The 57,304-nt window shown below is 60.8% G+C and carries 51 protein-coding genes, 1 tRNA gene and 1 pseudogene (2 of these 53 only partly in view); 16 read left to right on the top strand and 37 right to left on the bottom strand.

The window, feature by feature from the left end; all coding sequences use genetic code 11:
• Both J5278_RS22370 and J5278_RS22375 read right to left on the bottom strand, forming a co-directional pair.
• Window positions 1–566 carry the 5' portion of a hypothetical protein gene (locus J5278_RS22370; RefSeq protein WP_142830877.1) on the bottom strand. The gene continues 154 nt to the left of window position 1, outside the view, so the window shows 566 of its 720 coding nt (coding positions 1–566); the start codon lies at window positions 564–566; the stop codon falls past the left edge of the window.
• 163 nt (window positions 567–729) lie between these two features.
• Window positions 730–1,197, bottom strand: a complete 468-nt coding sequence (locus J5278_RS22375) for a MarR family winged helix-turn-helix transcriptional regulator (RefSeq protein ID WP_209186497.1) — start codon at window positions 1,195–1,197, stop codon at window positions 730–732.
• A gap of 280 nt (window positions 1,198–1,477) precedes the next feature.
• Between J5278_RS22375 and J5278_RS22380 the strand changes: the two genes are divergently transcribed.
• Window positions 1,478–2,311, top strand: coding sequence for an alpha/beta fold hydrolase (locus J5278_RS22380; protein ID WP_224128462.1), 834 nt, complete (start codon window positions 1,478–1,480; stop codon window positions 2,309–2,311).
• A 74-nt stretch (window positions 2,312–2,385) separates the two neighbouring features.
• Here the strand turns inward: J5278_RS22380 and J5278_RS22385 are convergent, their stop codons facing one another.
• Complete coding sequence (locus J5278_RS22385) at window positions 2,386–4,068, bottom strand: phosphoethanolamine transferase (RefSeq protein WP_142830873.1); 1,683 nt, start codon at window positions 4,066–4,068, stop codon at window positions 2,386–2,388.
• 317 nt (window positions 4,069–4,385) lie between these two features.
• Here J5278_RS22385 and J5278_RS22390 point away from each other — a divergent pair, with 317 nt between their 5' ends.
• The gene (locus tag J5278_RS22390; RefSeq protein WP_142830871.1) at window positions 4,386–4,694 is read left to right on the top strand and encodes a hypothetical protein; all 309 of its coding nucleotides are present in this window, start codon (window positions 4,386–4,388) and stop codon (window positions 4,692–4,694) included.
• Between the two features lie 103 nt (window positions 4,695–4,797).
• The gene (locus tag J5278_RS22395) at window positions 4,798–4,977 is read left to right on the top strand and encodes a hypothetical protein (RefSeq protein WP_111218572.1); all 180 of its coding nucleotides are present in this window, start codon (window positions 4,798–4,800) and stop codon (window positions 4,975–4,977) included.
• Between the two features lie 10 nt (window positions 4,978–4,987).
• Here J5278_RS22395 and J5278_RS22400 read toward each other — a convergent pair whose 3' ends face one another.
• Window positions 4,988–6,676 (bottom strand): FAD/NAD(P)-binding protein, encoded by a 1,689-nt coding sequence (locus J5278_RS22400; protein WP_209186391.1) that lies wholly within the window; start codon window positions 6,674–6,676, stop codon window positions 4,988–4,990.
• 229 nt (window positions 6,677–6,905) lie between these two features.
• On the opposite strand from J5278_RS22400, the gene J5278_RS22405 reads away from it, so the two are divergent.
• Window positions 6,906–8,450: a DHA2 family efflux MFS transporter permease subunit gene (locus tag J5278_RS22405; RefSeq protein WP_374108313.1), complete on the top strand. Its 1,545-nt coding sequence runs from the start codon at window positions 6,906–6,908 to the stop codon at window positions 8,448–8,450.
• A gap of 40 nt (window positions 8,451–8,490) precedes the next feature.
• On the opposite strand, the gene J5278_RS22410 is transcribed toward J5278_RS22405, so the two are convergent.
• Together J5278_RS22410 and J5278_RS22415 are read right to left on the bottom strand one after the other, a co-directional pair.
• Complete coding sequence (locus J5278_RS22410) at window positions 8,491–10,041, bottom strand: bifunctional diguanylate cyclase/phosphodiesterase (protein WP_209186388.1); 1,551 nt, start codon at window positions 10,039–10,041, stop codon at window positions 8,491–8,493.
• A 543-nt stretch (window positions 10,042–10,584) separates the two neighbouring features.
• Window positions 10,585–11,703, bottom strand: coding sequence for a porin (locus J5278_RS22415; RefSeq protein ID WP_142830867.1), 1,119 nt, complete (start codon window positions 11,701–11,703; stop codon window positions 10,585–10,587).
• 486 nt (window positions 11,704–12,189) lie between these two features.
• Here J5278_RS22415 and J5278_RS22420 point away from each other — a divergent pair, with 486 nt between their 5' ends.
• The 3 genes from J5278_RS22420 to J5278_RS22430 are packed head-to-tail and all read left to right on the top strand — an operon-like array spanning window position 12,190 to window position 16,941.
• Window positions 12,190–13,902, top strand: coding sequence for a RimK family alpha-L-glutamate ligase (locus J5278_RS22420; protein ID WP_219258352.1), 1,713 nt, complete (start codon window positions 12,190–12,192; stop codon window positions 13,900–13,902).
• A gap of 34 nt (window positions 13,903–13,936) precedes the next feature.
• The gene (locus J5278_RS22425) at window positions 13,937–15,481 is read left to right on the top strand and encodes a hypothetical protein (protein WP_209186384.1); all 1,545 of its coding nucleotides are present in this window, start codon (window positions 13,937–13,939) and stop codon (window positions 15,479–15,481) included.
• A complete protein-coding gene (locus tag J5278_RS22430; RefSeq protein ID WP_219258353.1) occupies window positions 15,481–16,941 on the top strand; it encodes an aminotransferase class V-fold PLP-dependent enzyme in 1,461 nt (486 codons plus the stop codon). The genes J5278_RS22425 and J5278_RS22430 overlap by 1 nt, the downstream gene beginning before the upstream one ends.
• A 101-nt stretch (window positions 16,942–17,042) precedes the next feature.
• Here J5278_RS22430 and J5278_RS22435 read toward each other — a convergent pair whose 3' ends face one another.
• From J5278_RS22435 to J5278_RS22460, 6 genes are all read right to left on the bottom strand, one after another.
• Window positions 17,043–17,927 carry an MBL fold metallo-hydrolase gene (locus J5278_RS22435; RefSeq protein WP_143123159.1) on the bottom strand — a complete coding sequence of 295 codons (885 nt, stop codon included), beginning with the start codon at window positions 17,925–17,927 and terminating at the stop codon, window positions 17,043–17,045.
• 104 nt (window positions 17,928–18,031) lie between these two features.
• Complete coding sequence (locus tag J5278_RS22440; protein ID WP_143123160.1) at window positions 18,032–18,250, bottom strand: hypothetical protein; 219 nt, start codon at window positions 18,248–18,250, stop codon at window positions 18,032–18,034.
• Between the two features lie 22 nt (window positions 18,251–18,272).
• Window positions 18,273–20,216: a hypothetical protein gene (locus J5278_RS22445; RefSeq protein ID WP_209186381.1), complete on the bottom strand. Its 1,944-nt coding sequence runs from the start codon at window positions 20,214–20,216 to the stop codon at window positions 18,273–18,275.
• Window positions 20,217–20,385: 169 nt separating this feature from the next.
• A complete protein-coding gene (locus J5278_RS22450; RefSeq protein ID WP_142830855.1) occupies window positions 20,386–21,174 on the bottom strand; it encodes a transporter substrate-binding domain-containing protein in 789 nt (262 codons plus the stop codon).
• A 96-nt stretch (window positions 21,175–21,270) separates the two neighbouring features.
• Window positions 21,271–21,930: an amino acid ABC transporter permease gene (locus tag J5278_RS22455; RefSeq protein ID WP_142830853.1), complete on the bottom strand. Its 660-nt coding sequence runs from the start codon at window positions 21,928–21,930 to the stop codon at window positions 21,271–21,273.
• 2 nt (window positions 21,931–21,932) lie between these two features.
• Window positions 21,933–22,787: an amino acid ABC transporter ATP-binding protein gene (locus tag J5278_RS22460; RefSeq protein WP_219258354.1), complete on the bottom strand. Its 855-nt coding sequence runs from the start codon at window positions 22,785–22,787 to the stop codon at window positions 21,933–21,935.
• Between the two features lie 352 nt (window positions 22,788–23,139).
• Between J5278_RS22460 and J5278_RS22465 the strand changes: the two genes are divergently transcribed.
• A complete protein-coding gene (locus J5278_RS22465) occupies window positions 23,140–24,318 on the top strand; it encodes a M24 family metallopeptidase (protein ID WP_219258355.1) in 1,179 nt (392 codons plus the stop codon).
• A gap of 54 nt (window positions 24,319–24,372) precedes the next feature.
• Here the strand turns inward: J5278_RS22465 and J5278_RS22470 are convergent, their stop codons facing one another.
• The 7 genes from J5278_RS22470 to pxpB all read right to left on the bottom strand — a co-directional run bounded on the left by J5278_RS22470 (window position 24,373) and on the right by pxpB (window position 29,967).
• Entirely contained in the window at window positions 24,373–24,786 is a 414-nt protein-coding gene (locus J5278_RS22470; protein ID WP_142830847.1) for a VOC family protein, read from the bottom strand.
• A gap of 41 nt (window positions 24,787–24,827) precedes the next feature.
• Entirely contained in the window at window positions 24,828–25,994 is a 1,167-nt protein-coding gene (locus J5278_RS22475; RefSeq protein ID WP_142830845.1) for a Xaa-Pro peptidase family protein, read from the bottom strand.
• A gap of 74 nt (window positions 25,995–26,068) precedes the next feature.
• Entirely contained in the window at window positions 26,069–26,704 is a 636-nt protein-coding gene (locus tag J5278_RS22480) for a GntR family transcriptional regulator (RefSeq protein WP_142830843.1), read from the bottom strand.
• Window positions 26,701–27,648 (bottom strand): NAD(P)-dependent oxidoreductase, encoded by a 948-nt coding sequence (locus J5278_RS22485; protein WP_219258356.1) that lies wholly within the window; start codon window positions 27,646–27,648, stop codon window positions 26,701–26,703. Before J5278_RS22485 ends, J5278_RS22480 begins: the two co-directional genes overlap by 4 nt.
• Complete coding sequence (locus tag J5278_RS22490) at window positions 27,645–28,289, bottom strand: GntR family transcriptional regulator (protein WP_209229852.1); 645 nt, start codon at window positions 28,287–28,289, stop codon at window positions 27,645–27,647. The genes J5278_RS22485 and J5278_RS22490 overlap by 4 nt, the downstream gene beginning before the upstream one ends.
• A complete protein-coding gene (locus tag J5278_RS22495) occupies window positions 28,286–29,257 on the bottom strand; it encodes a biotin-dependent carboxyltransferase family protein (protein WP_219258357.1) in 972 nt (323 codons plus the stop codon). Before J5278_RS22495 ends, J5278_RS22490 begins: the two co-directional genes overlap by 4 nt.
• Window positions 29,254–29,967, bottom strand: a complete 714-nt coding sequence (gene pxpB / locus J5278_RS22500) for a 5-oxoprolinase subunit PxpB (protein ID WP_209186364.1) — start codon at window positions 29,965–29,967, stop codon at window positions 29,254–29,256. Before pxpB ends, J5278_RS22495 begins: the two co-directional genes overlap by 4 nt.
• Before the next feature lie 183 nt (window positions 29,968–30,150).
• Here pxpB and J5278_RS22505 point away from each other — a divergent pair, with 183 nt between their 5' ends.
• Together J5278_RS22505 and J5278_RS22510 are read left to right on the top strand one after the other, a co-directional pair.
• On the top strand, window positions 30,151–30,924 hold the full coding sequence (locus J5278_RS22505; protein ID WP_143123170.1) for a LamB/YcsF family protein: 774 nt from the start codon (window positions 30,151–30,153) through the stop codon (window positions 30,922–30,924).
• A 14-nt stretch (window positions 30,925–30,938) separates the two neighbouring features.
• Window positions 30,939–31,793 (top strand): D-amino-acid transaminase, encoded by an 855-nt coding sequence (locus J5278_RS22510; RefSeq protein ID WP_219258358.1) that lies wholly within the window; start codon window positions 30,939–30,941, stop codon window positions 31,791–31,793.
• Between the two features lie 63 nt (window positions 31,794–31,856).
• Here the strand turns inward: J5278_RS22510 and J5278_RS22515 are convergent, their stop codons facing one another.
• Genes J5278_RS22515 through J5278_RS22535 form a run of 5 tightly spaced genes read right to left on the bottom strand, consistent with a single transcriptional unit; the run spans window position 31,857 to window position 37,819 of the window.
• Window positions 31,857–33,371, bottom strand: coding sequence for an ABC transporter substrate-binding protein (locus tag J5278_RS22515; protein WP_219258359.1), 1,515 nt, complete (start codon window positions 33,369–33,371; stop codon window positions 31,857–31,859).
• Between the two features lie 19 nt (window positions 33,372–33,390).
• Complete coding sequence (locus J5278_RS22520) at window positions 33,391–35,094, bottom strand: ABC transporter ATP-binding protein (RefSeq protein WP_219258360.1); 1,704 nt, start codon at window positions 35,092–35,094, stop codon at window positions 33,391–33,393.
• Window positions 35,091–35,930 carry an ABC transporter permease gene (locus J5278_RS22525; RefSeq protein ID WP_374109194.1) on the bottom strand — a complete coding sequence of 280 codons (840 nt, stop codon included), beginning with the start codon at window positions 35,928–35,930 and terminating at the stop codon, window positions 35,091–35,093. Before J5278_RS22525 ends, J5278_RS22520 begins: the two co-directional genes overlap by 4 nt.
• 8 nt (window positions 35,931–35,938) lie before the next feature.
• A complete protein-coding gene (locus J5278_RS22530; RefSeq protein WP_143123175.1) occupies window positions 35,939–36,877 on the bottom strand; it encodes an ABC transporter permease in 939 nt (312 codons plus the stop codon).
• Between the two features lie 51 nt (window positions 36,878–36,928).
• Complete coding sequence (locus tag J5278_RS22535; RefSeq protein WP_219258362.1) at window positions 36,929–37,819, bottom strand: proline iminopeptidase-family hydrolase; 891 nt, start codon at window positions 37,817–37,819, stop codon at window positions 36,929–36,931.
• 125 nt (window positions 37,820–37,944) lie between these two features.
• Here J5278_RS22535 and J5278_RS22540 point away from each other — a divergent pair, with 125 nt between their 5' ends.
• The 4 genes from J5278_RS22540 to J5278_RS22555 all read left to right on the top strand — a co-directional run bounded on the left by J5278_RS22540 (window position 37,945) and on the right by J5278_RS22555 (window position 41,219).
• Window positions 37,945–38,727, top strand: coding sequence for a LuxR family transcriptional regulator (locus J5278_RS22540; RefSeq protein WP_219258363.1), 783 nt, complete (start codon window positions 37,945–37,947; stop codon window positions 38,725–38,727).
• A gap of 53 nt (window positions 38,728–38,780) precedes the next feature.
• Complete coding sequence (locus tag J5278_RS22545) at window positions 38,781–39,695, top strand: proline iminopeptidase-family hydrolase (protein ID WP_247749878.1); 915 nt, start codon at window positions 38,781–38,783, stop codon at window positions 39,693–39,695.
• Window positions 39,696–39,876: 181 nt separating this feature from the next.
• Window positions 39,877–39,953 (top strand) — tRNA-Pro (locus J5278_RS22550).
• Window positions 39,954–40,253: 300 nt separating this feature from the next.
• Window positions 40,254–41,219 carry a dihydrodipicolinate synthase family protein gene (locus J5278_RS22555; RefSeq protein ID WP_209186350.1) on the top strand — a complete coding sequence of 322 codons (966 nt, stop codon included), beginning with the start codon at window positions 40,254–40,256 and terminating at the stop codon, window positions 41,217–41,219.
• Between the two features lie 249 nt (window positions 41,220–41,468).
• Here J5278_RS22555 and repC read toward each other — a convergent pair.
• The 5 genes and pseudogenes from repC to J5278_RS22580 all read right to left on the bottom strand — a co-directional run bounded on the left by repC (window position 41,469) and on the right by J5278_RS22580 (window position 47,832).
• Window positions 41,469–42,475 (bottom strand): annotated as a pseudogene (gene repC, locus J5278_RS22560) (plasmid replication protein RepC).
• A gap of 197 nt (window positions 42,476–42,672) precedes the next feature.
• On the bottom strand, window positions 42,673–43,692 hold the full coding sequence (gene repB, locus J5278_RS22565) for a plasmid partitioning protein RepB (RefSeq protein WP_219258364.1): 1,020 nt from the start codon (window positions 43,690–43,692) through the stop codon (window positions 42,673–42,675).
• Window positions 43,689–44,852, bottom strand: a complete 1,164-nt coding sequence (gene repA, locus J5278_RS22570) for a plasmid partitioning protein RepA (protein WP_219258365.1) — start codon at window positions 44,850–44,852, stop codon at window positions 43,689–43,691. Before repA ends, repB begins: the two co-directional genes overlap by 4 nt.
• A 256-nt stretch (window positions 44,853–45,108) precedes the next feature.
• Window positions 45,109–47,319 carry a bifunctional diguanylate cyclase/phosphodiesterase gene (locus J5278_RS22575; RefSeq protein WP_219258366.1) on the bottom strand — a complete coding sequence of 737 codons (2,211 nt, stop codon included), beginning with the start codon at window positions 47,317–47,319 and terminating at the stop codon, window positions 45,109–45,111.
• Between the two features lie 294 nt (window positions 47,320–47,613).
• Complete coding sequence (locus tag J5278_RS22580) at window positions 47,614–47,832, bottom strand: hypothetical protein (RefSeq protein ID WP_219258367.1); 219 nt, start codon at window positions 47,830–47,832, stop codon at window positions 47,614–47,616.
• Window positions 47,833–48,085: 253 nt separating this feature from the next.
• On the opposite strand from J5278_RS22580, the gene J5278_RS22585 reads away from it, so the two are divergent.
• Both J5278_RS22585 and J5278_RS22590 read left to right on the top strand, forming a co-directional pair.
• Window positions 48,086–48,652 carry a DUF4337 family protein gene (locus J5278_RS22585; RefSeq protein ID WP_219258368.1) on the top strand — a complete coding sequence of 189 codons (567 nt, stop codon included), beginning with the start codon at window positions 48,086–48,088 and terminating at the stop codon, window positions 48,650–48,652.
• Window positions 48,653–48,755: 103 nt separating this feature from the next.
• Window positions 48,756–49,457, top strand: coding sequence for an ROK family protein (locus tag J5278_RS22590; protein WP_219258369.1), 702 nt, complete (start codon window positions 48,756–48,758; stop codon window positions 49,455–49,457).
• A gap of 101 nt (window positions 49,458–49,558) precedes the next feature.
• On the opposite strand, the gene J5278_RS22595 is transcribed toward J5278_RS22590, so the two are convergent.
• The 8 genes from J5278_RS22595 to J5278_RS22630 form a co-directional block, all read right to left on the bottom strand.
• Window positions 49,559–50,305, bottom strand: a complete 747-nt coding sequence (locus tag J5278_RS22595) for an outer membrane protein (RefSeq protein ID WP_143123387.1) — start codon at window positions 50,303–50,305, stop codon at window positions 49,559–49,561.
• A 246-nt stretch (window positions 50,306–50,551) separates the two neighbouring features.
• Window positions 50,552–50,872, bottom strand: a complete 321-nt coding sequence (locus J5278_RS22600) for a hypothetical protein (protein ID WP_209186335.1) — start codon at window positions 50,870–50,872, stop codon at window positions 50,552–50,554.
• A 56-nt stretch (window positions 50,873–50,928) separates the two neighbouring features.
• Entirely contained in the window at window positions 50,929–51,300 is a 372-nt protein-coding gene (locus tag J5278_RS22605; RefSeq protein WP_111218645.1) for a response regulator, read from the bottom strand.
• Between the two features lie 185 nt (window positions 51,301–51,485).
• Window positions 51,486–52,838: an LLM class flavin-dependent oxidoreductase gene (locus tag J5278_RS22610; RefSeq protein WP_142832183.1), complete on the bottom strand. Its 1,353-nt coding sequence runs from the start codon at window positions 52,836–52,838 to the stop codon at window positions 51,486–51,488.
• Window positions 52,839–53,999: 1,161 nt separating this feature from the next.
• A complete protein-coding gene (locus J5278_RS22615; RefSeq protein WP_209186496.1) occupies window positions 54,000–55,019 on the bottom strand; it encodes a LacI family DNA-binding transcriptional regulator in 1,020 nt (339 codons plus the stop codon).
• 114 nt (window positions 55,020–55,133) lie between these two features.
• Window positions 55,134–56,144: a zinc-dependent alcohol dehydrogenase family protein gene (locus J5278_RS22620; RefSeq protein ID WP_219258370.1), complete on the bottom strand. Its 1,011-nt coding sequence runs from the start codon at window positions 56,142–56,144 to the stop codon at window positions 55,134–55,136.
• A 42-nt stretch (window positions 56,145–56,186) separates the two neighbouring features.
• Window positions 56,187–56,957, bottom strand: coding sequence for an L-iditol 2-dehydrogenase (locus J5278_RS22625; protein ID WP_219258372.1), 771 nt, complete (start codon window positions 56,955–56,957; stop codon window positions 56,187–56,189).
• A 116-nt stretch (window positions 56,958–57,073) separates the two neighbouring features.
• Window positions 57,074–57,304, bottom strand: the final stretch of a protein-coding gene (locus tag J5278_RS22630; protein ID WP_219258378.1) for a sugar ABC transporter substrate-binding protein. 1,083 nt of this gene lie beyond the right edge of the window; 231 of the gene's 1,314 nt are visible here — the last part of the coding sequence; the start codon falls outside the window, past its right edge; it ends in the stop codon at window positions 57,074–57,076.

Consider the following 57,304-nt stretch of genomic DNA (forward strand, 5'->3'; position numbering starts at 1 on the left):
TCGAAGGTCGCGCGCGGATCGTAGTAGAGAGGACGCTCAGGCGCTTCGATGCCATATTCGGCACAGAGGGTGTCGATGATATCCATCGCACGCAGGCCCAGCTTCGAAAAATCCGCTTGCCGATGCAGGAAAAAGTCGTCGAATTCGGGCGCGTTGACGTCGAGCGATTCCAGCGCGTCGAGTATGTTGCGCAGGCGGTTCGGCATCCAGAGGACCTCCTCGGCCAGCTCTGGAGAAAGGAGGCTCCAGTCAACATCCTTCGGCAAGATCAGGCGTGGATCCTCCGTGTGCAGGACGAAATCGCCGGCATCGGACGGGTTGAATTCAGGTGCGTCTATTGCTGCACTGTGGCAGCCGCCGACCAGATCGTCCAATGCGAGCACGACCCGCATGGCCAGCATACGTTCCTCCCGCCTGCGGTTGACCCGCTGCGGGCGTCGGATACCCGCCCATAAGAGAGATCTGGAAAGCATGACGCCTGTTGCAATACTACCGGCGCCCAACAGGACACCGAGGATGATGCTGCCCTGCGTAGTCTGAAAGAACTGCCACAAATCAAACCTCATTCATTTCTTCCACCATATTACAACGAAGAACGACCGTTGGGTGACAATTTTTGTTTCAGCGCAGCCGTCAACAGGAAAGATTGAAAATCGTCTTCCGGATGGCTCTGCTATTTATATAGTGCAATGCACCGCTGTCACAATATTCCCACTGAAGTCATCATATTCACTGCGAGCCTGTGCCGAGCTGTTCCTCTGCCTCCAGTGCGGCGCGCAAGGTTCGAACCTGCCGGTTCAGAGCGTGCACCTGCTCAAGCGTCATGCCCGACTTCCGCAGGAGCGTCTCCGCCAGACAGCTGCATCTTTTCAGCAGCGCCTGCCCCGCATGGGTGAACCAGACATGGACCTGACGCTCGTCAACCTTGCTGCGCCGGCGCTCCACAAGGCCTGCCGCCTCGAGGCGCTTGACGGGCGGGGTGATTGTGCTGGAATCCAGCCCCAGCCGCTCGGCGATCGCGCCCACCGTCAGGCCATCCTCCTGGCCGAGCGCGCTCAGCACCAGATATTGCGGGTATGTAATGCCCATGGAATCGAGCATCGGCTTGTAAGTGCGGTTGACAGCAATACTCGCCGCATACAGCGAGAAACACAGCTGGTCATCCAATGGCAGGAGCGCTTGGCTCAAAGTCGTCATCTCCCGTTTATAAGCAAATATCGATATCATTAAAAATAATGTCGCGATATCGATTTTGACTGGACTAGCCAAAATTTTTTATCTACGAGTTCGTTATCGCGATAAATATTTTTGCGATCTCACTTATCAGGAGAGCAGAACGATGGCTTCGAATAATCACACGACACGCCGTGGCGTGATGACCGCCGGGTTGGGCCTTGCCGCTGCAGCAGCGACCATGCCATTGGTTGCAACTGCAGACGCAGCAACACCCAAAGCTTCACAACCGAAGGGAACGACCATGAGCAGCAGCATCTTCACGACCAAGGACGGCACGCAGATCTACTACAAGGACTGGGGCACGGGTCAGCCGATCGTGTTCCACCATGGTTGGCCCCTCAGCGCAGACGACTGGGATGCCCAGATGCTCTACTTCCTCGGCCAGGGCTACCGGGTCGTCGCCCATGATCGCCGCGGCCACGGCCGTTCCAGCCAGACGGATCACGGCAACGAAATGGACACCTACGCTGCCGACGTCGCAGCGCTGGTTGCACATCTCGACCTGAAGAACGCCATTCACATCGGTCACTCCACCGGCGGTGGCGAAGTCGCCCGCTATGTAGCAAAGCATGGCGGAAACGGCAGGGTCGCTAAGGCAGTGCTCGTCGGTGCCGTACCGCCGATCATGCTCAAGACCGAGAACAATCCCGGCGGCCTGCCGATGGAGGTCTTCGACGGCTTCCGCTCGGCACTCGTTGCCAACCGGGCCCAGTTTTACCGGGATGTTCCGACAGGCCCGTTCTACGGCTTCAATCGCGATGGCGCCAAGACCTATCCCGGCGTGATCGACAACTGGTGGCGTCAGGGCATGATGGGCGGGGCAAAGGCCCATTATGATTGCATCAAGGCCTTCTCCGAGACGGACTTCACCGATGACCTGAAGAATATCGACGTTCCCGTCCTCGTCATGCATGGTGACGACGACCAGATCGTGCCGATCGCCGATTCCGCCATGCTGTCGGTCAAGCTCCTGAAGAACGGTACGCTGAAGGTCTACAAGGGCTTTCCGCACGGCATGCTGACGACGCACGCCGACGTTCTCAACCCCGACCTGCTAGCCTTCTTCAAGGCCTGAGCCACCCCCCAAAAGGCCAGAAACGCCCACTGTCCGTGGGCGTTTCTCTCTGTGCTTTGCCTGCCACTGAGCTCTCATCCAGCGCTGGCGAGCGCGCCGGCGGGCCGGCGGCATTGGGAAAAAACATCCATCTTCGCATTGTAGACCTTGGTGGAGACATCCATAAGGCCGAGGATCGAATGGAAGAAATTGTCGTGCGAATACTGCCCGTCGGCGTGCTGCCCGAGGCATTTCATATCGAAGCCGGCAGATTTCGACAGGTCGTCCGATACCCAGGCCAGGAACGGCACGTGCGTCTGCTGCGTCGGCGCGATGAAGTAGGGCGTGCCGTGCAGGTAGATACCATTCTCGCCGAGTGACTCTCCGTGATCGGAGACATAGACGACGGCACCATCCAGCTTGGCAGCGCGCTGCTTAATCTTGTCGATGACGACCGAGACGACGTGGTCCGTATAGAGGATCGTATTGTCGTAGGCGTTGGTGATCTCCTCCGGCGTACAGGCACCGAAATCGTTGGCGCGGCAATCCGGTGTGAAGCGTCGGAACTCCTCGGGATAGCGCTGGAAATAGGCAGGTCCGTGGCTGCCGAGCTGGTGGAGAACCAGCACGCTGTCACCTTTGACGTGATCGAGCCAGGCATCGACCTTGTCCAGAAGGATCGCATCCAGGCATTCGCCATCCTTGCAGAAGCGCGGATCCTTGGAATTCGGCAGGTATTCGTAGGCCACCCTGTCGGTGACGTTGTAGCTGCCGGTGTCGTTGTCCAGCCAGGAGACGTCCACCTTGGCATGACTGAGGACATCCAGAAGATTCTGGGTCTGCAGCCCCTTGCGATGGGTGTAGTCGGCGCGCGGGTAGATCGAGTACATGCAGGGAATTGACGTCGCCGTCGCCGTGCCGCAGCTGGTCGTGTTGGGGAAATAGACGACGTCCTGCTTCTTCATCTCGGGATTGGTATCGCGGTTATATCCACCGAGCGAGAAATCCGAGGCGCGCGCGGTTTCGCCGGCAACGATGATCGTCACCCGAGGCTTGCCGGAGGGATCGATGTTGACCCGGTGGGCGTCCGTCCCCAGGGGCTCGGCGACGACATGCGCATCCTTCTGTGCCGACACGACGTAGCTGACGGCATTATTGATCGGCATGAACGGGTTGAGGGTAGCCAGGATATCGCGGTGGGCGCGCCCGACGCCGGCAAAGACCTTGTAATAGCTGATGCCGGCGCCGGCAAAGATAGCAAGGCAGCCGAGGATGATCGCCGTGTTCTGCGCCAGCTTCGGCAGGATTGTCCGGTGGCGGATACGCACCCAGATTATCAGCAGCGACGGCAGCAAGGCTGTCAGCAGTAGATGAAGGGCAAATCGGAAGGTAATGAGGTGCCCGGCCTCGGCGCCGGTCGAAACGGCCGCGTTGCGGATCATGTCCTTGTCGATGACGACCCCGAACTGGTCGTTGAACCAGGAACAGGCGGACGACACCAGCACGAAGAAGATCAGGATCGGCTTCGTGACATATTTCGCCGAGAACAATGTGACGACGGCCATGAAAAGCGCGGAGATGCCGATGACGAATGCGGTGAAGGCAAGCGCATTTCCGGTCAGGTAGCCATGGGCCTTTTGCCAGAACGTCCAGTTTGTGACGACCAGCAGATAGAGCGTCGTCAGGAAGCAAAGCGTCACGCTTCCCAGCACGGGCCGACCGAAGGGCCGCGCGTTTTCGGTGTTACGATCGTTCAAAGAAGGTCTCCAAAATGGCATGCCCGGGCGTGCGGTACGAGGCCGGCTGCACCCTGGCAATGCAGCAGAAAACAGTGTGCGATTTTCCTGACATCTACCTGAACGAAGGCATTCTTGGGACGAGCGCCAGGGTCCTATATACCTCGGAGCAGACGATGAAAACCGATGGGCACTGGTACGCCTGCCGAACGGTCAAGATGGCCGGAACGCTTGCCCCCGTGTTGCGGATCGCTCCAGGCTTCCTACATAGGGACTACCCTGATCCGGGCCCCTCTGGTGCAAGCTTTTGGCTGCTTGTGCGATGTCGGATCGCACGTCACGGCCAACTGGAAACCAAAATGCTCAGCGCCCTCGTTTTTTATTTCGTGCAGCTCCTTATCCTCGACCCGTTTCAAACCGAGATTACCAGCCGCCTTGCAAAGGCCAACGTGCCTTACGAGGTCGTTGCCAATGTCAGGGCCTGCACGACCAGCGCCGGTCAGGTGATCACCGACCACGCCACCACAAATCCTTTGCCGCTCGTATCCATGGCATTCGACATTTGGGTCCTCGGCACCGCACCCGATCGGATCCTGTCGAACGCAGTGCCAAGCTGCCGCCCGGCAATCGAAACTGCAAAATCCTTCCTGGCGCAGCAGTCGGCATAAGGCCTTCCAGCCTCAAGTCCGGCTTGCGAAACGCCTGCTTCGGCATGCATTGACATACCTCGCGAAAAATGAGAACATAAAGAGAACAAATGGAGACGTGCAGATGGACAGTGCCAACCTCGTCATTCAGAAGACTCTCGAAATCGTCGCAAAATCAAGAGCTGCGCGCGAGCATGCCGAACGACAGCGCAAGGAAACCTACTCCCGCCTGCAATTCGGTCGTTCGCTCGAGCACTATCTTGAAAAGCCGGGACAGCAACTGAAGCTCCGGCTCGACTCCTGAAGCTGGAATGTCAGCCGGCGGCCAGCAGCTCCGGTTTGGCGCTACCCGGCATACTGTCGGCCAGTATGGCAGCGGAGACCACGCCACCGATATCGTTTGCACTGGTAATGCCCTGGACGAAAGGTAACTTGTGCAGCAGGAACGAGATTGCGGCGCAATAGAGCTTGTTCGATACCGGGCTTTCGAATTTCGGCCGGAAAGCGTCATCCAGGTCGATGCCGCCGGTCCGCACCACGGCCTGGTGACCGTCCGGCACGATGATCGATGACGCGGCACTGGTGGCTGCCTTGCGAATGACGCCCTGCTTCAGGAGGGTTGGAAACGGAATGTCCCGTACCGATAGCGGATGCTGCCCCGTCGCGTCGATGAAGGCGCCGAAGGTTAGTGTCTTGCCGTCGTAGGTGACCTCTGCACCGCGCTCGACCCGCTCGTTGTCGATTTCGTAGTCGTCGCCAAGGGCAACGATATCCAGCTTTCCCGCGCGCCGCAGCGCCAATATCCTCTTGATGGATTCATGCGGCACGGTGGCATAGTCATCGATAAAAATGCTTTTGAAGTGCTTGTGAAACCGCTTCAGGTCCTCGCTGTCCAGCTGCGGTACCGCGCGGGCAATCGCCTCGTGCATGCGCAGGATCGCATAGCGCCATGGCACGGTATGGCGCTGCTGCTTATTGCGCGCCGCTTCGGCAAGGTTCAGTGCCGCCCAGGCGAAAGGATCGCGGGATTCGCGCTCTGCGAAATAAGCGGGTCCGATGGTCTCGATCGTCCGCAGCGACAGGCCGATACTCGCCGAATACTCCGGATCGTTGGCGAGCAGTTCGGCCTTGAACAGGTCGAAGATATCGTCGAGCAAGTTGCCACGGCCCGTCGCCAGCAAGGCGTCGATCGCTTCATTCGTGCAGAACTGCAAGGGAAGGTAGGGGATCTCGTGATAGAAGTCGGCTTCCGGCAGAAGCCCCTTGCGGGACATCATGGTGATGCTGAAGCCCTCTGAATCGGAGGCCTGCTGGTATTCGAGCAAACCGCTGGCATCGACATAGAATGCGCCATGCGCCGTCGCCACGGTCACCATTGCGTCGATTGCACTCAGCGATGTCCCGAGGATGCCAACGGCGCAATTGCCGATCGACTTCAGATTGACTGCCGGCCAGGGCGACATGAAATATCCCGGCTTGATCTCGATGTTGTCAGGCCAGTCGTGGCCGGTCGCCATGACGACGTGGTCGAACCCGTAATCGGCCTGCGTCCCATCCGGCCGCTGAGCCACGAGGGCAATGTCGTCAACCTGCAACGCGATGTCGATGACGCGGTGGCGCGGCTTGATGTCGATCCTATGCCCCCGCTCCTTCCCCGCCTGCACGAGCTGCGAGAACTGAGCCTGCAGATACTCACCAAGAACCACGCGCGGATAGAACTCGCGCTCGTCAATTGCGTCTTGCGACACGTGCAGTCTCTCCAACCCAGCGTCGCTCTGACGCCGAAGCCAGGCAACCAGCGTCTCGCAGATCGGCGGCAGCTCGATGCTCGCGATATTCGACAGCATCGCTTGGTCGTTCAATGCCGGATGATAGGGCGTTCCCTTGCCCGGATCCGGCTCGATCTCGAAGATGGTGATGGACAGCGGCTCGGGCGAGCCTACCAGACCCTTCAGCGTATAGATGCCGGTCGGGCCGGAGCCGATAATAGCGATGCGCGTCATGGAAGCTTTCAACGGCGAACGCTGATAAAATGGTTCGCGAACTTGACGATATGGAACGACGACCGCCGTTAGCAAGATTGAAAATCAAATCCGTCCGCCACCGGACGTAGCCGTAAGATAGCCCGGACCCCGTTGACGCGTCAGATCGCCATCGCCGCCCCTCCATTGCCAACGGCCATGATCCGACCATATCAATCATCGCGCACGAACGGCGTGCGGAGGATCGAAAGTGAGCCAATCTCAAGTGACTGCAACCGGCACGGCCACCTGGCTGGGCTTTATCGTCATGTGTGTCGGCATGTTCATGGCGATCCTCGATGTCCAGGTGGTGGCGACATCCCTGCCGACCATCCAGAGCGCACTCGATATTCCTCAGGATCAGATGAGCTGGGTGCAGACCGCCTATCTCATCGCGGAGGTGATTGCGATCCCGCTGACCGGCGTGTTGACGCGTACCCTGACGATGCGCTGGCTGTTCGTGCTTGCCGTCACGGTGTTCACGCTCTCCTCGGCCGGTTGTGCCGCCAGCGACAGCTTTTCGGAGTTGATAGCCTGGCGGGTGCTGCAGGGTTTTTCCGGAGGCACGCTGATTCCGGCTGTTTTTTCTGCCGTCTTCATCCTGTTCCCGGTAGCGCGGCAGGGTATAGCCACCACCATCGCCGGCGTTCTTGCCGTTCTCGCCCCGACGGTCGGCCCGGTCGTCGGCGGCTGGATCACCGAAACATATTCCTGGCACTGGCTGTTTCTGATCAACATCATTCCAGGCATCCTGTCGGCCGGTATCGCCGGCTTCCTGCTGCCGAAGTCGACGATGCGCTTGGGCACGTTGAAAACTCTGGACCTCGTGTCGCTGCTCGCGATGGCCGTGGCACTCGCGGCCCTCGAAATTGCCCTCAAAGAAGCCCCGCAGCGCGGATGGCTGTCCGGCCTCGTGCTGGGCCTGCTGGTGCTCAGCCTCGCCAGCCTTTCGATGTTCGTGCGCCGGACATTGAAAGCCGGGGTGCCCATCGTCGACCTCGGAAACTTCGCCGACCGGTCGTTCCTGGTCGGCTGCATCCTGAGCTTCGTTCTCGGCATCGGACTGTTCGGATCGGTTTATCTGATGCCGGTGTTCCTGGCGTTCGTGCGCGGTCACAATGCGCTCGAAATCGGCACCATCATGCTGGTCACCGGCGTGGCCCAACTGCTGACAGCGCCGATCGCCGTCTTTCTCGAGCAGCGCGTCGGGGCGCGACTTCTCTCCGCAGCAGGGTTCACACTTTTTGCCGTCGGCCTCGGGATGAGCGCGTTCCAGACGCCGGACAGCGATTCCGCCGCGATGTTTTGGCCCCAGGTCATCCGTGGCGTGGCGATCATGTTCTGCCTGCTTCCACCGACGCGCCTTGCCCTCGGCAACCTGCCCGAAAGCCGCGTTCCCGACGCCAGCGGTCTTTTCAATCTGATGCGCAACCTCGGCGGTGCTATCGGCCTCGCCTTGATCGACACGGTGATCTACGGCCGCTCGCCGGGCCACGGTACGGCATTGATGGAAAAGCTTGCCGCCGGAGACGTAGCCACGGCGACCTATGTCGGCATACCGCTCGACATGTTCACCTCCCGCCCGTCAGGACCTATCGACGACGCCACGCGATCCATGCTGCAGCCATTGGTCGAGAAGGCAGCGCTCACCCAGTCCATCAATGAGGCATGGGCAATGGTGGCCATCCTGACCCTCGCCGCCCTGGCCTGCGTCCCATTTGCCATCAGGGTGCGCTCGGAGACAAAACGGAACTAGGAGCATGACCCCGTCATGCCCGTGAGATCGTACTCAGAAGTCAGCGGGAGGACGATGTCTGCGGCCGCTCGTTTGGGAGGATGAGGTTAGGCTGGGCTATCGCCTGCGGCTTGCCTAGCAGGTAGCCTTGGCCGATGTCACAGCCCAGGGCCTGCAGCCGCTGGAGCTGGCTCTCCTCCTCGATGCCTTCCGCCGTGATCTTGACGCCGAGCCCGCTTCCCAGCGAGATGATTGCCCTGACGACCTTGTCCTGCTTGTCGCTGTTTTCGAAGGTCGCGACGAAGCTCCTGTCGATCTTGATCTTGTCGAACTGGAATGCGGACAGTTGGGATAGGCTGGAATAGCCGGTGCCGAAATCATCCAGCGCGATTTTGATGCCGGCCTTGGTGAACTGATCGAGGACATAGCGGGCCGCCTCGGGATCCTGGATGAGCGCGCTTTCCGTCACCTCCAGTTCCAGCCGGTGGACGGGAAGGCCGACCTCTCCTAGAACTTGCATCAGGCGAAGCCCCAGCAGCCTGTCGCTGAGCTGGACGGGAGAGATGTTGAACGACAGCACGGTATCAACTGGCCAGGACAGAGCATCCCGGCAGGCCGTTCGAAAGAGACTGTCGGTCAGTTCGACAATCAGGCCGCTATCCTCGGCGAGCGGAATGAAGTCGCTGGGCGGAATGAATTGACCCGGCGAGACCTCCCATCGCGCAAGCGCCTCGTAACCGACGATCTCCCGGGTCTTGAGATCGACCAGCGGCTGGTAATGCGGACGGATTTTTCCCGCCTTCATGGCGCGCTTCAGGTCGGCTTCCATCTGGACGCGCTTTTCAAGCTCGGTCTGCATGGCGGGTACGAAGGTCCTGACGCCGTTGCGGCCTGTTTTCTTCGCGGCATACATCGCGCAGTCGGATTGCTGGATAGCCTCCGCCAAGGTGGCGCCGTCCTCGGGGATCCGCGCGATGCCGACGCTGGCACCCACGTCGACGTTTGCAGCGTTGATTGATATCGGCTTCGAGATATTGCTGACGATGCGGTTTCCCACCGCGATAAGATCGGGATTTCCCATCCTCTCCGTGATGACAAGGAACTCGTCGCCGCCCAGGCGATAGACGTTGGCATCCGGAAAAATGTAGCGAAGCCGCTCCGCCACGATCTTCAGCACCTGGTCGCCGTAATCGTGGCCGAGAAGGTCGTTGATCTTCTTGAAGCCATCGAGGTCGATGCTGAAGACTGCGTATCCATCCTTGCAGGCAAGGTTTTCTCGTGTCGCCGCATCCGCGCCGAGAAAACGCCTGTTGGGGAGCTCGGTCAGGGGATCGTGGCAGGCAATCCAGTCGACATTTTTCTCGGCGGCATGTCTCCGGCGAATTTCTTCCGCCATGTCCTTTATGCGGACCAGCGAATAGATCAGACCCAGGGCGCCGCCAATATTCAGGGCCGTAAAGACCTCATCGAAATCGTATTTCTCGTTTTCGCGGAAAAATGTATCGAGGGTCTCGTGCCCGTTGTAATGAACGGCCAGCCCGTAGATCACCAGGAATGTCGCAATCCAGAGGATTGCTTCGACCTTGGCGCGATTTCGGCGCAGTGATTGCACAGAGCTACTCCCGGAGACGGAAAATGGCTTCATGCCGATCGTCGGAATACATCTCCCGCCGCTGTTTATGCATTTTGCCGAATATATATTGCAGCGGGGTTAAAGTGTTTCGTCGGAGAAAGATGGTCATTTCCGGCGCAAGCTGATCGCCGATAGCCAACATACCGTTGGAGGCAGCTTTGCAGAAGGCCCGAGGTTCACCCGGATCTAGCGGGGAGAAAGAGGCCTGGCCAGGGAGACCAGGCCTCCGCCATTGGAGGTCAATCCAATTGGTGTGCTACGTTGAGCGGCAGGGAATGTCGCGCGTAGCATCGTTACTGTTAGCCTAGCATAAGTTTTCGGCAACGCATTCCTGCGCTAGCAGCACGACCAGGATCACATCTTCTGCGAGACGTGGCTGCTTGTGCACATTAATAAAACGGCGTGCGTCATGGCGTTCAGCAAAGCCGCCGCGGTGGCACGCCGGTCATGCGTTGTGAACCACAAAAAACATGGCCCGACAAAAGCCGGGCCATGCTCAGACTGCTTTAAAGAAGCTGTCTATTAGAAGCTGCGCTGGAAACGCAGGATACCAGCCCAGGAGTGTTCGTTTGTCGAATCCCAGTTGGTGTATTCGACTTCAGGCTCGACGGTCAGGCCCTTGACTGGCTGGAACTTGACGTTTGCAGCAGCGGCAAAGATCTTCGAGTCTGTGTAGGCGACCTGAACGTTGGCCTTGAGCTTGTCGTTGATGGTTGCAGAACCACCGCCCCAGACTGCCCAGTCACCCCAGCCGCAAAGCTCTTCCTTGTTCGCAGGGCAAGCACCGTCGGTAACATAGCCCGAAGCGTACTTGTTGAGCTTGTCGCCGTCTGTGTTCCAGCCGCCCATCAGGAATGCCGAGAAGGTGCCGAAATCGGCATCGACGCGAGCCTTGATGGCGCCTTCTTTGACGATCGAGTCGTAGCCGCCGACAACCTTGATGCCCCATGCGCCCGACTTGAAGCCGAAGCCCAGAACGCCGTCTGGAACGTACTGGTCGTTCTTGGAGATCTGCCAGCTTTTGCCGTTGCTCTGGGTGAAGCTGGAGTCGTAGTAGGTGTCGCCGCTCGAATTGCTGTCTTCGATCGAAGCGAGAGCCGTGAAGCCATTGCCCGGATCAAACGTGTAGGTCAGCTGGTTGAGTTCGGTGTTCGTCGGTCCAGGGCCGTAGGAAACCACGTCGTCCTGGATGATGTCGCCAGCATAGCCCGGATAGGACGAGAATTGCGAGTCGGCCTTGCCGACGAGGAAGCCGCCGAGGCTGATGTTGGCAAACAGCAGCTTTGTGGAGTTGTCGCCTTCCTGCGAATCCCAACGCATGACCATGTCGGTCTTCAGCGCGCCGTATTCGGTGTCGCTGGCAGTGTCGAGGCTGAGTTCAGCGCGGGTGTGCCAAAGCGTGCCGATCTTGTGATCAGGCTGGTAGGCATCTTTCCACTCGCCTTCAGTACGAACCATGCCACCGATCTTCAGGCAGGTTTCCGTGCCTGGAATGTAGAAGTAACCGGCGCCGTAGGCATCGCAAATGCGAACATATTCGAGCGGTTCCGGCTCAGCTGCAACAATTGCGTCCGCCGCATTGGCAGCCGAGAATGCCGAGAGGGCGGCAGCCGATGCAAGGAGAAGACCCTTAATCATCATCTTTAAAATCCATTTCTTCGGTGCAGGTCGCTTGTATCGAGAGGGTCGATACGGTCTGAAGCCTGCTAGGTGGGAGCCTGTTTTATCCGGAGCTTTCGCCCGTGGACCAAGGCTATGGCGAAAGGGTGTGGCCGCACAACTTCCGTCTCGCCAAACGGGGCCGCTGGAAGAGCCGATTTCCGGCGACGCGGCTGTGAAAACACATTTAGAAAACGGCTAGCACGACTACGTTTTGTAATAGTCACCCGGAAGACGCATTTCGGGCCCTTGAGCCCTCCGACCGGACATGGGGGGAAGGCCGTCCTTGCGAATCGCGAACGAGCAGAGCGCGCGCTTTGAAACGCGGCGATCCGATCGTTCGTCAGCTCAGGCAGCCCGGACAAGGCTCGCGCAAGCGCTGGGAGCGAATATCGTGACAACATGTATCTGAAAGCGGAACCACGCCGGGCAAGGCGGGGCGCGCCGCATAGTGGAAGGCTTGAGAGTTTGATTGGTGCAGCGGCTCAGATCCAGACATTTGCGGACCCCAACCTGATCATCGGCAAGGCGCCGATCGTGCGGGCGATCTATGAGCAGAGAGACATCACGCCCCTCTGGAACCAGCTGCTGAAGCGGGCTTCTGCCGATCTCGGCGACGCTGCCGCCTTCATGGATGCCTCGATCGTCCTGCATACGGTGGGCGAGAAGGAAAAGGCCGTCATCAGCCAGAAGGCTGCCCTCGATATCAGCCGCCAGTACCGGATCCAGAATGGCAAGGGCACAGGCCTGGACATTCTGGTGTTCATGACGGCTGGCGATTTCATGGCAAATACGCCGATCGAGTTTCTGCTCGAGCATTCGGATACCAACCTCCTGCTCTATTACGTCGACGCGGAAACCCGGGATCTCTCCGATATCCCGGCACATGACGTCGCCTTCGTCGCGGTTGGTGAATCCACGGACAATCTCCCGGTCCTCGAAAACCTCAAGCGGCTTTTGCGCGACTGGTCGGGACCGATCCTGAACAATGCGCCGCAGTCCATCATGGATCTTTCCAGGGATGGCGTTTCCAATGCCTTCAGGGACGAGCGCTGGGTTCTCGCGCCTGCAACCGTTCGCGTCGATCGTCAAAAGCTTCAGCGGCTCGCTGCTGGCGAGATCGAACTGGGCTCCATCCTCGACGCAACGAGCTTTCCGATCATCGTCCGGCCACACGGCACGCATGCGGGCAAGGGCATGGAGAAAATCTCGGCCCGCTGGGAGCTTTCGGGCTATCTCGCCGCGCACGCCGACACCGAATTCTACCTGACGCCCTTCATCGACTACAGCGACGAGGACGGAAAGTTCCGCAAACAGCGCATCGCGTTCATCAATGGCAAGGCCTATGCCAGCCACCTGGCGATTTCCGACCACTGGATGGTCCATTACCTCAGCGCCGGCATGGCTGAGCATGCGGAGCGTCGCGAGGAAGAAGGCCGCTGTATGGCCAATTTCGACACCGACTTCGCCGTCCGCCACGCAGCAGCCTTCGACGCCCTGCATCGCCGCTTCGGGCTTGACTACTTCGCCATCGATTGCGCCGAGTTGTCGGACGGACGTCTGCTGATGTTCGAAGCCGACGTCGCCATGATCGTCCACTCGATGGATTCCGAAAAGGTCTTCCCCTACAAGAAGCAGGCGACGACCAAGCTATTCGCAGCCTTCGAAGGCGCCCTGAGAGATCGCATGCTGCGCGCGACCTCCGCCTCCGACGTCACCTGTGCCCATACGGGAAAACCGGCTGTCTACCAAAGGACTGACGACGACTGCCTGATCTGCGCGCTGGCGATGTTTACCGGCAGGACCTACGAAGACATCCAGGACATGGCGATAAAAAGCGACCCCCGGTTCCCTCTGGGCGGCCCAATGAGCCACTCCATCATGCGCGGCGTCGCCAACGCATGCGGCCTCGTCCTGCTCAGCGGTATCTACATGCTGTGGGACAAGCCCGGGATCATCGGCGTCGTCTCACCGACGGTCCCCGACACCGGGCATGCGGTCTTCTGGGACGGCGAGAAGATCATCGACCCCGGCTCGAGCGCACGCGTCGACCGCGCATATGTCGACCGTTGCGGGCTGGAGTTCACCCAGCGCGCCCGTGATCTTGCGCCGCTGATCCAGCACGAAATGCAAATCTCCTATATCGCCGGCGCCGTGGCGGTCGACGAGCCGATCCTCTGAAGCCGTCGTTCGCAGCCAAATTCCGGAGACCATCATGGCTGCAAGTCAGCGTCTAATCCTACCGATGCCAGTCGACCCGTCATCGACGCCGGCTGAAACAGCGTTTCTCGGGCAATCGCTCGCCTCCGTTCCATTGCTGCTCGGGGCTGGCGGCGACCAGCGCATTTCGCCCGATCCCGTCCATCGACGGAACCGCTACGGCACACTGACGACGCCCGCCGAGCACGAAATTTCGTTCTCGTCGACGACGGCCAGCAACGTATCAGGCGACGGGTTCCGCGCGGCCGGGATCGCTCTCGAGCGGCTCGTCGATCGCCAGTCAGCAGATCCGGTTGCGATCGACCGATGGTTTGCCGATATCCGTAAGGGCATCGCCACCAGCCTTGGCTGTACCGACGCCACGATCATTCTGGCAGCCTCCGGGACAGACGCGGAGTTGATGGCCCTTTGCCTGTTTGCAGGGCTTTCCGCGCGGCCCCTCACCAATATTCTCGTTGCGCCGGAAGAGACCGGCAGCGGCGTGCCCCGGGCTGCATCCGGATGCCACTATTCGGATCTTGCTGCCCTCGGCAGCACCGTCGAAGCCGGAAAGCCGCTGGAAGGCCTGGATCCCGAGCGGATCGAGGTGTGCACCGTGGCCATCCGCAACGGCGAAGGCGAACCGCGTCGTCAGGAGGAGATCGACGATGCCATGATCGCCGCCGTCGAACGGGAGCTGAAACGCGACCGCGACGTGCTCGTCCATGTGCTCGATACATCGAAGACAGGCCTGTCCGGCGTGACGCGGCAGGCAGCCCGGCATGCGGCTTTGCTTGCCCCCGGCCGCGTGCATGTGATCGTCGATGCCTGCCAGTTCCGCTGCTCGGCGTCCGATATCCGGCAGGATCTTGCCGACGGTTTTCTCGTCGTACTGACTGGCTCGAAATTTGTCGGGGGCCCACCCTTTTCCGGCGCTCTCCTCGTGCCGACGTCTCTCGGGGAGGCCCTCGCCACCAGAAGCGCTATTCCTTCCGGCCTCTCGGCCTACACGGCAGCCCATGACTGGCCATCGGCACTTCGGGAAAAGATGGATTTCACATTCGGCTCGCACTTCAATCTCGGTCTCGGCCTTCGATGGGTGGCGGCCTCTGCCGCCCTCGATCGCTACGCCGTCATCCAGGACGACGAGCAGGCGCTCATCAAGGCCCATTTCGTGAAACTGGTGCGCGCCCGTATCGACAGCGTCGCCGGTATCCGCCTGCATGCCAACGATGAGGGCGCCCATCTCGACGCAAGAACGATCGTGCCCTTCACGATCTCCAACCGCACCGGCGGCTTTGCCTCCTTCGAGCACTCGCAGATGATCCACCTGCTCATGCGCGAGCGCGACGACGGTCCGGTTTGCCATCTTGGCCAAGCCGTCCGGCTTGGATCTCGCACGGTCCTCAGGGTCGCGGCTTCAGCGGCCGACGTGCTTGATGTCTCGGCCCGCATGGCAGCTGCTCTGCCGTTGCACCAGGCATTCCATCCGGTGGAATCGCGGCTCGATGCGGTGTTCGACAAGCTGGCGGCCGTCCTTCACCATGTCCGGGCTCTCTGATGCCGGAAGCGGATACGCGCGGCGATAGAACGGCTGAGCGCTCCAGCCTCGACCCGCTGGACTGGAGTGAATTTCGCGCGCTCGCCCACGGCATGCTGGACGACATGATCAGCCATATCGAGACCGTCCGGCAGCGACCGGTTTGGCAACCGCCGGCAGCCGAAACGCGCGCCCGGTTTGCCCGTCCGTTGCCTGCAGACCCTCGCGAACTCGGCGACATCCTCGATGACGTGCGCACCCACATCCTTCCCTTCGCCACCGGCAACCTGCATCCGCTGTTCATGGGCTGGGTCCATGGCGCGGGTACGCCCGTCGGTATGGTGGCCGAGATCGTCGCCGCCGGAATGAACCTCAATTGCGGCGGCCGCGACCATATCGGACTGGAGGTCGAGCAACAGATCGTCCGCTGGATGAGCGAGGCCCTCGGCTATCCCCAAGGCGCCAGCGGCCTGTTTCTCACCGGCTCTTCCATGGCCAACTTCCTGGCTGTGATCATCGCCAGAACGGAGGCGCTCGGCCATTCCGTCCGCCAAAACGGCTTGCGGAATCGGGACCGACAACTCGTCGCCTATACCTCGAGCGAAGCCCATGGCTGCATTGCCCAGGCGATGGAGCTTTCCGGCATAGGCTCGGCCAATTTGCGAACGGTGACTGTCGACGCTGACGGACGAATGCAGACCAGCGTTTTGCGCACCATGATCGACGCCGACCGGGCCGCCGGACACCTGCCGTTTCTCGTCGTCGGCACCGCCGGCACCGTCAATACCGGGGCCATCGATCCGCTTTCTGCCATAGCCGACATCGCTGTCCAGGAAAATCTATGGTTCCACGTCGACGGCGCTATCGGCGCTTTGGCAGTGCTTTCGCACGATCTGCGAGAGCTGTTTGCGGGCATCGAGAAATCAGCCTCTGTGGCGCTGGACTTTCACAAATGGGGCCATGTTCCCTATGATGCCGGGTTTCTGCTGGTCAGGGACGGCGCCGCCCACAAGCGGGCCTTCGCCCAGCCGGCGGCCTATCTCCAGCGCGCCGATCGCGGCCTTGCGGCCGGTGAGACCTGGCCCTGCGATCTCGGCCCCGATCTGTCGCGCGGCTTTCGAGCGCTCAAGACCTGGATGACGATCGAAACGCTCGGCACGGAGCGCATCGGCAGTTCCATTGCGCATACCTGCGAACTCGCATCCCATCTTGCCCACCATATCGAGCGGCACACGCTGCTGGAACTCAGGGCACCGGTCGCCTTGAACATCGTCTGCTTCGGTGTTCGCGGGGCAGGTTCCGATTTTGTCCGGGATCTGGTGCTCGACCTCCAGCAATCCGGCCTGGCTGCCCCGTCCTGGACGACGGTCGGCGGCGAGCTGGCAGTGCGCTGCGCAATCGTCAACCACAGGACGACATCCGCCGATATCGACGCCTTCATCGACATCATCGACAGATACCTGGCCGGCAAAGGCTACTGAAACGGCTGTCTGAGCGAGGTGGAATGCAGGAAAGTACCCGCATTCCAGACCACGCCGCCTCGGCTTTTGGTAAACCTAGGCGTGGAGCCGGCTAAACATGTTTACTTTTGCGGCTTCCAGGCGAAGTGATCGCCTACCGCCACGATGTGGCCGACACCCGGAAACGGAAAGTGGGGTGCAAAGATCAGCTCGTCATCCTTGGCGAGTTGCGACAGGATTTCCCGGCGGCTGACCTTGCCCTCGACTGCATCGTTGTCAAAGCCCATCGCCCAATCGGGCTCGGCTAGCGATACAATGGAGCTATGGGCTGTGTCACCGATGTCCAGAAGCCGTTTCTTGCCGGAGACGATCTGATAGCCGACATGACCCGGGGTGTGTCCTTTGATGGGCACGGAGGTGATGCCCTCGGCAACGCTGTCACCAGGCGCGAATGTCTTCACCTTGGGCGTGATGGCGGTCACCAGCGCGGCCATCTTCGGCTGGGTCTGCAGCCACGTCCAGTCGGGCGCCGAGATGCGGATCGTCGCGTTGGCGAATGCAAGAGAACCGTCTGCCTTTACCAGTCCGCCGATGTGATCGCCGTGAACGTGGGTGATCAGTACGTCGGAAATGTCCTCGGGCTTGCTCCCGCCCTTGGCGAGGCTTTCCAGCAGAACACCGTGCGCCGATGGCCCAAGGCCGGTATCGATCAGGATTTTCTGGCTGCCGGACTGCACAAGAAGCCCGTCGACACTGAGCGTAACGCGGTCCGTCGGCTGTCCGGCTGCCTTCAGCACCTTGGAAACGGCCTCCGGTCCGATCCCGACGCCAAAAAGCTTGCCGTCATTGGCTGCAACGAACTGAGCATCCCGCAGCGCGGTCACCTTGATGCTGCCGATGGTGAATGTCTTGGCCGCAGGTTCGGCCGAAACCGGCCCGGTCTCTATCGCAAAGGCTTGTCCGGCAACGGAGGCGCTCAACATTGCCAGGAGTGAAAGTGCTTTCATCGGTGTTCCCCTCTTTACGAATGGCCTATTCAAGGCTTGCAGCGTGTGATTGCCTGACTGTGGTAGCCTCTGCCACCTCGCCGCGCAACCCGGGAAACGAGGCCCTAGCCGTCGAGGAAACCGGAGGCCACGTCGGCCGTGCTGCTGACGGCAACAGCCAGATCGACCTCTTTTACGACCGTTGCGCCGGCCGCCCTAAGATCGTTCGCTTGCTTGAGCGCTCCGGAAGTCGGTGCGGCAAGAGCGGTCACTGTCCCCGCAGCAAGATCCGCGATCCACAAGCCGTCTTCTCCTGGCAGTCCGATTACAACCACTTTCGCCATCGATGTCCCCTCTCGTGTCTGCTTAAAATCCAGCCTTTCGCAGGCCTTCGCGATACAGATCTTTCTGCCACTGTTCTTTCATGGCGATGACTGAAAGCCACTTATCCACATCGAAATCAGGATTGCTCTGCCGCGCCTTGCGCACGAAGGAACGCGCCTTCCTGATGTCGCCGAGCATCGCCCAGCAGGCCGCAGAGAGCCTATTGGTGAGGCTCTTGTCGTGCGTCATGGCGATATAAGCCAGGGCAGCCTCGAAATTCCCGAGGCAGTAGCTGGCACCGGCGGCAGTCCAAAGGTAGGTGTCAGGTGTCAGCGGGTTGAGGTCGATGGCATTGACTATTTTTTCCATCGCCGCCGCCGGCTGCGAATAATGAACCAGCGTATCGGCATGGTCGGCGATAATATCAGCATTGTGCGGGCTGAGCTTCTCGGCAAGCTTCATCGCCTCGACGCTCTCGTCGAGGTCCCCCTGCAGCAGCCTGACCACTCCCAACTCGCGATACCCTCCGCCGAGATCTGCACCGGCAGCAATCGCCTTGGTGGAAAACTCCGCAGCCGAGGCCAGCAATTCCTGGTCGCCGCGCGCCGTGAGCAACCACTCCTTGGAATAGGTGCGCGCTATACCGCTCAGCGCCGGAGCAAAATGCGGGTTGGTTTGCAGCGCGGACCGGAATTCCCGACGGGCCCGGCGCAGATTCGGCAATGTCAGATCCTTGAGATGACGCTGCCCAACCAGATAGCTGTGATAGGCCTCCGGGCTGGCCTCGAAATAAGCCCGTGACAGCTCGTCCCGCTCAATCTGCGAGGCAACGGTCACCGCGATACGCTTGGAAATTTCCCGCCTCTGGCGCGTCAGGTTGGAGGCATCGAGGCTGAAACGTTCAGCCCAGACGATCTCGTCATTGGCAAAGGAAATCAGCTGGGCAAAGAGCGAAACCTCCTCGTCGTAGCTGATCCGGGTATCTAGGATATAGGAAATGGAATGGCGGGCGAATGTCGCAGCCTTGTCCGGATCGCGGGAAAACTGGCCAGCCGTGTGGGGTGCGATCACGCGCACGCTTTTCAGGGCGCCGAAACCGATCGTGATGTCCTCGATCAGGGAGGCCGCGAGCAGCGTCGCGACAATATTTCCGCTGTCGAGTTGCGGCGGCAGAAGTGCCAGACGCGGCAGCTTGAGATGGCCGCCGCCGTAGGGAGACAGGAACGGCGACGGGCGAGCCAGCAGCAACGCGCGGGCCTCCGCAAACTGCTTGTTGAACATCCGGCCCGCCAGATCCAGCGAAAGCAGGTCTTGCCCCGCATCCGCAGAGCCGGATGGCGTCTCCTCCTTCAGGCTCGCGCCGGATGACAAACCCTCCAGGCTACCCTCGCTCCCCGAGCATTCGAGAAGGAAGCGCTGGACCTCTTCGTCCTGAGGGTAGAGCGTGAATAGGCGGAGCGCGGCTGTCCGCATCGCGTCGTCGCAGCCCCGGGCCGAGAGCATCGGCAAGGCGCGTTTGAACGCCCGCAGCAACCGGTCTGAACAGCCCTTGCGTTTTTCCTCGACCCAGGCGTCGAGCAGTGTGTCCATGGGCACGAAGTCCTGGAGAAACTCCGGACCAATGACATTCAACATCCGGTGCAGGGAGCGGACCGCGTCCTCGTCTTCCAGAGTGTCGATGGATGTGAGGTCGAAATCGAGCGAGCCGATCTCCACGCGAATTGTCTTGTCGGTAAACGTCAGGAATTCGACACCGAGTTCGAACTGCCTGTCCTTGATCCGGGAGATGAGCTTGCGCATGTTGGCGAGCAGGCCGGATTGACTTGAGCCACTCCACAGTAACGCGGCCACATCTTCGCGCTTTGCTTCCATCTGCTTGGTATCAAGAAGATAACAGAGCGCTAAAAGAGCTTTTTCAGGAAAAGAAACATCACCGACGCGATCAACAAGTCTTAAGCGACCGAAGGTATGCAGTTTGAACTTCATGGTTGCTTTCCACAAGTCTCTGTCTCTCAGGATATATAACCTGTTCACACGATACGGCTTTCAAGGCAAGGTAATGATCGATCTCTTTTGTTTTAAATTATTGACGAAAGAGATCGCTGCTACGGCAAAACCGCTGCAGCGACCTGCTAGGCGATGTCGGCAGTGAGCCTTACTGGATAGTCCTGATGGGATTCTTCGGCGCTGGATCGAAGCCGACGAGATCTGTCGTCAGCTTGGCATAGGTGCCGTCGGCAACCATCTCGGCCAGAGCCTTGTTGACGGCCTTGACGAGTTCAGGCTTGCCTTTCTTGACCGCAAAACCCTTCTGGATATGGCTGATGGCTTCCGGAAGCACCTCGAGCGGCATCTTCGCCGACTTAATCATGTAGCCGGCCCCGATGGCGTCGGTGATCTCGGCGTCGATGTTGCCGTTGAGGAGATCCTGGATGCCGTCCGTCTCGGCCTTATAGGCCTTGACCGTGGCGCCCTTGTCTTCTGCCAGCTTGGCGAAGGTCGAGGATGCCAGCGCCCCGACGGATTTGCCCTTGAGATCGGCAGGCGTCTTGATGGCGGAGCCCTTCGGAACGACCACAGCCGCGCCGGATTCGAGCCAGCCATCGGCAAAGACGACCTGCTTCTGGCGCTCGGGCGTGATATCCATGGCGTCGCTGGTGATATCATACTGGTCGGCCTGCAACCCGATCAACAGCGATTCCCACTTGATGATGACCGGTGTGTATTCGAGACCGAGACGTTTGGAAATCTCCTTCATGACGCGGATTTCCAGGCCGTCGAGGCTGCCATCGGCACCACGCATGCTGAACGGCGGAAAGGTGCCCTCGGTAGCCACCAGCAATTTGCCGGGTTGCAGCAGTTCGAGATCGGCGGCCGAAGCCGGAGCGTGAGTGGAAAAGGCGGCCGCTGCGGCAAGCGCAAGGGCGATAAGCTGGCGTTTCATGACTGTTCCCTTCATTTTTCTTGATCGATATCCCCTGTCGTTTGCAACCGGGGTCAGTTTCTTCGGGCATGGCGCACGAGGAATAGGCAGGGTGCCTCAGCTGTTCACCGCGTAGCGGCGCTCCAGCCAGGCGGCAAGCTGGGTCAGGATCGTCGTCAGCAGCAGGTAGATGACCGCAACCGCAATGTAGAAATCGAACGGGCGGAAGGTCATCGCGATCAGCGTCTGGGCGTAGAGCGTCAATTCCACAACCGTAATTGTCGACAGCAACGAGGTATTCTTCAGCGTCGAGATCGCCTCGTTGGTGAGCGACGGCAGAACGATGCGGAAGACCTGCGGCAAGACGATCGTCCGCATCGTGGCAGCCTGGCTGAAGCCGATCGCCAGTGCGGATTCGGTCTGCCCGCGCGGGATCGCCATGAGGCCGCTGCGGATGATTTCAGCCACATACGCGCCGCTGTTTATGCCGAGCGCCAGCACGCCGGCGGTAAACGGCGACAACCGGATCCCGACCTGCGGAAAGCCGAAATAGACGATGAATATCTGGATGATCGTCGGCGTGCCGCGAATGAACCAGATGTAGAAGGCCGTGACCGAGCGAACGGCACGCCATTTCGACCGCTGGCCGAGAGCTGCGAGCAGACCGCAAATCCAGCTGACGACAATGGTGAGGATCGTCAGCCAGAAGACGGTCCAGGATGCCATCAGGAAGCCGGATCCGTAAAGACGGACATCCCCCAGGAAATCAGCCAGCATCATCATGCTCCCTCGATAGTTTCAGCAGGCGCGGAGCCATAGGCCAGGCCATCGTGAAGGATGCGATGGAGGAACTGCCGCAGCCGGTCGCTGCCGGGGTTGCGCAGAATATCGCGCGACCCCGTTTCGGCGATAACGCCCTTGTCGAAAAACAGGACGCGGGACGACACGTCGCGCGCAAAGGCAATCTCGTGGGTCACCAGGAGCATCGTCATGCCCTCGGCGGCAAGCGAGGCCATCAGCACGAGAACCTCGTGCACCAGTTCGGGATCGAGGGCCGAGGTCACCTCGTCGAACAGCATCATACGCGGTTTCATCGCCAGCGCCCGGACGATGGCGACGCGCTGCTGCTGGCCGCCGGAAAGCCGGGACGGATAGCTGTGGCGCTTGTCGTAGAGACCGATGCGCGACAGCAGTGCCTCCGCCTCTTCGACGGCCTGTGCCTTGGGAAGCTTCAACAGTTTCATCGGCGCATGGATGACGTTTTCGAGCACCGTCATGTGCGGCCAGAGATTGTAGCTCTGGAAGACCATGCCGACGCGGGTCCGCAGCGACTGCATCTGCGCCGGAGTCGGAAGAAAACGCGATTCCGTGCGGAAATCGAAAGACAGTTCCTCGAACTTCAGGAAGCCGGATTGCGGCATCTCGAGGCCGTTGATCGAGCGCAGGAAAGTGCTTTTGCCGGAGCCGCTGGCGCCAATGATCGAAACCACCTCGCCGGGCTCGACCGCAAGCGAAACACCCTTCAGGACCTCGTTGTCGCCAAAGCTCTTTCGGATGTCCTTGAGGACCAGAAGCGGTGTCGTGGGGGGCGGTGTAGCTTGGCCAGCAATTGCCGTCTCGGAAATGTCTGTCATCGTTCGGTTACCCAATACTCTCACCCCGGGAATGGCTCTAAGCCTGTTGCCGGGATTGCCTTTGCCTTACCGCCCACAGGAAGGGTATTCAGTATACCGCTGGAATTCAAGAACTGATTTCATACATTTACCAGCCGGCCCGTCATCAGACTGTTCTGATTGATTAAAATTTCACCCGGCCCATTAAATAATCAATTGAAGAAGCTCCGAGGTTTGACTTGGGAACACGCTTGGTGTACCCAATTTCCGTGCCGGTGAAGTTTCGACGTTTTGCCAATCCGCCGCCGCCCTGAATGCGTAGGATCTGCGAACGCAGCCACTGGCGCCATGGTCCGCCGACAGGAGTTTGACGATGAGCCGCTATTTCCCGCTGGACGAATATCAAAGCCGGTGGGACAGGGTGCTGGAAAACATGCGGTTGCATGGCTTAGAGACGGCCGTCGTCTTCGGACGTGGTGGCGGCACCACCGATAATTGCGGCGACATCCTCTATCTTTCGAACCACTACGCTATCAGCGGCGGCATGGATTCGCTGATCTGGTCGGCGCGGTCGTTCTCGGGCATCATTCTTCAACAGGGCAGGGAGCCGCAGCTCCACATCGACGAACCCGAGGTTCGAACCGATCTCGTCTCCATCTCCGACGCGCATTGTTCGAACCATCCCTTCCGCAGCGTGGCGAAGGCGTTGAACGACAGGGGCATCACGGGCCGCGTGGCGCTGGTCGGTACACAGTTCATCCCGATGAAATTCTACCAGCAACTGCTCGAGGAAGCGCCCGGTATCGACTGGGTGCCCGCAGACGACCTGGTGCGCGCCGCGCGGCGGATCAAGAGCCCGCTTGAGCTGGAGTGCTATCGCATCGGCGGCGAGACGGCCACGGCCGGGCTCAATCGCCTGATGGAGGGTCTGATGTCCGGCCTTTCAGAGCGGGAAGCCGCCGGCGAGGCGGCCCGCGAGGTGGTGCGGCGCGGCGGCCGGCTGCAGATGATCGGCACGAACCACGGCGAGACCCTCGGCTTCGACCAGCGCTTTCCGTTGACGGGCTACAGCGCCGATACGCCGAAGCCGGGCGATATCGTAACCGGCACGCTGCACGGCGCCTTTTACCAGGGTTACTATCTCGACCCCGGCCGTACTGGCGTGCGCGGCAGGCCGACCGCCGACCAGCGGAGGCTGATCGAGGCAGCGGCAAACATCGTCCATCGCCTGTCCGACATGATGCGCCCCGGAACTAAGCTTCTGGACGTCGCTGCCGAAGGCGACCGCCTGACAGCTGCCTTTGGCGGATCGGTCTCGCCGATCATGAAGAATTTCCCGTTCTATGGACACGGGATCGGCCTCGGCTTCGAGCAGCCGCGGATCTCGACTGTCATGTCGCAGCCTGACGATGTCGTCGATGAAAACATGGTGTTCGGAGTCGAGGCATTCCTGTCGCTCGATGGGGTCGGAGCGGCGTTCTTCGAAGACATCCTGATTATCGGCGGAGATGAAAACGAACTGCTGACCCGCTCGCCCGCATATTGGTGGTGAGCGCCTAATGCAATGACGGAAGAGCCGGCGGCCGGAGCCGCCGGTGGCTTGGCCTCAATGGGCGAAAACGCCGTCGAAATCCTTGAACCCCTTGACCTCGATCGGATTGCCGCTCGGATCGAAGAAGAACATCGTGCGCTGCTCGCCCGGCTCGCCTTCAAACCGTATGACCGGCGGTATGTCGAAAGCAATGCCCGCATGCTGCAGCCGTTCGGACAGCGCAAGCCAGGCATCGAGCGGCAGGACGACGCCGAGATGCGGCATCATTACCATGTGATCGCCCACCTTGCCGGTGCGGGTGACCTCGAACGGCTTGCCGAGATGCAGTGAAATCTGGTGTCCGAAAAAGTTGAAATCCACCCAGGTGTCGGTGGACCGGCCCTCTTCGCAGCCAAGCACGCCGCCATAGAACTGACGCGCCTCATCGAGATCGGTGACATGGTAGGCGAGATGGAAAAGCGAACGCATGGAGATGTCCTTTTCAGTGGTGCAACGGGGAGGAACCGGCTTTACCGGATGGTTAGATCGCGTGACAGGGTAGACAGAGGTTCGCAGCCTTCTTCGGTGACGATGACGGTTTCGGAAGCGCCGACCGTCCAGACGCCGTAGCTGCGCAAGGTCGCCGGCAGGTGAAACACCATGCCGGGCTCGATTATCCTATCCACGCCGGAAAACAGACTGAGCATGCCGCCCTCCCCCCAATCCGGCGCAAAGGCGACGCCCATGGAATAGCCGATCCGCTTACGGAATGCCGCGGTGTAGCCGCCATCGTCGATGACCCGCTGGGCTGCCTCGTGCGCCGCCGAGCACGGCACGCCCGGCCTGACTTCATGCAGCGCAGCCTCGAGCGCATGAAGCGAGCAATCCATCATCCGCCGTGCTTCGACGGGTGGCCCGCCGATCCACACCATTCGCATCAGCGCGGCATGATAGCGGGCATGGCTGCCGGCTAGTTCGAGGAACACCGGATCGCCGACCTCGAGACGGCGGCGGCGCCACGTCATGTGCGGCAGGCCGCTGCGGGGCCCTGATGACACCAGCGGCTCCATCGCCATTGCCTCGGACCCTGCGCGCGTGGCCGCATCGAGCATGGCAGCGGCGATGGCATTTTCGTCAGTCCCGGCGCCGCAGGCCGCAATCCCGGCCGCAATCCCTGCCTGCGCGTAGGTGGCTGCCAGCCGGATGGCGGCAAGTTCCGCAGGCGACTTCACCGCCCGGAGAGGGGCAATGATGCCGGAACCGTCGATGAGCGCGTTCCCCCCCGTCCGGAGCGAGATCTCGTCTGCCAGGACCGGCGGCAGAAACCAGCCGCCGAGCTCGATAGCAGGCCGGTGGATGCCACGTTCGCGCAGGACCTCGGCCAGGACCGCCGCCGGCGCCTCGCCGTCCTGATAGACGACGATGTCGTTGAGCCAGGTATTGGCGATCGAGCCCACCAGTTCAAGCTGGCGAACCAGCAGTGTCGCCTCCCCCTCGACCGGCATGACCAGCGCCTGGAAGGCAAAATAGCCCGCCGTCTGGCGGCCGGTCAGCCAGAAGATGTTTTCGGGCGTCGTGACGATCAGCGCCCGGTGGCCGGCAGCAGCGATGGCCACCCGGGCGCGGTCCTGCCGCGCCTTGAACTCGCTCTCGGGGAACGAGGCCTCGCAACCTCGGAATTCGGCATAGTCAGGCATGTCACGGTACTCGGTTCAGGCATGTCGTCCCGGGATCGGGACGGAAGAACGGATGGTCAGACAGTGATGAACGCTCAGCGCGCGAGCCATTTCAGAAACCGGCTGCGGACGCTGTCGAAATGCGCCTCCATGGCAGCAGCGGCGGCATCCGCATCCTGCGCCTCGATGGCGTCGATGACGGCGATGTGCTCGGCAGCCTGTTCAGCGAACCGGTCATGGGTGCGCGTGATCGTGCAGCGGCGCGCGATGCTGCGCATTTCCTGCAGCATGCCGGGCAGAAGACGCAGACCGGCAGCTTCGGCGACGGCCTCGTGGAATGCGTCGTCGTCCATCCAGAAACGATCGAAGGCGACATCCTCGGCCTCGACATAGGCGCGCATGACCCGGCGCGCCTCGACAAGTGCCGCCGTCATCGGCCGCCCTGCCGCACGGGCTGCCGCCGCCCCTTCGAGGAGACGGCGGATCTGGATGATCTCCAGCAACTGCTCGACGGTGACCGGCAGGATCATCAGGGTGCCGTTGGTCAGGCGAGAGACCACGCCTTCCTTCTGGAGCCTCGAGATCGCGGCCCTGAGCGGCGTGCGGGAAATGCCGGATTCCACTGCCAGTGTCCGCTCGGTCAGCAGGTCGCCGGCCTTGATGGCACCTTCGAGGATGCGCTGCTTGATGTCCCGGTAGGCCTGCTGTGCCAGTGTTTCCTTGTCGCTCATCGGGATATCCTCAAGGGATCGTTGAGGGCGGTCGCCGGCCGCTTGCCGGAGAGAGCAGTCAACACGTTGCGGGCGGACCCGACGGCCACGCGGCGCAAGGCTTCTTGCGTCGCGCCACCGAGATGCGGCGTGAAAATCACTCGGCCGGTCGAGGCAAGCGGCCCCAAGGGTGCATCATGGCTGTAGACATCGAGACCGGCTGCCGACACGCGACCGGTCTCGATGGCAACAGCAAGCGCGCCTTCGTCGACAAGCCCGGCGCGCGCGGTGTTGACCAGAATTGCGCCATGCCTGACCAGCGAAAGCGCTTGTTCGCCGATAAGGTGCTTCGTCTCCGGGCGCAGTGGCGTATGGAGCGACACAAGGTCCGACTGCTGCAATCCCGCCTCCAGCGTCGCCACACGCTCGAAACCATCGATATCGGCAACGCGTGGCGAATAGACCAGCACCCGCATATCGAGTGCCGCCTTGAGCATATGTCCAAGACCGGCGCCGGTGGCGCCCCAGCCAATTATCAGCGCGGTCTTGCCGGAAAGCTCGATAAACGTCTCGCATTCGCGAAAACCATGGGCGCCGCCGCGTTCGCTGCGGTCGGCGGCTGGAATACGCCGGGCCGCAGCCAGCGCCAGCGCCAATGCCAGTTCGGACACCGACCGCGCATTGGCGCCCGGTGTGTTGCAGACAAGGATGCCCTTCTCGGAGGCTGCATCCTTATCGACCGCATCGTGGCCGGCGCCGTGCACGACGATGACGCGCAGGATGTCGCTCGCGCCGATGGCCTCAGCCGAAAGGCCGGCGTCACGCGTGATCGCCGCATCGCAGCCGGAGATCATCCGTGCGACCGTTTCCATGTCCGGCTTCGGGCAGAGCACGGGTTCGACGCCGGCGCGGCGCAACAAATCCAGTCCATCCGCATGGACCGGCTGAACGACAAGGCATCTCATGCGCCGGTTCCTCCGGGGGGTAGCGCGAGCTTCTCGAGAACCGCGTCGCGTGCATGGGTGACATGCTCGGCCATCAGCAGAGCTGCACGGTCGCCATCGCCGCTGCGCAAGGCTGCAAGAATTCCCAGATGCTCCTCGCAGCTTTTCAGGAAGCGGTCCGGCAGATGGGTGTGGTCGAACATGCAGGTCCGGCGGCGCAGGTCGGCAATTGTGGACACCATCATCTCGCTGCGGCTGGCCTCGGCGATAACCCGGTGGAGGTCGTCATCCACCCGTCTCTGCTCGTCTTCTTCGCCGGGACCTTCGTCGTGCAGGCGGCGGACCCGCAATTCGAGCGCCTCCAGCGCCGCCGGTGGCACCGCGACCGCCTGCTGGGCACAATGGGATTCCAGCACCCGGCGCAGGAAGAAGATTTCCTCCACTTCGGCCGCCGTCAGCCTTCGCACCTTGAGGAAGCGACCATCCTGCACAGCCAGACCTTCGGCCTCGATACGCTTGATCGCTTCGCGCACCGGCGTCCGCGACATGTCGAGCGTTTCGCCCAGCTTCGCCTCCTGCAGCGCATCTCCCGGCGTCAGCGCGCCGGACAGGATCATTTCGATGATTTTGCCATAGGCCCGTTGGGCAAGCGGCTGGCTCATGACACTCTGCCTCCTGATCGATCGCTGCTTTCGGGCTTGACGGCGAGGTTGTCGAGGATGCCGCCTAGAAGATGTCTCTCGGCGACCAGCAATTCCTCGGCCTGTTCCTGCGCGATGCGGGCAAAGCGGATGGACCGGCCGCTGACCGCCTGCGCCAGGCGAGGCAGGTCGACGGAGGCCACCGTGGCAATCTTTGGATAGCCGCCGGTCGTCTGTCGCTCGGCCATCAGCACGATCAGCCTGCCGGACGACGGCACCTGGATCGAGCCGGCCGAGGTGCCGTCCGAAACGATGTCATGCCCGCCGTCTGCTGCAATTGGCGGCCCGTCGAGCATCTGGGCCATGCGATCCCGCGCGGCCGACACCACGAACGATGCCTCGAGAAATATCTCCGATGCGGCTTTGGAGAAATAATCGTCCTGCCGGCCGCAGACGACGCGGATCGGGCCGCCACTGCGCCGAAAGGGCTGCCGGAGGGCGCGGTTGGGCAATGGGGCAGCGTCGCCGAGCGGCAACCGGTCGCCAATCTCCAGCCGCCGGCCTTCGTGACCACCGAGCCCGGTGCGCAAATGGGTGGAACGCGATCCGAGAACCGGAACGGTATCGATCCCGCCCGAGATCGCCAGATATCCCCAGACGCAATCGCGGAGCGCGCCGATGGCGAGCGTCATGCCGGGCAACAGGTGATGGCTCTCCCACGGGTGGACTTTGTCGCCATCGATCCTGACATCGACATCGCCACCGGTGACGGCAAAGCGAACCGGCCGGGTGACTGTAAAACGACCGCCGACGGCAGCAAACTCGAGCGCAGCCGATGTTGCGGGGTTGCCGACAAGGGCATTGGCGATACGAAACGACGGCCCGTCCATAGGGCCGGCACCGGAGACGCCGGCATGCTGCAGGCCTTTCCGCCCGAGATCCTGGACGGTCGTCATCGGTCCCGTGCCATGGATTTCGAGGAAGCTCATGACGTCGCCCCCTCCCCAGCAGCCGAGGTACGCTCGAACTGCGATGCCTCGTCTTCGCTGACGGGCCGGAAGCGGACCCGATCACCGGCACCGAGCAGGAAGGGCGTGGCGCGGGAGGGGTCGAACAGGCGAAGCAGCGTCCGGCCGATAAAGCGCCAGCCGCTCGGCCCGGGAACGGAATTGATGCTTGCCTGCTTGCCTCCGATACCGATGGCGCCGGCCTCGATCCTCTGGCGGGGCGTGGGCAGTCGCGGCGTGTGCAAAATCTCCGGCAGGCCGCCGAGATAGGCAAACCCTGGCGCAAAGCCTATCATGTAGACCCGGTATTCGACGGAGGAATGGAGCTCTATAAGCTGGGACACCGTCATCCCCTTCATGCCGGCAAGTTCCTGCAAATCCAGTCCCACCGCGCCGCCATAGACAACGGGGACGTCGAAGCGCTGCGGGTGGACGCTGCCAACTACCAGCGTATCCAGCCGCTGCTGCAGCGTCAGCGCCAGGCTGCGGCCTCGAACGACGGCGGGATCGTAGACCACCATCAGCGAGCGGTAGGTCGGCACCAGTTCCTCGACGCCATCCACCGGGCTGTCGGCCATGCTCGCGGCAAGCGCGATCACCCGTTCGCTGACGGCTTCGTCGATGGTATCCGCGAGCTCAACCGACAAGGCGCTATCGCCGCAAGCAAGAATGCGGGGAAACGTCCTCACCATTGTCTGCGGTCCCCTTCCGTCCATCCGAGTAAGGTGCGATTATCGGTTGTCATATTATATTGCTATTTCAGTATACCAACTGTATGTCAACCGAAAGTGCTTTTTCGCGCGACCGCCCGGTCGTAAACTGCGCATGACATCAGTCTGCTGGCCTGACGCCTATCCTGCAAGGAGATCCCAGCCATGGCAACCGTAGACCTCAATTGCGACATGGGCGAAAGTTTCGGCGCCTACAAGATCGGCGACGACAGCGCTATGCTGGAGGTGATTTCGACCGCCAACATTGCCTGCGGCTTTCACGCCGGCGATCCCGTAGTGATGCGCGATACGATCCTTGCCGCCAAGGCGCGGGGCGTGGCCATCGGCGCCCATCCGTCCTTCATGGATCTCTACGGCTTCGGCCGCCGTCGCATCTCGGGCGAACGGCCGGAAGATCTGGAAGCCCAGATCATCTACCAGATAGCCGCGATGCAGGGGATGGCAAGAGCGCTCGGCTGGCCGATGACCCACGTCAAGACCCATGGCTCGCTCGGCAACATGGCGGCGGAAGATGCGGAGCTTGCGGACGTCTGCGTTCGCGCCATCAAGGCCGTCGACCCGTCTCTGGTGTTCGTCACCCTCCCCTATTCCGAGACGATGAAGGCGGCGGAATCCGTCGGCCTGCGGGTTGCCTGCGAGGTCTACGCGGACCGGACCTACGACGATACCGGCATGCTGACATCGCGGCAGAAGGAGGGCTCGGTCATCCACGACCTGCAACAGAGCGTCGACCAGGTCCTGTCTATGGTCCGGGATGGATTGATCCCCACCATCGGCGGCAGAATGCTGCCGGTCGAGGCTGCAACGATCTGCGTCCATGGCGACAATCCCAGCGCCGTCGCCATGGCCCGTGCCCTGCGTGCATCGCTTTCGGCACACGGCATCGATATCGCCCCTTTCGCAAAACCCGCTCTTTGACCGAGGACCCAAACTTGACCCGCATTGTTTATCTGAATGGCGACTGGCTTGCTGAAACCGACGCGAAAGTCTCCGTGTTCGACCGCGGCTTTCTGTTCGCCGATGCCATCTACGAAGTGACTGCCGTGATCGGTGGCAAGCTGATCGACTACCAGGGCCACTCCGCCCGCCTGCAGCGCTCGCTGTCCGAACTCGATATCGCCTGCCCGCTGTCCGAGACCGCACTGCTTTCCGTGCATCGGGAACTCGTCAGCCGGAATGGGCTCGACGAGGGGCTGATCTATCTGCAGATCAGCCGCGGTCCTGCCGACCGCGATTTCGCCTTTCCGGCAAAACCGGAGCCGACCATCGTGCTCTTTACCCAGGCAAAACCGGTGCTCGCCAATCCCCGCAACGAGACGGGGATCGCGGTTGCCACCGTTCCGGACTGGCGGTGGGAGCGCCGCGATATCAAGACCGTCCAGCTGCTTTACCCTTCAATGGCAAAGATGGAAGCGATGCGGCGCGGCGCCGACGACGCCTGGCTGGTGGAGGACGGGCTCGTCACCGAGGCCAGCTCTGCAACGGCGCATATCGTCAAGACCGATGGCACGCTGGTAACTCGTGGCCTCTCCCACGCGATCCTGCACGGAATTACCCGGGCAAGCATCATCGACCTTGCGCGTGGCGCGGGCATTGCCGTCGAGGAGCGTGGGTTCAGCGTCGAGGAAGCCAAGCAGGCTGCAGAGGCTTTCGTGACGTCCGCGACCAATTTCGCAACGCCGGTGGTCAGGATCGACGACACAACGATCGGCGATGGAAAACCCGGCCCGATCTGCCGGCAGCTGCGCGACCTCTACACGGCAAGCCGCCTTTCCACGGCGATCTGACCGTCATTCAACCGAAAAGGCTGTCGCGATTGCTCGCGGCAGCCTTTTTCGTTTTCGAAGGGCTCAGTTCTTGACGGTGTCTTCCAGGAAGAAGCGTCCGAGCGGGTTCTGGTAGAAGTTGTCGATATTCTTGCGCGAGACGTTGATGTAGGGGCTGTAGTAAAGGTCGATCCAGTTGACATCGTCCTTGGCGATCTTCTGGAGATCGACATACATCTGCTCACGTTTTACCGGATCGAGTTCCAGGCGAGCGGCAGCCACCAACGCCTTCACCTTCTCGTTCTTGTAGTGGGTCGAATAGTTGTTGTTCGAGTCGTGGCCGAGCACGAATGTCGTCTTCTGGTCCGGATCGAGGATGTCGTTTGTCCAATAATTGACCGACACATCGTAGTCGCCGGCAACGATCATGTCCCACTCCTGGCTGGCATCGACTTTCTGTAGGGTCGCGGTGATACCGGCCTTCTGCAACTGCTGCTGCAAGAGCACGGCAATCTGCTCGTCGACCTCGTCGCCGGCACGCACGAGATAATTAAGTTTCAGGTCCGAGGCTCCCGCAGCAGCCAGCATCTGCTTTGCCTTTTCCGGATCGTAAGGGCGCTGCATGTTGTCGGCGTAATAATAGAGTGCGCCCTTCGGAATGTACGAATTGGCGACGGTTCCCTGGCCGAAGGTCACAGCATCGACGATTGCCTTCTTGTCGATGGCCAGATCCAGCGCCTGTCGGACCTCCTTCTTGGCGAGGGCGCCATGCTCGTGGTTGATCAGCAAGTGGTCTTCACGGGTGGACGGGTCGATATCGACGTTGAGGTTGGCATCCTTCTTCAATTCGGCGACGCGGGAGAAGGGAACGAAGATCGCAGTGTCGAGCTGGCCGGCCTGCACGTTCAGCATGCGGGTGTTGTCGTCGGGAACCGAAATCCATTCCACGCCATCGAGCTTGACGCGATCGGCCTGCCAGAAATACGGGTTCTTCTTCAGGATGACGCGGTCGCCGCGACGCCATTCGTCGACGACGAAGGCACCGGAAGCAATTGGCTTCTCGCTGTAGCCATCCGATCCGAGCGCCTCCATGCCCTTCTTCGAAATCACGGAGGCGTTGGGCAGAGCCAGCGTCGACAGGAAGGGCGCGGACGGGTTCTTGAGCTTGATCGTCATGGTGCGGGGGTCGGTCGCGACTGCGGTGTCGATCACCTTGAACGAGTCGCCCCAGAGCGATGCCTTGTCGTCGCGGATACGCAACAGGCTGTAGGCAGCATCTTCAGCCGTCAGCGGCGAGCCGTCTGAGAACTTGGCGTCGCGGATCTTGAAGACGTAGGTCAGTCCGTCCTCTGAGATCTTCCAGCTTTCGGCCAGTCCCGGCTCCAGTTTCGTGCCGGTCTTGTCGACGCGGACAAGAACGTCGTAGACGTTGGAGAACACCCAGTTGTCGATATTCTGGGCCGTCTTGATCGGGTCGAAGGTGGTCGAGTCCTCGCGGCGGCCGATGGTCAGAACGCCGGCCGCTTCGGCAAAGCTGGCGCTGAGGGTGAGGCCCGCGACGATGAGCGCGAGGCCAGCAGTCTTCCATTTCCTGGTCATGATGTCGTTCCCTTTTTTGTTATGACAGTCGTTCGAGTGAAGGTGGTAGCGTCAATCGCTGCTCGCAGGCGATGTCGGCAAGCAAGGGCTTATCCGGATCGATATCGGGAATCGCTGCGATCAGGGCTGCGGTGTAGGGATGCTTCGGCCGGGCGAAAACCTCTGCGCAGAGCCCCTCCTCGACGATCTCGCCGCGATACATGACGACGACCCGGTCGCAAAGATTGCGCACGATGGCGAGGTCATGGGCGATGAAGATCAGCGTCAGGTTCATCTTCCGCTTCAGATCCCGGAACAGTTCGATGATCTGCGCCTGGATCGTCACGTCGAGGGCGGCGACGCATTCGTCTGCGATGATCAGTTTCGGATCGACGGCCAGCGCCCGGGCGATCCCCGCCCTCTGGCATTGCCCGCCGCTCATGCTGCGCGGCCGGCGGTTGGCAAACTCACGCTCCAAGCCGACAAGGTCCAGAAGCTCGCCGATCCGCGCCGGAATATCGGCGGCAGAGGTCTTGCCCTGCACGCGCAGCACTTCGGCCAGCATGTCGCCGATGCGCAGACGGGGATTGAGTGCGTTGTAGGGATCCTGAAACACCATCGCCGCCTCATGGCGCAACTTGTCGAGGGCGGCGCGCCTCTGCTGGGCAAGATCGATACCCTCGAACGAGACATGGCCGGAGGAGAGCGGTGTCAGGCCGAGAATGGCGCGGGCGAGCGTGCTCTTGCCGCTGCCGGATTCGCCGACCACCCCGACACTTTCTCCGGGCATGATCCGCAGGCTCACGCCGGAAACCGCAGTGACGGTTTTCGCGCCGGCCTTGAACAGCCCACCGCCCAGGGCAAAGCGCACATAGAGGTCGTCCACCTCGAGAAGCGGCCGCTCAACCGGCTTTGCGGCGCTGACGCATCCGACGGAGAACGGCGCCTCTTCGACGATAGAAGGATGGCTGGCGATCAGGCTGACCGTATAGGGATCGCGCGGCGCGGACAGGACCTGGCGCTTCGACCCCGTCTCCAGCAATCGTCCGCCACGCAGCACCGCGATCCGGTCGCAGGTCTGGGCGACGATGCCGAGGTCATGGGTGATGAGAATGATCGAAAGGCCGCGCTTGTCGCGGATGTCCATCAGCAGCCGCAGGATCTGCGCCTGGATGGTGACATCGAGGGCAGTCGTCGGCTCGTCGGCAATCAGGATCTTGGGGTTGCAGGACAGAGCAACCCCGATCATCGCGCGCTGCCGCATTCCGCCGGAAAATTCGTGGGCGTAGCTGTCGTACTGGCGGACTGGATCGGGCAGCCCGACCTGGCCCAGAATGTCGATGGCTGCGGCCTTCGCGTCACGCGGGCTTGCATCCTGATGATAGCGGATACCTTGGGCAATCTGATCGCCGATCCGCATGACGGGGTCGAGGTGGCTCGTCGGGTTCTGGAAGATCATGCCGATCTCCGCCCCCCGGACCTTCAGCATCTCGACGTCGCTGATTTCGGTGAGGTCGCGGCCATCCAGCAGCACGGAGCCGCTGTCGATCTTCAGGCGCGACGACGGCATCAGACGCACCAGCGAGCGGCAGAACAGGCTCTTGCCGGAGCCGCTTTCGCCGACGAGCCCGACAATCTCGGCCTTGCCGACGTCGAGCGAGACAGCATCGATGAGCGTCCTCTCCTCGCCGAGGCCATGCAGCCTGACGGTCAGATCCCGGACAGAGAGAAGGGGACTGATCATTCCTGTACTCCGAAGAGTTCGCCAAGCGCATCGCCGAGCATGCTGAAACCGAAAGCCAGGAGGACGATGGACAAGCCGGGAAACAGCGTGATCCACCAGGCCGTCGTCAGGAAGCTCTGTCCCTCGGCCACCATGACACCCCATTCGGCAAGCGGCGGCTGCACGCCGAGGCCGAGATAGCTGACTGCGGCGCCGCTGAGGAGAACCAGCACTGCATCCGACATCGAGAACACCAGCGATCCGGCGATAGCATTGGGCAGCAGATGCCGGAACATGATGCGCGGGCGGCTGAAACCGAGGCTGACGGCCGCGACCGCGTAGTCGCTGCTTTTCAGCACCAGCATCTGCGCACGGATGAGCCGCGCATAGGACACCCATCCCACCAGCGCCATGGCGACATAGAAGCTGCCGAGCCCAGGCCCGAGGATGGCGATAATCGACAGCATCAGCACCAGAAAAGGGAAGGCAAGGATGATATCGACGAGCCGCATGAAAACCGCGTCGACCGGCCCACCGAAGAAACCGGCGATAGTGCCGACCGTCGTGCCGATCATGAAGGGAAAGAGAACCCCGATCACCGCAATCTGTAGATCGATCCGCGTACCCCAGATGACGCGGGACAGGATATCCCGCCCGAAATTGTCGGTGCCGAAGGGATGCAGCAACGTCGGTGCCTGCAGACGCACATCGCCGGCCTGGAGGACCGGGTCGTAGGGCGCAATCAACGGTGCGCCGACTGCCACGAGCACGAAGAACAGCAGGATGCCCGCGCCGATGGCCAGGGTCAACCGGCCCCCGAAGACGCGGCGCCAGCCGAACGCAGTGGAAAACGCCAATGGCACACTCATAGCCGCACCCGCGGATCGACCATCACCGTCGCGATATCGGCAATGAAGTTGATGAACACCGTGGCGCAGGCAAAGACCATGGCGACACCCTGGACCACCATATAGTCGCGGGAGAAAATGGCGCGGACCAGCAGTTGCCCCATGCCGGGCAAGGCAAAGACGGTTTCGACGACCACGGTCCCGCCGATGAGCCATCCGATGTTGACGGCAAGCAGGTTGATGGTCGGCAAAAGAGAGTTAGGCAGGACGTGGCGCCAGAAGACGGTGCTTTCCGGCATGCCCCTCGCCCGCACCGCAGTTGCGACGTCGGATTTCAGGCCTTCGATCATCGCGGTGCGCAGGCTGCGGGTGAGAACGGTGGAGAGCGACAAGGCAATGGTCAGGCTCGGTAACAGCAGATGGGCGGCCTTATCGCCGAGCGTATTGCCGTAGCCGGAGACCGGCAGCCAACCGAGATCAACGCTGAAGAGGATGATTAGCATCAGCCCCAGCCAGAACGGCGGGAAGCCGATGCCGAACGTCGAGACGACGCGAATGATGTGGTCGGGCGCGCGCCCATTGCTGCGCGCCGCAATCGCTGCCAGCGGCACGGCAATCAGCACCGACAGGACGACGCTTGTCGCGACCAGTGCCAGCGTCGGCTCTATACGGGTGAGGATGAGCTTCAGCACGTCGATCTTGTAGAGGATGGATTTGCCCATTTCGCCATTGGCGAGATTGCGCAGGAAATAGAAGTACTGCACCCACATCGGCTCATCCAGGCCGTACTGGGCGCGGATATTGGCGATGGCACTGGGCGTCGCGCGGGTACCGAGAATATTGCGCACTGGATCGCCGGGAATGAGACGGACGAGGATGAAGGTGATGACACTGATGCCGAACAACACGGGCACGAACTGCAGCGGCCGGGTCAGGATGAACTTATAGCGATGCATCGTGGCGCACTCCCCCTCGCTCCAGCCGGACCTCTTTGCACTCACATGGCATCAGGCAGCCTTTTGCCGGGTCAGGAAATCGAGAAGCGCCGGGTAGTAGTCGCCAGGATTTTCGTAGAACGGCATGTGGCTGGCGTTGGAGAAAACCTTAAGATCGGCATTCGGCAGGGCCAGCTTCATGCGCAGGGCGCAGGCCGGCGTCAGTTCGTCGTGCTCGCCTACCGTGATCAGCACCGGCAGCGTCAGTCGCCCCAGATCCGGGATGCGGTTCCAATCCTTGAGATTGCCGATATAGAGGAACTCGTTCGGCCCCTGCATCGCCATGTAGGGTGCCATGTTCCAGTCATCGAGCGAGCGGCGGACAGGCGCCGGCCATTCGGCAAGCCGGCAGACATGGCGGTAGCTGAGGATGGTCAGCACCGCCTGGTATTCGGGATGGTCGTAGGTCCCTTGCGCCTCGTGCTTCTGCATCATCGCCACGGTCTCGGGCCCGAGCGCCGCCCGCAACCGGTCCAGTTCCTGGATCAGATGCGGCATGTCAGCGACAGTGTCTTCGAGAATGAGGCTAAGGAGATTGTCCGGGTAGCGCAATGCATAATCGATGGCGAGCCAGCCGCCCCAGGAGTGACCGAGCAAATGCACCTTGCCGAGGCCCAGCGCCTGGCGGACCGTCTCTGTCTCCTCGACATAGCGCTCGATTGTCCATAGCGCGGCGTCATCCGGCCGATCCGATGCCCCCGTCCCCAGCTGGTCGAAAGTAACGACCCTATAGCCCTTTGCGGCAAGGCAGCTGTGCGCTTCACGAAGATAGTCGCAGGCAAGCCCCGGTCCGCCATTCAGGCAAAACACCGTTTCACTGCCGCTGCCGAAGCTGTAAGCCACGACCTTGAAGCCGTCGACTTCGACCTCGTAGCGGGCGTCCGGCTGCATTTCATGCCACATCGATGGGGCTCCAGGAAGATTTCTCTTGCTCAACTTTTAGGCATGACTAAATTTTTACCGGAAACCGGCTGCGTTACCAGCTATAAGAAGTGATAGGTCGCGGTTCGACGACCGGGGAAACAGCGATGCTCGATGAGATTGGGACGATCCGACGGCAGTTCACTGCCCACAACACCCTCGACGGGCGCATCGACCACGCGTTCGAGGCGATCAAGAAGCTCGGCTTTGAGGCGCTGATCTACGACTACACGCCGGTGCCCTACGACCTCGACGGCGGCATCATGCTTCCCTCGCTGCTGAAGCTGCGCAATATCTCCGACGACATGCACGAATACTGGTTCGACCGCGGTTATTTCCGGCTCGACCCGGTACAGCAGGTAGCATTGCGCACCTCGACGCCGTTCTTTTGGGACTACGACCGGCGCGCCGGTACGGTCATCAACAGGTTTATGAGCGAAGCCAGCGAACCCGTTGCCCGCTATCTCAGCGAGCACGACATGTCGACGGGCGTCACCGTGCCGGTTCACATGCCGCGCGGCGACTATGCAACTGTTACCGGCATCAGGTTGGGGCAGAACGGCGACTTCAAGAAACATGCCCTGCGTTACATCGCCGACTTCGGGCTGCTTGCCCATGTCTTCCACGAGGCGGCCTTTTGCCTGTTCGACAATTCTGCCCTGACGGTCGCCAAGATGCGGTTGACAGAGCGGGAGCGGGAATGCCTGCGCTATTCCGCCGAGGGACTTTCGGCCAAGGAAATCTCGCGGATCATCGAGCGCTCCGTGCCGACCGTCGTCATGCACCTGAATGCCGCTGCCCGGAAGCTCGGCGCTAGGAACCGCACCCAGGCCGTCGTCCGCGCCACCCATTACCGGCTGCTGGAAACCCCGCCATCCTATAACTTGTGATAGCTGCCAGTGGCACACCTCCGCCTCTATGCTGCTCCCGATAGTTCATCGAGATGGAGACACAGGTGGCCGACGTGACCTCGAAAGAAGATTATCTGCCGTTCCGGACCTACCGGACCTGGTTCCGCATCACCGGATCGCTCGACAGCGACCGGCTACCGCTGGTGGTGGCCCATGGCGGTCCCGGCTGCACCCATGACTATGTCGACGCATTCAAGGAGATCGCGGCCCTGGATGGCCGGGCCGTCATCCACTACGACCAGCTTGGCAACGGCAACTCGACCCGCCTGCCGGACAAGGGCCCGGACTTCTGGACGCCCGCCTTGTTCCTTGAGGAGCTCGACGCTCTTCTCACCCATCTCGGCATCCAGCACCGCTATGCCTTTCTCGGGCAGTCCTGGGGCGGGATGCTCGGCGCGGAACACGCGGTGCGGCAACCAGACGGCCTGACGGCGCTCGTCATCGCCAATTCCCCGGCCAACATGCACACCTGGGTATCGGAGGCCAACCGCTTGCGCGAAGCATTGCCACAGGACGTCCAAGACACCCTGCTCCGCCACGAACTCGCAGGCACGCTTACCGACCCCGACTATATCGCCGCCTCACGCGTCTTCTACGACCGCCACGTCTGTCGGGTCACCCCCTGGCCTCCCGAAGTGGCCCGGACGTTCGAGATCATGGAAGAAGACAATACAGTCTACCGCAACATGAACGGACCGACCGAATTCCACGTCATCGGCACCATGAAAGACTGGACGATCGAGGACCGGCTGGGCCGGATCACCGCCCCGACGCTGCTGATCTCCGGAAAATACGACGAAGCGACGCCGCTCGTGGTCAAGCCTTATGTCGACCGGGTGCCTGATTGCCGATGGGTGCTGTTCGAACATTCCAGCCATATGCCGCATGTCGAGGAAAAGAATCTCTGCATGCAGACGGTCTCCGCATTTCTCTGCGCGCACGATTGATCCCAAATTACAGGGCTTACGGCATCTGTCGTCAAGACAAGCCGCCAGCCAGCGATGAACAAGGGGCAGTACGGGCCGCAATTTGTGGGCCGCAGAGGAAAATCGGCCTGCAACGGCAATGCCGGCACATTTGCTGTTGCAGGCGGGGAGTGAATTGTGTATCCCCGCCTCACCAACGGTTCGGAGTGTAGCGCAGCCTGGTAGCGCATCTGGTTTGGGACCAGAGGGTCGGGAGTTCGAATCTCTCCACTCCGACCAACTTCAGCTTTTAAAGCTGACCTTTCCCCTTTCACAATTTGTGATGTTGTCGTGCGGCCCGTGCCGTAGGTGCTTTTGCGTTGTTGGCGCGAATCGCGAACCCTTCATCGCTTGCCCGGCGTCTTGGGTGACGTTCCCAGGCCGTTTGTCACCCCCTTCCCCGTTCCGTTTTCCGACCAACGCACACGGTCGACAATCCACATGCCGCCGCAAATTCGGCATCGACATTAAAATACAAACTGTATACAACGAAACATCGCCGCGAGACCGCTGCTGACCGACACCATGATGGAGAGTGCAATGACTTCCAATATTTTCACCGGCTGCATTCCGGCCCTGATGACGCCATGCAATGCCGACCGCAGCCCCGACTTCGACGGTCTCGTGCGCAAGGGCAAGGAACTGGTCGCGGCCGGCATGTCTGCCGTGGTCTATTGTGGATCGATGGGCGACTGGCCACTGCTGACGGACGAGCAGCGGATGGAAGGCGTCGAGCGCCTGGTGAAGGCCGGTCTTCGCGTCATCGTCGGTACCGGCGCCGTCAACACCCGGATGGCAGCCGCTCACGCAGCCCACGCCCAGCGCGTCGGCGCCCACGGCCTGATGGTCATACCGCGCGTGCTGTCGCGCGGCACATCGGTTTCGGCCCAGCGCGCCCATTTCAAGACGGTTCTCTCGGCTGCCCCAGAACTTCCGGCTGTCATATACAACAGCCCCTATTACGGCTTTGCCACACGCGCGGACCTGTTTTTCGAACTCCGCAACGAACACAAGAACCTTATCGGTTTCAAGGAATTCGGTGGTCCGTCCGACCTTCGCTATGCGGCTGAAAACATCACCAGCCGCGACGACGGCGTCACATTGATGGTCGGCGTCGATACCGCGGTCTTCCACGGTTTCGTCAATTGCGGCGCGGCTGGCGCCATCACCGGGATCGGCAATGTCCTGCCCCGCGAAGTCCTGCATCTTGTTTCCCTGTCCGAGGCCGCAGCCGCCGGCGATGCAAAGGCCCGCGCCCACGCCCTGGAACTCGAAGCGGCGCTTGGCGTCCTGTCCTCCTTCGACGAAGGCCCGGATTTGGTTCTCTACTACAAGCACATGCTCGTGCTCACCGGCCATCCCGAATTCACGCTGCACTTCAACGAAACGGACAGCCTGTCCGACAGCCAGCGCGGTTTCGTCGAAAAGCAGTTTGCTCTGTTCCAGACCTGGTATGCCGATTGGTCGAAGCAGTTTGCCGCAGTCGGCGAAAGCAAGGCCGCCTGACGCTATAGAACTTCAAAACTCGTTGCCAAGGCTCAGCAAAAATTGCCGCGAGCCTTGGCTACCTCTTGACCGATGCCCGAACTATTTACCTCGAAAAAACCATTTTTACGAATGTCAGCCATTTGCAGTAATGAGCAGTCGGTAGCTTATCGGTAGTAAAAAGGCATAACGCTTCCATTGCTCAGACCTGAGCGTGGCCGAATTGACAACGCGGGTATCCTGTCTAGCAAATCGCCATCTACCATTATCTCACCCTGTCTCCTCGCGTCTACCGGCATTGGCCCTGCCGAGTGACATCGGCATCGGGCCGATGGCGAACTCGCCGCGCTCCGTCCTGCAGGTGAGGTCGCGCAGATATCTGACGGCCGACGTGATGCTGCCGGCCCGTTCCAGCACGCAGGCCGTGACGGTCGCCGCATTCTCGGGCCCCATGATGGCGCATGCCTCCTCGCAGGCGCTGGGGCTGACCCCCATCAGGTCTCGCCAATTGCCGATACTGCCGCCCGGGCCGTAGGACAGGATTTCCGGGCAGGCCTGCAACACAAGCCCGAGCGGAAACGCCTTTAGGCCCGGTTGATCTCTGCTCGCCGTCGTGGTTTCACCAAACGGCCATCCGTTAGGCTTTTGCGCTCGAAAGCCTCATCCGCCGCAGGGGCCTCATCGATCTCTTCGACAATAGGCGTGATGTCATGGATGTCGGGCGAGCGTGGGATCCGGGCTATGAGATCGCGGAAATGCCCTTGTACCATAGGCCAGTCACCCGGCACGCCCTCTTCCAGCGCCGTCGCGATCAGCTTGGCAATGTCACGCCGGCAGAGCGACAGGCGCTCGCGCATCGCCCTGAGCGGGCTCGGTCGACGGTGACCTGCGCTGCCAGTGTCTGGATTCATCAGAGCGGGCAATCAGCGGGGCGATATTGAAGCCATAGGCCTGGTCGACCTCCCCCTCCCCGTCCCGGCGCGCAAAGCGCTTGCCGTTCGGGCTATCCTTGCGCACCAGCAATCCGGCGTCCATCAGCGCTGCCAGATGGCGGTGCAGCGTCGCTGGCGCAATGCCGTGGGCGCGGATCGACAGCTGGGCGTTGGAGGGAAAGACAGCGAGGCCGTGCTTTGCACTGAGCTCATTGCCCGGATAGAAGCTCAGCAGCGCGTTAAGCACCGCCAGCGCCCTGTCGGAAAGACCGAGCATTGGCTTGCCAGCAGGCCAAGCGTCATCTCCCGCCGACCAAAGGGCGTCGTCACACTTCCTGTCTGCATTTTCTCGTCACCTTCGATAAGGCAATAGAAATCTGCTCACCAAACGGAGCCAACATTCTTGATGGTGTTTCCGGAAAATGCGATTCGCAAGCTGCGAGACTTAGAGAAAGCTTCCGTGACGGCAACGTTCGGGGGCTTTTTTCTTTTGCGGTACAGTCCTCTTTTGCTTCGTTAAAACGGGTTCGCGATGCTGGGGCTTAATCTGCCTGTTGCTCCGCGAGATAGGATTGATGCAGCTGCGCTAGTCGTGCGGCGACGTAATCGGCAAAAGCCGGTGCCGTCTTTTCGTCGAACACGATATTGATCTTTGAACCTCCGCGCTCGAGCGTCGCCAGCTGGACACCGGCACTGCTTTTCACAGCTTCGGGCTTCTTGCGCGTCTTCTGGACAGCCAGACATTCCATCACCTGCCCGAAACGGCTGTCGCTGTCGGCATCCTTGAATGCCCGGCTATCGAGCAGGCTTTGAAGCGCGGAACCCTGTTTTGCATCGGCGAGACGTTCTGCAAGTGCCACCCATCGCGGACGGCCGGCCCTCGGTGCCGAGCCTATCGCTTCGATAAGCGACCGCGGCACCGAATGGGCGACGCTCATCAGCCTCGACAGCTGCGTCTTCTCCATGCCGAGCGACGACATGATGACGCGACGGTCGAAGCCGCGTTCTTCCAGCGCAAGAGCAAACAGTCCGCGCTCGATATAGCTGAGGTCGGCACGTGCCGAATTTTCCTGCCCCTGGATAACCACCAGCTCTTCATCGCTGAGGTTCTGCACCACGGCCTTCACCGGCCGCTTGAGGGCCGCCATGACGCGTACGCGGCGATGACCGAAGGCGATCTGGTAGCTGTCCGGCTTGTCAGGGTGAGGGCGAACGAGGATGGGACTTTTCTGGCCGGATTCACGAATTGCATCGGTGAGACGGGCCAGATCGACACCATCGTCAGCGAGGCGATCCGAAATGAAGGAGGCTTCTATTTTATCCGTCGGTATTTCGACAACAGCAGCACCAGCTGCGATCAGCGCTCTCGCCTGATCGGCAGCGCTGGCGATATTGCCGAGGGAGCGACCCATCGCACCAACGGCACCGGAACGGATGTGATGAAGCTTCTTTTCCGCTGGCAGTTCGACCTGCGGGGCAGGGTCACCAGCTGTGGAGTTGCCAGTTGGCAACTCCTGTTCACGGCGCGAAAGCATGGCCTTGAGAGTGTCTTTTCTGCTCATGTCGCCCTCCGCCAGGCCTGCCTGATCAGGCTCTCGATTTCACCGTTGACTGCATCCAGAGATTCGATGGCGCGGTCATAGGTGTTCTTGGAAAAGTTCTCCCGGCCTACCTCGTAGAGCGTCTGCTTGGAGAGACCGGCATCCGACACCGCCGTCGACTTCAACATGACATTCGTAAGCACGCGTTCACGGAACAGCGACCGCATGAATCCGACCATCTGCGCCTGCGGCGCATCGGAGGGCTCATAGCGCGTCACCACATAGCGGATGAAATCATAGTCGAGATCCCCGCCGGACTCTTGCACGACACCGAGAAGATCGGATGCCATCAGCAGGAACTGGCACATGGACATCACATCGAGCATCTGCGGATGGGCCGTGATCAGCAGGCCGGTCGACGCACACAAGGCTCCGAGCGTCAAGAAACCGAGTTGGGGTGGGCAGTCGAGGACCATGACGTCGTAGTTGTCCGCGACTGTCCCCAGAGCCGATGCAACGCGCCCGAAAAACGGTTCTGCAGATCGCTCGGCAAGAGCGCGCGGTGTATCGTGTTCGAACTCCATCAGCTCCAAGTTACCCGGCACCAGATCGAGACCCGGTATATAGCTGCGGCGGATGATGTCGGTGAGCGGGCGCCGATCGAAATCGTAGCGGACGGCGCCGTACATCGTCTCGTTAGGGCCGATATCGTATTCCGGCTGATAGCCATGCAAGGCAGTCAGAGACGCTTGCGGATCGAGGTCGACAGCAAGGACACGGTATCCCTGCAGGGCGAGATATTGCCCAAGGTGCGCCGCAGTCGTTGTCTTGCCGCTGCCGCCCTTGAAATTGACCACTGCCATGACCTGGCAATGCTCGCCCTCGCGACGACGAGGCACGTAGTGCTTGCCCTTGGAGTTCTCATCCAGCACAACGCGAATCTCGTTGATCTGATCGAGCGTATAGGAGCGACGACCGCCGGCGGTTATTGTCGGCTGCGGGCCCTTGCCATTCAGCGAAAGCTGGCGAAGATAGGCGTCGGTAATGCCGATAAGCTTTGCCGACTCGACGGACGAAAATGACCGCAAGGTTTTCTGCGATACCGGCGGGAAAAGCGCCTGACGCATCGCCAGCAGCTCCTGCGACAAAGCAGCGCCATCGGCCGCAATGACTTCCGTCATTGGACGCCTCGGCATCATGGTATCCCCAAGCTGACTACGGGCCTTCGTCATAACTACGCATTTTCTCCAAGGTACGAGGATTATCCGTAGGCGAGAATGCTCCGAGTCGCAATGCTTGGCAAGAAAATAAGGGTTAATGAGCAGTTAGCGCCGGAAAGGGTGTTGCTCTGCTCTTAACGAAGTTGCCACCTGGCAACTTATCGGCGCCATATCTTGAAACGACATGCACAAGGTCAGCGCATTGTTACGACAGTCTCTATAAATCGCCCATGCGGGCCACAACGGCAGCGGCGTCACTGCGGCCCCCATTGGCGAGATAGCGCTGCTCGAAGGCGTCGACAGTCATCGGCCTGCCGTAGAGATAGCCCTGCCCCTCGTCGCAGTTGTAGTGCCGCATCAGCATTTCCTGTTCCTCCGTCTCGATGCCCTCGGCAATCACCTCCAGGCTGAAGCCGTCGGCCAGTTTGACGACGGCCTCGATTATGGCACCATCCTTCTCGCTGCGATCGACACCGCTGACGAAGGAGCGGTCGATCTTCAGCCGGCTGACAGGATAGTCCTTCAGCAGGCTGAGCGATGCAAAGCCGGTCCCGAAGTCGTCGAAGGCAATCCCGACGCCGAGGGCACGAAGGCGGCGCAGGGGCTGCATGATCCTTTGCTCGTTCTGAAGAATGATGTTCTCTGTTATCTCCAGCTCGAGCGCTGCCGGCGGCAGATCGAACTCTTCGAGTATTGCCTCGACAACCTCGGCAAAATCCCGGGTCCGGAACTGGGCTGCAAAAAGGTTCACGCCGATGCGAAAATCCGCAATCCCGGCACGCCGCCAGCGGGCCGCCTGCCGGCAGGCGGAGCGCAGGATCCATTCGCCGACGGGCACCGCAAGAAGGCCGACCTCCAGCACCGGCAGGAAGGCAGACGGCGACACCACTCCGAGCGTCGGGTGGTTCCATCTTACCAGCGCTTCGGCGCCGGTCAGGCGCCCGTCGGCAAGGTTGACCTGGGGCTGATAGTAAAGCTCGAATTCCCGGCGCTGCCATGCCTGGCGCAACGACGAGCTGATCGCGCCCTTGCGCGAAGCGCTCTGGCGAAGTTCGGGCGTAAACACCCGGACCAGATGACGTCCGTCGCCTTTTGCCTGGTAGAGCGCTAGATCGGCGTTGCCGAGAAGTTCTTCGTAGTTGCAATCGCCGGCAATCGTCACGGCGATCCCGATGCTGGCACCGATGTGGATCGGCTGGTCCTCGAATTCGATCGGTTCCTCGATGAGGGCGATCAGCGACAGGCCGAGATTGGCAGCCTTGAGAGGATCGGCCGTGCCAGTGAGAAAGATCACAAATTCATCACCGCCGAGACGCGCCACCATCTGGTCGTCGGCAGTCGCCTTCCGCAGTCTTTCGGCAATGACCTGCAGCACGAAGTCTCCGGCCGAATGTCCAAGCATATCGTTGACGTCCTTAAAGCCGTCGAGATCGATCAACACCACGGTTGCGTGGGCGCCGACCGAACAGGCACGGTTCATCTGGCGATTGAGGCTTGGGCGGTTGGAAAGGCCGGTGAGATGGTCGAATTCTGCAGCGAGCTTCATCTGGCGTTCTGCCTCGGCCCGCAGCGTGATGTCGCGGATGATCGCGCCGAAGAAGCGCTCGCCGCTCTCGGACCACTGGGAGAGGGAGAGTTCGATCGGAAACTCGGAGCCGTCGCGCCTGCAGGCGGTGAGGTTCACCGACGTGCCGATGATGCGGGCAGGGCCGCCAGCCGCCACGCGCGCCAATCCGGCACCGTGTCTTGCATGCATAGCCTTCGGCACGATGATGTCGAGGGACCGTCCGAGCGCTTCCTCGACGGAGTAGCCGAACATGGCCTCAGCTGCGCCGTTCCACGACGTAATGCGATTGTTGCTATCAGCGCAGATAATGCCGTCCGGAGAGGTCGAGGCAATATTGCGGAAGCGGCTGCGGCTTTCCCGGTCGGAACACTCCAGACGGCGGAACTCCATCCGATCGAGCACCATGGAAGCCAGATCCTGAAGCACCCGCCTGTCCCGTTCGGAGAAATCGAGCCTCGGCTTGTTGTCGATCAGGCAAAGGCTACCGATACCGTGGCCCGCCTTGGTCAGCAGCGGCGCGCCGGCATAGAACCGGATCCCGGGATAACCGGTGACCAGTGCATTGTCACTGAACCGTGGGTCCAGACTTGCGTCGGGAACGACGAAGACGTCTGCTGCCATGATAGCGTAAGTGCAGAACGACACGTTTCGTCCGGTCTCGCACACATCGAGGCCAACCCGCGCTTTGAAGAATTGCCGGTCGCGGTGCACCAGCGAGATCAGTGCGACCGGAACGTCGAATATCCGCGAGGCCATCTGCACGATCTGGTCGAAATCCGGATCCGGGGACGTATTCATCTGCCCGAATGAATCCAACGCCCTGATGCGCTCATCTTCGTTGTCGGCGAGGGGGTAATTCATCTGGATGCTCACGGCCATTCACGTCAGGGATCGCTTATAACACTAGACCCTTAATTAGCTGACAAAACGCAGCTACAATTTTACCGATAGTAATGTTTTTCCATGCCTGAGACTGTCGTGGAGAACTCCCTCGAAGGCGGCCAAGCGGCATGCGATCACATCGGGCGACAATCACGGCAGCGAGGCGGGGAAACGTGCCGGCACAACAGCCGACGGTGCGCCAGTGATGGCGCGGAAGCGCAATTCAGCGCTTCGAACTATAGGATTGTGGAGGCGTGACAGCTACTGCAAGCCTCAGGCAGCGTGAAAAACTTCATCGGTTAAGAGCAAGAGGAAATCCTCGCCCTCGAGCTTGTTTGCCACCTGACCGTCCTCGGTCATATAGTCGAACACCGGCTTTATCGGTTGGTTGGCAAAGGCAAAACGCGGCCATTTCTTCTGCTCAATAATGACAATTTGGCGCCCGGCATCGTCCCGGCACCTTATTCTCCTCGTTTCTTCGAACCGCGTCATCTTTTTGCCCCTTATCTTTTGCAGCCAAGTTTAGAGAAGATGCAACCGGAGTCAATCCAGCTTGCGCGATTGTCGGAATCGACGTTAATTCACCGTTATATTACAGTAACTTCAGATTCCAGCGGCGGTGATCATCAACAAAGTATGCGTTGCAGCGCGTGCTTCAGTTTAAACATGCTGCCAACACAAAATTGCCTTGGTGAACAACTTTGACTGCGGCCCGGAACCATGCAGTCAACAATTGGAAACATTGATGGAAAACGACGCCACGGAAGCCTTCGAGCATACCGAGCATGCACAGCACGCTGCCCATAGCGGCAACTCCTTCCTGTCGAGGGTTGCCGTCAGCATTGCCATTCTCGCCGTCCTCGCTGCCAGCGCCGGCAGTCTCGAAACCATCGAGAGCGGGGCTGCGACAGCGGCACGCTCCGAGGCGGTGCTCTTTCAGAACAAGGCAACCGACAACTGGAATTTCTTCGAGGCGAAGAGCCTCAAGAAGAACATGTACGACATCGCCGCCGCCCAGGGCGGGGCGCTCGCGCCCGATTGGCAGGTACAGGCAAGACGCAACGAGACCGAAAGCCAGGAAGCCGCCAAGACCGCGAAGGAATTCGAAGCCCGGTCGGAGCAATCGAACGTCGAAGCTACACGCCATGAGGGCCGTCATCATTTTCTGACGGTCGCCACCACCTTTCTCCACATTGCCATCGCCATCGCCACGATTGCCATCATCACCGGCGGCCAGCGCTGGCCATGGTACGCCTCGCTGGCGCTTGGCGTGGTGGGAACGGCGATCACCGCTCTCGCCTACCTGCCGTAATCCCCGACGATGGTCACGGCATATTGCTTTTGCCTGATGCCTCACCGAGATATAGCGATAGTCCCGGACAACATTCGGGAAGCTGCAGATACAGGAAACAACGATGACGAAAACTAAGAGCCGCAGCGCAGACAAGCCGCAGGTCGTGCTGTCGGTCGATGTCGGCGGGTCACATGTCAAGGTGATGACGAGCGCTGGCACGCCGGAGCGGAAAATTGAATCGGGAGCGTCCCTGACGGCGACCGCCATGGTCAGCGCTGTCGCGACGCTTGTCAGCGATTGGGAATTCGATGTGATCTCGATCGGCTTTCCCGGTCCTGTTCGCCGGAATTTCGCCATCGAGGAACCTGTCAACCTCGGTGACGGCTGGGTCGGCTTCGACTTCGCCCACAGCTTCGGCAAGCCGGTCAAGATCGTCAACGATGCGCTGATGCAGGCTATCGGCAGCTACGATGGCGGCCGCATGCTTTTCCTCGGACTCGGTACCGGGTTGGGCTCTGCCATGGTCATCGAGAATGTCGCGCAACCGATGGAGCTCGCCCATCTGTCGCACAAGAAAGGCAAGAGCTTTGAAGACTACCTCGGCGAGGCCGGGTTGAAAAAACGTGGTAAGAAGAAGTGGCGCGGACACGTCTTCGATGTGGTCGATCGGATGAAAGCAGCCTTGCTGCCGGACTACGTCGTTATCGGCGGCGGCAATGTCGACAAGCTGGACGAGCTTCCAAAATCCTGCCGTCGTGGCGACAACACCCTCGCTTTCGAAGGCGGCTTCCGTCTTTGGCGCGATTCCACCTTGATCGTCTGAACCGCAAACGATCCGAAAACACAATATCAGGCGAAACGAAAACGGCCCCGGCATATTTGCCGGGGCCGTTTGAAGAAGCCTTTGATGTCCGAAATCGGATCTTAGAACTGCTTGCGGAGACCAAAGGTCACAGCGTTGCTGCGGAAATCAGTGCTGGACGACGTGCCGTCGCGGGCCGTGAAGTCGAAGTTGTCGGCTGCGGTGTAGCGATAACCGATGTCGAGCGTTGTCTTTTCGAACAGCGACGAACCGGAGAAAATCGGCTGCAGGTTGATGCCGACGCCGGCGTCGAGGTGGTAGGCGAATGCCGTGTTGCTGTCGTCCATGAGCGTGCCAACGCCGCCAACGCCCTGCTTGCGCAGCTTGAGGTTCATCGCACCGACGCCGCCGCCGACGTAAGGCGTGAAGACCGACAGCATGCCGGTGTCGCCAGCCGGTGCCAGCGGAATGTCGAGGTAGCCGTTGACGAAGCCCTGGATGGTGTTTGCATCGCCGTAGGAATTGATCGAGCTGAAGCTGCCGATGCCGGTGACGCGGTGCTGGTCGACCGAGGCCGTGCCGTAGCCGACTTCAAGTTCGACGCGCGGAGCGACGAAACCCATCGAGCCAAAGTTATAGCCGCCGCGGAGCGCGCTGTAGAAGCCGGTGTCGTACTTCGTGTTGATGTTGACACCCAGGATGTCGAAGTCCGTGTGCTTCAGGAAGGAGACCGAGCTCAGCGAGCCGATGTAAAAACCCATGCCGTTGTCAACGGCAGCTGGTGGCTGCATCGGTGGCGTCATGTCAGCAGCGGCTGCGACGGAGACCAGCGAGGTTGAGACCAGGGCCGCGAGGAGGAGCTTCTTCATTTGATTTCCTTGGACATTTTTTAAGGTGTTCGGTTCAGACGTCTTCAATGAATATTGCATATAGGCGCATGTTAGCGATTTGCATTGCTTCTATTCATATTTCTAGGGTTTCTGCCTGAAGCTAATAACATACCGTTGCGAACTTGCCACAATGCCTGCACCGGCCTCAACCACAGCAACGTAATGCTACTTCAGCATGCAACTCCGGCAAGCGCTGATGCGTTTTGCGAGAGTACAAGCTGGTTATTAGCGGCCATCTTCGGGCTTTTCGGACAGCAGCTTTGCCACTTCTTCCAGCAATTCGTGCCGGTCCATGAGTCGGTGGTTGTGTTCGAGGCTGAGCGGATCCTCGGCTTCATCGCCACCCGCCACCTTTGCATTGACACTCAGTCTTTGCTTCAGCAGGTCCTGGTAGCGCTGCGCGATGTCGGACATTTTCAAACCGCCATCGACCCAGGCTTCCAGCCAGCCGCGCAGGATGGGATCGGCGTCGATGGGAACGCCGGCCCCACGGAATTTCTCGAGAGTGTTCGCCAATATGTCGGCACGTGTGTGCTGCGTAGTCATAGATGCGTTTCAAGCCTGTCATGAGATTTGCGGCAGATGGATAGAAGCAGTTCCGCCTAGGATGCGCGCGCGCGCCGCTTGCCCTGTATGATGGACAAGGACTTCAACAATGCCGCCTCTATCTTCCCAAGGCTCTGCGGTTTCGGCACGACGCAGACGGCGTCGGAGAAATCAGCGACCATCTCCGGGTTCCCCGTCATGAAAATCACTTCGATCCCGTATCGATCGATCAGTTCGCGAGCAATTTTGGGGCCTGTCGGACCATCCGCGAGCTGTATGTCGACAAGGGCAATGTCGGCTTTGGGAGCCAGAGCCAGCGCCTCGACCTGCGTGCGCGCCAGCCCAGCAATCTCGAATCCATTATCGAGGACGAGATTTTCGAGGTCGAACGCGATGATCGGTTCGTCCTCAACCACTAAAACTTTCATGTCTACTCCACCCTAACGATCGCTGCCGAAGTAGGCATCCTCAGGAACACTTCAAGAGTTGATAACGTCTTGTTTATGTGCAGCCGTCTGGGACGGTCCGAAAGCGGACGGTGGAGCGGCGGGCATCATCCGGCGTTCGGGTGCCGGCGCCAAAGCCCAGGCAATTGGGCTGCGGCGCCCCTCGTTCAACCCTTGTTGCGGGCCGCCGTGTAGCGGTTGACCGGCATCGACAGGCCGAGATTTTCGCGCAGCGTCGGGCCCTCATATTCCTCCCGGAACAGGCCGCGCCGGCGCAATTCCGGCAGCACCAGTTCGGTGAAGTCGGTGAGGCTGGACGGTAACGTCGGGAACATCAGGATGAAGCCATCGGCGGCACGTGTCTCGAACCATTCCTCCATGAAGTCGGCAATCTGGGTTGGCGTGCCCGTGATACCGTTGCCGGTATGTTTCTCGGCATAGTGCCGGACAAGTTCGCCGACGGTGTGGCCCTTGTTGACGAAATCCACCAGCTCGTCGAACAGCGCCTTGGAGCCGCGCGGCGTTGTCGGCAGCCGGTCCATGGGGAAGGGCTGGTCGAGCGGCACGCCGGTGAGATCGGCCTCGAGAAATTCGGACAGCATCAGCCGGCCGACATCGGGATGCAGCTTGTCGATCATGAAATCGACCTTGGCCTGCGCCTCGGCCATGGTCGCGCCGACATTCAGCACCACTCCCGGCATGATCTTCAGGTCGTCCTCGCTGCGTCCATAGGCGGCCATGCGTCCCTTGACGTTCTTGTAGAAGGCGCGGCTACGGTCGATATTGGAGGCAAGGCCGAACACCACCTCGGCGGTGCGGGCAGCGAGATCCATGCCGGCCTCGGAACCGCCGGCCTGTGCGATGACCGGACGACCCTGCGGCGAGCCGGCAATGTTGAGCGGCCCCCGGACCTGAAAATGCTTGCCCTTGTGGTCGAGCGTATGCAGCTTGTCCTTATCGTAGTAGATGCCGCTTTCCCGGTCGCGCAACAGCGCATCCCGCTCGAAACTGTCCCATAGGCCGAACACGACATCGACAAACTCCGTCCCGCGCTCGTAGCGCACCGCATGCGGATCGAGGCCCTCGCGGTTGAAATTATAACCCGTTTCGTTGTGGTCGGACGTAACGACGTTCCAGCAGGCGCGACCTTTCGACAACTGGTCGATGGAGGCGAAGATGCGGGCAACGTTGTAGGGCTCGTAATAGCTGGTGGAAACCGTTCCCACCAGGCCGAGATGGGTGGTGGTGACAGCCAACGCCGAAAGCAGCGATGTCGGCTCGAAGCGGTTCATCTTGGTCGGCTGGCGCGCCAGCGCATCGGCATCGCCGACGGCCGAGGCCGCGGAGTCGGCGAGGAACATAAAATCGAACTTCGCCTCTTCCGAGAGCCTCGCGATGTTGAGAAAATGACTAAACTCGTTCGCACCGTTGACATCACTGTCGGGATGCAACCATGCCGCGGGATGAAATCCAAACGTATAGACAAATGTCCCGAGCTTCAGCTTATCGTGACGCGCCATCGGTTCTGTTCCTTGCATGGTAAAGCCTGGCCTGCAGACCGCAGGGACCCCGATGCTATTGCTGCCCGCACCATTGAACAAGCCGCCAACCGCACCCCGCCCGCACTTTCCCGTACTTTCCCCTGGCAGGATGAGAGAGCAGGGGAGGGGCGAGTGTGACGGGTCAGGAACGAGGGAGCGGGACGCAAATCGGGCAACGCGCTGGAATATGATGCGTATCCAAGCGCCCGAACCCAATAAAACATATATCCATAATTGCCGAACCCTTGAAGGTCCGACCTCGCCTGGGGTGCCCCCCACTTTCCCTCGTCACAGGAATGGGGGAAGTCAGGAGGCAGATCAAGCAAGGCATTGGAAACTCGAATTTATCGCGGTGTCCAACTCTGTGAAAGAAGGATCACTGCTGCCACGTATTCTAAGATCCAACCTTGCCTGGGATGCTCCCCAGACCCTAATCCTGTGCCCGTCACGGGGATCCAGTCACGGCGCGTCTGCGCCGTGACTGGATCCCCGTTGGTGGAGAAAGTGCTTATCGCCTAGGGACTTGGGCGGCTGGATTCCTATGACGGGCACAGGAATGAGGGTAGGCGGCGGTGGTTCTTTGCGGTTGATCTTTCTCACCGACACACACTCCTCTCTCGCTTCCCTCCATCGCCCCTGCTCGCAGCACCTCATGGGGATAAACCGTTGGGATTTTCGTTTGGAAAGAATGCCGGCATCATATTTTCATCCCCGTGCTTTCGTCCCGATCTATAATCACTCGTTCCGCCATCGGATACACCGGTCTGCGTTGCCGGCGAGGTGGGGACGGGTCTTGAAGGGGTTGCCGTCTACGCAGGCACTCCTTCAAGGGTCCGCAGAAAGTGGATCCCTTCGGGCCCCTAGGCTCGGCGTGCCTGTGTGGCATAACTCCGGCAGCTTTTCCCTCAACGGGACCTGGGTCGGAAACAGAGGATCCGGAGTTGCGGATAAAAACTGTCGAACGGGGCACATCGCGTGTCACTTCACTAAAAAATCATCAGGCACACGGTGTGCCCCGGCCATCAGAATTTCATGACACGGACCGAAAGGCCTCGTGAACGGGGAGGCGTGGGCCAATCTACGAGAAGCCATGCAGACGACAATTGCAGGTAACCAAGCCCTTGGATCAAACCGATGCCATCACGCGGAACTGCGCAGCATGAGTTCGGCATTGAGCAGGATGCGTTCCTCGACGGTAGCCGACGGCGTGGAGGCTGTGGATTCGCCGAGCTTGTTGAGTAGGAGTTCGATGGCGAGCTTGCCGATCTCGTTGTAGTTCTGCGCAACCGTGGTGATCGGCGGACAGGCGTAGCGCGACAGCGGATGATCGTCATGGCCGGCAACGCGCAGGTCGCAATCGGCGCCGTGCCCGACCCGCATTCCCTTCTGATAAGCGGCGGAAATAACGCCGAAGGCGACGCGGTCGTTGGCGCAAAGGATGGTCCTGGAGGGAAAGCCGCATGTCGACGCCAGGATACGGTTTGCCTCCTCGAAACCAAAACGCTCGAAATCCCAGCTTGCAACGGGGGACAGCCCCACGAGTTCGGGGGTGAGGCGGAACTGCTCCATCGCCTCGATATAGGCAAGGCGCCTGGTCGCGGCATTGGTGTTGACGTCAGGCATTCCGAAATAGCAGGGCGGCTCGCCGGAGCGGCAGAGGTAATCGACGATGAGGCTGAAGCTCTGGCGGTTGTTGGTGCCGACGAAAGCAGAGGTCTCGTCGAGCGGCGAGTCCACATAGACGAGGGGAATGCTCTGGCCGAGCTGCTGCAGCGTCGCGTGGTGCGATTCTATCCCGAGCGGCGCGATGATGGCGCCGGCAACATTCAGCGACTTGAAGGTCTTGATCGCCTCGTCCTCCATTCCGGCCTTGCCATCCGAGGACAGCACGAAAGCCAGAAAGCCGGCCTCGTTGGCGATGAGTTCGATCCGACGGGTGAGCGCCATGTAGAACGGATCGGTCGAATTCGGGATGATGACGCCGATGATATTGCTGCGCCGGCGGTTGAGATTGACGGCGAACATGTTGGGACGAAAGCCGGATTTCTTCAGCGCATCCTCGATGAGATCCCGCGTCTTGCGACGCACCGAGCTCGGATCGTTGAAGTATTTCGACACGGTCGGACGGGACAGGCCGACGAGTTCGGAAAAATCCTCCATCGTCCTTATCGGTTTCGCCACATTGTCTCTCCCATCGATCAGAAGTTCACCTGTAGATCACTCGTAACCGGGCGAAAAGCCGGAATCGGCAAGCAATCGAGGCCAGAAAGTCACTTAGTCGGCGACATATTGTATCTTCATGGTCGCCGCGTCCTTCGAGTTGCTGGTTAGGTACGACAGCACCTCGGCGAGGGGCAGTCGGTGCGACATAAGCCGCCCCATCCGATCCGCATCCCGCTTCAGAATCGCAAGTGCATCGGGAATGGTCCTGTTCAGCGAATGGGAACCGACAAGCTTCAACTGCCGCCTGAAAATCTCGAACGGTGCGATCGACACCCGGGCATCCGGCGCGCAGACGCCGAACACCAGCATGGTGCCGCCATCGGCGGTAAAATCGGCCATGCCCTCAACGACAGCGGGAATTCCCGTGGCATCGGCGACAAAATCGAATTGGCGTCGGGAGCGGGCCAGATCCGCCGACCCAGAGACGGCGGTGGCAAGTCCGAGGCTACCGGCAAAGTCGAGACGACGTTCGTTGATGTCGGCAACCGTCACGGCGGCGACGCCCTCCGCATTCAGCGAGAGGGCGAGCAGCAGCCCGATCGGCCCGGCACCGAAGACCAGTGCCGTCTGCGTGCCGTGAGCACCGGTGACAAGGTTGGCACTGCGGAGACCGTTGAGGACGCAGCCGAGCGGCTCGGCAAGTGCTGCGAGCTCGAAGGGCATGTCGCCGATCTGGTGCAGGTGCCCGGCGTCGACGGCGCTGTAGGCTGCAAAACCGCCATTGTGGGTGACCCCGTAGGCCTTCAGCGTCCGACAGAGATTGCCGAGCCCCTTCAGGCAGGCGTCACAATGGCCGCAGGTGAGATTGGGATCGACGACCACGCGGGCGCCGACCTTGACCGACCGCACATCGTCTGCGACAGCCTCGACGACGCCCGCATATTCATGGCCGGGGACGACTGGAAAATGCCCCTCGCCATAGCGGCCGTAGAGAACGTCGATATCCGTGTGGCACAGACCGGATGCCTTGACCCGGATCAGCGCCTGGCCGGGCAAAAGCGTCGGTACCGGCAGGTCGGCGATATCGGCAACGCCGAGGGCCGTATAATTGATAGCTTCCAAGACGTCCTCCCGCACGCTTTCAGACGATGGCCGACCGTAAGGTCAGCTCATCCAGTTTCCGCCGTCGACATTGTAGGTCTGGGCGAGAATGTAGTCGCTTTCGGAGGATGCGAGAAAGACAGCGATACCCTTGAGATCGTCGGGTGTCGCGAAGCGGCCGATCGGCACGGACTTGGCGACGGCTGCCTTTTTCTCGCCGGGCTGCAGGCCTTCCCACTTGGCGAAGCTGGCGTCGACGACATCCCACATTTCGCTGTCGACGACACCGGGGGCGATGGCGTTGACGTTGATGCCGTGCTTGACGAGGGCGAGCGCCGCAGACTGGGTGGCCGAGATGATCGCCGCCTTGGAGGCGCAATAGAGGGTCACCAGCGCTTCGCCGCGACGACCGGCCTGGCTCGCCATATTGATGATCTTGCCGCCGCGACCGCGTGCGATCATGGCGTTGGAAACCGCCTTCATCATGAACAGCGGCGCCTTGAGATTGATGTCGAAGATGCGCTCGTAGCTCTGCTCGGTAATCTCGTTGATCGGCGCCATGTCGAAGATGGCGGCATTGTTGATGAGGATGTCGATGCCGCCGAACTCCTCATCGACCGAACTGACGACGCTCTCGATGGCCGAAAGATCGGTGACATCGAGCTTCACGGCGCTGGCGCGATCGCCGATGACAGCGGCGGCCTTGGTGGCACGGTCGATGTCGATGTCGGCGATAACGACCCGCGCTCCTTCCTTGACGAAGGCTTCTGCAAAACCAAGGCCGATACCGCGGGCACCGCCGGTAATCAGCGCGACTTTGTCCTTCAATCTCATAACACGCTCCAAATTCTAGATACTAACGAATGTTTGCCGGAAAGCCCTGGCTTTGGGAGGTTAAACTTCCAGCGCCCGGGAAGGTGCTCGCGGCGGCAAGCCGCGAGCACTATCGATCATTTCGGATAGCCGGCCTTCTTCATATCGCGCTCGACCTGTTTCTGGGCATTGTCGAGGGCGGCGGTGACGGTCTGCTGACCGGCAAGCGCGGACGATATCTGCTGGCCGACGATGGTGCCGATGCCCTGGAACTCAGGAATGGCGACGAACTGGACGCCGGTGTAGGGCACCGGATCCTTCGTGGCCTTGGTCGGATCGGCCGACAGGATGGCCTTCAGCACGGCGGC

Origin of the sequence: Rhizobium sp. B21/90 (assembly GCF_019355815.1) — a bacterium.
Taxonomy (GTDB): Bacteria; Pseudomonadota; Alphaproteobacteria; order Rhizobiales; family Rhizobiaceae; genus Rhizobium; species Rhizobium rhododendri.

Coding starts and splice junctions, on each gene's coding strand:
- J5278_RS22375 (WP_209186497.1), bottom strand. CDS start 1,197: ATGACGACTTTGAGCCAAGCGCTCCTGCCATTGGATGACCAGCTGTGT.
- J5278_RS22380 (WP_224128462.1), top strand. CDS start 1,478: ATGAGCAGCAGCATCTTCACGACCAAGGACGGCACGCAGATCTACTAC.
- J5278_RS22385 (WP_142830873.1), bottom strand. CDS start 4,068: ATGCCATTTTGGAGACCTTCTTTGAACGATCGTAACACCGAAAACGCG.
- J5278_RS22390 (WP_142830871.1), top strand. CDS start 4,386: ATGCTCAGCGCCCTCGTTTTTTATTTCGTGCAGCTCCTTATCCTCGAC.
- J5278_RS22395 (WP_111218572.1), top strand. CDS start 4,798: ATGGACAGTGCCAACCTCGTCATTCAGAAGACTCTCGAAATCGTCGCA.
- J5278_RS22400 (WP_209186391.1), bottom strand. CDS start 6,676: ATGACGCGCATCGCTATTATCGGCTCCGGCCCGACCGGCATCTATACG.
- J5278_RS22415 (WP_142830867.1), bottom strand. CDS start 11,703: ATGATGATTAAGGGTCTTCTCCTTGCATCGGCTGCCGCCCTCTCGGCA.
- J5278_RS22425 (WP_209186384.1), top strand. CDS start 13,937: ATGGCTGCAAGTCAGCGTCTAATCCTACCGATGCCAGTCGACCCGTCA.
- J5278_RS22430 (WP_219258353.1), top strand. CDS start 15,481: ATGCCGGAAGCGGATACGCGCGGCGATAGAACGGCTGAGCGCTCCAGC.
- J5278_RS22435 (WP_143123159.1), bottom strand. CDS start 17,927: ATGAAAGCACTTTCACTCCTGGCAATGTTGAGCGCCTCCGTTGCCGGA.
- J5278_RS22440 (WP_143123160.1), bottom strand. CDS start 18,250: ATGGCGAAAGTGGTTGTAATCGGACTGCCAGGAGAAGACGGCTTGTGG.
- J5278_RS22445 (WP_209186381.1), bottom strand. CDS start 20,216: ATGAAGTTCAAACTGCATACCTTCGGTCGCTTAAGACTTGTTGATCGC.
- J5278_RS22450 (WP_142830855.1), bottom strand. CDS start 21,174: ATGAAACGCCAGCTTATCGCCCTTGCGCTTGCCGCAGCGGCCGCCTTT.
- J5278_RS22455 (WP_142830853.1), bottom strand. CDS start 21,930: ATGCTGGCTGATTTCCTGGGGGATGTCCGTCTTTACGGATCCGGCTTC.
- J5278_RS22460 (WP_219258354.1), bottom strand. CDS start 22,787: ATGACAGACATTTCCGAGACGGCAATTGCTGGCCAAGCTACACCGCCC.
- J5278_RS22465 (WP_219258355.1), top strand. CDS start 23,140: ATGAGCCGCTATTTCCCGCTGGACGAATATCAAAGCCGGTGGGACAGG.
- J5278_RS22470 (WP_142830847.1), bottom strand. CDS start 24,786: ATGCGTTCGCTTTTCCATCTCGCCTACCATGTCACCGATCTCGATGAG.
- J5278_RS22475 (WP_142830845.1), bottom strand. CDS start 25,994: ATGCCTGACTATGCCGAATTCCGAGGTTGCGAGGCCTCGTTCCCCGAG.
- J5278_RS22480 (WP_142830843.1), bottom strand. CDS start 26,704: ATGAGCGACAAGGAAACACTGGCACAGCAGGCCTACCGGGACATCAAG.
- J5278_RS22485 (WP_219258356.1), bottom strand. CDS start 27,648: ATGAGATGCCTTGTCGTTCAGCCGGTCCATGCGGATGGACTGGATTTG.
- J5278_RS22490 (WP_209229852.1), bottom strand. CDS start 28,289: ATGAGCCAGCCGCTTGCCCAACGGGCCTATGGCAAAATCATCGAAATG.
- J5278_RS22495 (WP_219258357.1), bottom strand. CDS start 29,257: ATGAGCTTCCTCGAAATCCATGGCACGGGACCGATGACGACCGTCCAG.
- pxpB (WP_209186364.1), bottom strand. CDS start 29,967: ATGGTGAGGACGTTTCCCCGCATTCTTGCTTGCGGCGATAGCGCCTTG.
- J5278_RS22505 (WP_143123170.1), top strand. CDS start 30,151: ATGGCAACCGTAGACCTCAATTGCGACATGGGCGAAAGTTTCGGCGCC.
- J5278_RS22515 (WP_219258359.1), bottom strand. CDS start 33,371: ATGACCAGGAAATGGAAGACTGCTGGCCTCGCGCTCATCGTCGCGGGC.
- J5278_RS22520 (WP_219258360.1), bottom strand. CDS start 35,094: ATGATCAGTCCCCTTCTCTCTGTCCGGGATCTGACCGTCAGGCTGCAT.
- J5278_RS22530 (WP_143123175.1), bottom strand. CDS start 36,877: ATGCATCGCTATAAGTTCATCCTGACCCGGCCGCTGCAGTTCGTGCCC.
- J5278_RS22535 (WP_219258362.1), bottom strand. CDS start 37,819: ATGTGGCATGAAATGCAGCCGGACGCCCGCTACGAGGTCGAAGTCGAC.
- J5278_RS22540 (WP_219258363.1), top strand. CDS start 37,945: ATGCTCGATGAGATTGGGACGATCCGACGGCAGTTCACTGCCCACAAC.
- J5278_RS22545 (WP_247749878.1), top strand. CDS start 38,781: ATGGAGACACAGGTGGCCGACGTGACCTCGAAAGAAGATTATCTGCCG.
- J5278_RS22555 (WP_209186350.1), top strand. CDS start 40,254: ATGACTTCCAATATTTTCACCGGCTGCATTCCGGCCCTGATGACGCCA.
- repB (WP_219258364.1), bottom strand. CDS start 43,692: ATGAGCAGAAAAGACACTCTCAAGGCCATGCTTTCGCGCCGTGAACAG.
- repA (WP_219258365.1), bottom strand. CDS start 44,852: ATGACGGAAGTCATTGCGGCCGATGGCGCTGCTTTGTCGCAGGAGCTG.
- J5278_RS22575 (WP_219258366.1), bottom strand. CDS start 47,319: ATGAATTACCCCCTCGCCGACAACGAAGATGAGCGCATCAGGGCGTTG.
- J5278_RS22580 (WP_219258367.1), bottom strand. CDS start 47,832: ATGACGCGGTTCGAAGAAACGAGGAGAATAAGGTGCCGGGACGATGCC.
- J5278_RS22585 (WP_219258368.1), top strand. CDS start 48,086: ATGGAAAACGACGCCACGGAAGCCTTCGAGCATACCGAGCATGCACAG.
- J5278_RS22590 (WP_219258369.1), top strand. CDS start 48,756: ATGACGAAAACTAAGAGCCGCAGCGCAGACAAGCCGCAGGTCGTGCTG.
- J5278_RS22595 (WP_143123387.1), bottom strand. CDS start 50,305: ATGAAGAAGCTCCTCCTCGCGGCCCTGGTCTCAACCTCGCTGGTCTCC.
- J5278_RS22600 (WP_209186335.1), bottom strand. CDS start 50,872: ATGACTACGCAGCACACACGTGCCGACATATTGGCGAACACTCTCGAG.
- J5278_RS22605 (WP_111218645.1), bottom strand. CDS start 51,300: ATGAAAGTTTTAGTGGTTGAGGACGAACCGATCATCGCGTTCGACCTC.
- J5278_RS22610 (WP_142832183.1), bottom strand. CDS start 52,838: ATGGCGCGTCACGATAAGCTGAAGCTCGGGACATTTGTCTATACGTTT.
- J5278_RS22615 (WP_209186496.1), bottom strand. CDS start 55,019: ATGGAGGATTTTTCCGAACTCGTCGGCCTGTCCCGTCCGACCGTGTCG.
- J5278_RS22625 (WP_219258372.1), bottom strand. CDS start 56,957: ATGAGATTGAAGGACAAAGTCGCGCTGATTACCGGCGGTGCCCGCGGT.